The organism is Frankia sp. CeD (genome assembly GCF_000732115.1).
GTDB classification, from domain to species: Bacteria; Actinomycetota; Actinomycetes; order Frankiales; family Frankiaceae; genus Frankia; species Frankia casuarinae.
Window position 1 is genome coordinate 173015 of record NZ_JPGU01000004.1, and the last position, 44612, is coordinate 217626.

Sequence of the window (44612 nt, forward strand, 5' to 3'; positions counted from 1 at the left end):
ATTGGGATGGAGTCTGTCACCAGCTACCGTCGCAAGTGTGAGTACCACCTCCCATCCCGCCCCCGATCCTGATCACCACCCCAGGTCCGGTGCCAACGGTGCCGCCGGTGTGACCGGCGGATCTGGCAAGTCCGGCGGGTCCGGACCAACCCCCGTCCTGGCGACGCCGGCCCGGGGCGCGGAGCTGACGGCCGCGTCGGTCGCCTGGCCGTCGCTGACCCTGCGCCCGACCCAGCTCGCCGAGCTGGAACTGCTGCTGCTCGGTGCCTTCGGGTCGGAACCCGGTTATCCCGAGGACCCCGAGATCAACGGCGTGCCGGTGCCGACCCTCGTCGTCGGCGCGGCCGAGGCCGAGGCACTGACACCGAGTTCCACGGCGGCCCTGCGGGACACCGAGGGAGTGATGATCGCGGCGCTGCACCTCCGAACGACCATTCCCCTGCCGGACCAGCCGGGGGGGCCGGACGGACCCCGGGTCCGGCTAGTCGGCACGGTCGAGGGCATCCGGCTGCCCCACCACCCCGATCATCCCGGCCTGCGGCTCACCCCGGCCCAGGTCCGGGCCGAGCTGCTCGCCCGAGGCTGGATCAGCCTCGAGGCGGGTTCCGGCGCGTGCTGGGCGGNGTGGGCGGACGGCCTGCTCCACACGGCGGACGTGGGCCGGATCCGGGCGCTGACCCGGCAGGGCAAACGGTGTGTCGTCCNCGCCCCGGTGGGTGGCGCCGATCCCGCGGACGCCGAGCATCACCTGCGGGTCCGTTGCCTGCTCGCCGCTCTCAAGGCGGTTGACGCCCCGTTGCGGGCCGCCGAGGCGACGCTCTCCTCGGAGGCGCTCGCCGCCGACGCGATCAGCCCGCCGGGTGTTGCCGGCCGGCGGTCGGAACCGCCGCCAGACCCCTACCGGCGGCCGAAAGCCGGCGAGGCGGGAACGCCGGAGCACCGCAGCCTGCTGGTCCTCGTTCCGGTCATCCCGTCGGAGGCGCTGGCCACCCCCCGCGAACCGGGCATGAGCGCGACGGTCCTGAAAACATCCGCGAAACCGAGCGACGCGGCGGCAGGGGTACCGGGCCCGGCCACGGCCGTGACGCCCGCCCCCCCAGCGCCGACGGACCTGGCGGACATCGCGTGGGCGGCGGCGGGCGCGGCCTGGACAGGCGTGGAGACGGCGGCGAGCTCCGCCGACGAACTGGCGAAACTCGCCGCCCAGCGGGCGCATCTGGCCAGCTTCTACGGCCTGACCGGCAGCCTCATCGGGCCGGCGATCGGGGCACCCGGGCGGATGGAGCTGGCCTCGCTGCTCGACGCTGGCAACCCGATACCGGCCGAACTGACCCCGCCGACGGTGGCCGCGGAGCTCTCCCGCGCCATCCCACCACGTTCGAAGCGGGGCCTGACCGTGTTTCTCACCGGGCTGTCCGGCTCCGGGAAGTCGACGCTGGCCGGCCTGCTCGTCTGTCGACTGCTGGAATACGGCGGACGCCGGCTCACTTTGCTCGACGGGGACGTCGTGCGGACCCACCTGTCCCAGGGACTGGGATTCTCCCGCGCCGACCGCGATATCAACGTCCGACGGATCGGCTTCGTCGCGGCCCAGGTCGCGGGAGCCGGAGGCACCGCGGTGTGCGCGCCGATCGCGCCGTACGCCGACGTGCGCGCCCAGGTCCGGGGGATGGTCCGGGCCGCAGGCGGCGGATTCGTGCTGGTACACGTGTCCACACCGCTGGAGGTGTGCGAGGCGCGGGACCGCAAGGGGCTCTATGCCAAGGCGCGCGCAGGCGTCCTGCCCGCCTTCACCGGCGTGTCCGATCCGTACGAGACGCCGACCGACGCCGACGTCACGGTGAACACCGCGGAGCTCTCCGCCGAGGACGCCGTGGACCGGATCATCGACCACCTACGCCACGCCGGCTGGCTGACTAGCTGATCATGCGGGCCCCCTAATACGCCCCCTCGCGACGCAGCACGGCGAACACGGTGCGCCAGAGGATGACGAAGTCCATCGCCAGTGACCAGTTCTCGACGTAGCGCAGGTCGAGACGGACCGACTCGTCCCATTCGAGGTCCGACCGGCCGCTGATCTGCCACAGGCCGGTCAGCCCCGGCTTCACCATCAGCCGGCGGTGCACGTCGTCCTCGTAGCGGGCGACCTCCGACGGCAGCGGCGGACGCGGCCCCACCAGCGACATCGTGCCGCCCAGCACGTTGAACAACTGCGGCAGCTCGTCGAGCGACCACTTGCGCAGGAACTTCCCGACCTTGGTGATCCGCGGGTCGTCACGCATCTTGAACAGCAGCCCCTCGGCCCGCTCGTTGCGCGACTCCAGCTCCGCCTTGCGCGCCTCCGCGTCGACGTACATCGACCGGAACTTGTACATCGTGAAGTGCTCACCACCCCGCCCCACCCGGATCTGCTTGAACAACGCCGGGCCGCGGCTGGTCAGGCGCACCGCGAGCCCGAGACCGAGCAGCAGCGGGGAGAACAGCAGGATGATCGTTCCGGCCACGCACCGGTCGAAGACCATCTTCATCACCCGACGGGTACCGGTGAGCTCCGGCTCCTCGATGTGCNCAAACGGTGTGTCGTCCTCGCCCCGGTGGGTGGCGCCGATCCCGCGGACGCCGAGCATCACCTGCGGGTCCGTTGCCTGCTCGCCGCTCTCAAGGCGGTTGACGCCCCGTTGCGGGCCGCCGAGGCGACGCTCTCCTCGGAGGCGCTCGCCGCCGACGCGATCAGCCCGCCGGGTGTTGCCGGCCGGCGGTCGGAACCGCCGCCAGACCCCTACCGGCGGCCGAAAGCCGGCGAGGCGGGAACGCCGGAGCACCGCAGCCTGCTGGTCCTCGTTCCGGTCATCCCGTCGGAGGCGCTGGCCACCCCCCGCGAACCGGGCATGAGCGCGACGGTCCTGAAAACATCCGCGAAACCGAGCGACGCGGCGGCAGGGGTACCGGGCCCGGCCACGGCCGTGACGCCCGCCCCCCCAGCGCCGACGGACCTGGCGGACATCGCGTGGGCGGCGGCGGGCGCGGCCTGGACAGGCGTGGAGACGGCGGCGAGCTCCGCCGACGAACTGGCGAAACTCGCCGCCCAGCGGGCGCATCTGGCCAGCTTCTACGGCCTGACCGGCAGCCTCATCGGGCCGGCGATCGGGGCACCCGGGCGGATGGAGCTGGCCTCGCTGCTCGACGCTGGCAACCCGATACCGGCCGAACTGACCCCGCCGACGGTGGCCGCGGAGCTCTCCCGCGCCATCCCACCACGTTCGAAGCGGGGCCTGACCGTGTTTCTCACCGGGCTGTCCGGCTCCGGGAAGTCGACGCTGGCCGGCCTGCTCGTCTGTCGACTGCTGGAATACGGCGGACGCCGGCTCACTTTGCTCGACGGGGACGTCGTGCGGACCCACCTGTCCCAGGGACTGGGATTCTCCCGCGCCGACCGCGATATCAACGTCCGACGGATCGGCTTCGTCGCGGCCCAGGTCGCGGGAGCCGGAGGCACCGCGGTGTGCGCGCCGATCGCGCCGTACGCCGACGTGCGCGCCCAGGTCCGGGGGATGGTCCGGGCCGCAGGCGGCGGATTCGTGCTGGTACACGTGTCCACACCGCTGGAGGTGTGCGAGGCGCGGGACCGCAAGGGGCTCTATGCCAAGGCGCGCGCAGGCGTCCTGCCCGCCTTCACCGGCGTGTCCGATCCGTACGAGACGCCGACCGACGCCGACGTCACGGTGAACACCGCGGAGCTCTCCGCCGAGGACGCCGTGGACCGGATCATCGACCACCTACGCCACGCCGGCTGGCTGACTAGCTGATCATGCGGGCCCCCTAATACGCCCCCTCGCGACGCAGCACGGCGAACACGGTGCGCCAGAGGATGACGAAGTCCATCGCCAGTGACCAGTTCTCGACGTAGCGCAGGTCGAGACGGACCGACTCGTCCCATTCGAGGTCCGACCGGCCGCTGATCTGCCACAGGCCGGTCAGCCCCGGCTTCACCATCAGCCGGCGGTGCACGTCGTCCTCGTAGCGGGCGACCTCCGACGGCAGCGGCGGACGCGGCCCCACCAGCGACATCGTGCCGCCCAGCACGTTGAACAACTGCGGCAGCTCGTCGAGCGACCACTTGCGCAGGAACTTCCCGACCTTGGTGATCCGCGGGTCGTCACGCATCTTGAACAGCAGCCCCTCGGCCCGCTCGTTGCGCGACTCCAGCTCCGCCTTGCGCGCCTCCGCGTCGACGTACATCGACCGGAACTTGTACATCGTGAAGTGCTCACCACCCCGCCCCACCCGGATCTGCTTGAACAACGCCGGGCCGCGGCTGGTCAGGCGCACCGCGAGCCCGAGACCGAGCAGCAGCGGGGAGAACAGCAGGATGATCGTTCCGGCCACGCACCGGTCGAAGACCATCTTCATCACCCGACGGGTACCGGTGAGCTCCGGCTCCTCGATGTGCAGCAGCGGCAGCCCGGCCACCGGACGAATCGAGATCCGCGGCCCGGTCACGTCGGTCAGCGCCGAGGAGACCAGCACGTCGACGTCGCTGCCCTCCAGCGTCCACAGCACCCGGCGCAACGTCTCGCCGTCCATCTGCGGACTGATGGCAACCGTGGTGGCGTACGTCGCCCGGATGGCCGTGTGCAGGGTTTCCGAGGTGCCGACGATCGGCACCCCGAGCAGGTCGAACCCACTGCGTTCCGGGGAGTCGTGACTGTGCCGGCCGGGCGAGCGGTCGAGCACGACACCGACGACCGNCCAACCCGACGTCGGATCCCGCTGGGCCAGCCGGACCAGGGTGGCAGCCGACTCCCCGGCCCCGACCACGAGCACCCGGTGCAGGCAGCGGCCCGCCCGGCGCATCCGGTGTAGGAGGCCGCGGCCGACGACCCGACCCACCATGGAGAACAGGGTCGCGGCCGGGAAGGCGATCAGCACGTAACTACGGGCGATCTCCGCCTTCGTCGCGTACGAGGCGATGGCCACCGCCGCGGTGAACCGGGCCGCCGTGTTGACCACCCGCCGGAACTCCTCCGACCCGCCACCGAGGAACCGGCTCTCGTAGGCCCGGTTCAGGGACATCGCCAGCACCCAGGCGAGCGGCAGCAGAACCGTCATGAGGATGTACGGCTTGGAGGACACCGGCTGGGTGCCGAAGTCGACCAGGTCGCCGAATCGCACGAAATACGCGAGCCCCGCTGCCACCACGCAGGCGGCCGCGTCGAACAGGACAAGCAGCCGGACGTAACGCCGTTCCCAGGTCACCTGAGCGCGGTAGCCGCCCGTCTCGACGGCGGCCGGGCTCACCCTCCCCGCGCTGTGCCGCCCGCCGGGCCCGGTGGCCGTGCGGCTCGGCGGTGCGCCGGCGGGCCGGCCGGCCGTTCCCGCCGGCGCGTCCGGCGGGAACGGCATCCCCTGCCCGCCGCGGGTGCGCGGAACGAAGTTCGACCCAGCGGTCGCGCGCGTGCCGCCGGACACCGTCTCCGTCACTCGTGGTCCCCCCCAGCACCGCGACGGTGCGCGTTGACGACACCGACCGGACCCGGCCGAATGGACTGGCCCAGTGGCGCCGGCACGTGCCCGAGCCCGAACGAGGATCCGAGCGGGCCCGGAGGTGTCATCGTCCTCCCCGTTCGGCGGCCCGCGGCACCCCTCGCTCAGACAGCCACGAATTCATCCCTCGGTGGTACATCGACCGGACCTCCAGCGATCTNCCCCCCGCCACTGACTGTGGGCCATCCCGAACGACGAGCCGAACGCACGCATCATCCAGGTCCCGCTGGAGTGTGTCGGCACACACCGGAGCGAACTGGAGTACCGGACGCCGACACGGGTGGCGCTCCGTGGTCACGGGGGCAACGTTACCGGCTGCGCCAAGACGATTTACCAGCGGCCCGGCCAGGCGATGGCGGCGTGGCGCCCCGACCGCCGACCGTGGCGATGGCGTGATCCGTGCGTTTATGGCGACTCACAGTAACAGAGATGCGGTCGTCGGGCAGCGACCGCCATGACGAACCTTCCGAGTCGACGAACCTTCCAAGTCCGCCCACCGATGCGGACATGACGGACACCATCGACCCACGGACGCCTGACGCATACACTGCGCACACAAACAGCGGCGATAATGCTACTCTGCGTTATGGATCGCGGGTCTCGACTCGGGATCCGTCGGCTGCCCGCCCCCGCGGGCGCCGGGGGGTGGGGCTGTGCGATCCGGCGCGCCCCGTGCGACGTCGCCGACGTGATATCGCCGGGGTGATGTCCCCGGGATTGATGTCACCTGGAGTGATTGCCGCCCGGGTGAGGCCGGTGAGCACAGTCACGGGACGGTCGGCGCCTGCCGGACGGGTGGGGGCGCCCAGGCAGGCGCCGGCTGCCGTCCCGGTCCTCCGCCGGTCTACCCGGCAGCCAGCCGCCTCAGGGCAGGGCGGTGACGACGTCCGCCAGCGGCTTGCGGGCACCGGTGTAGAACGGCGTCTCCAGCCTGGTGTGCCGTCGCGCCGCGCTGGCCCGAAGGTGCCGGATGCAGTCGACGATCCGGTGCAGCTCATCCGCCTCGAAGGCGAGCAGCCACTCGTAGTCGCCCAGTCCGAACGAAGCCACCGTGTTGGCCCGGACGTCCTCGTACTCCCGGCCCATGATCCCGTGCTCGGCTAGCATCCCGCGCCGTTCATAGTCCGGCAGCAGGTACCACTCCAGCGAGCGGTTGAACGGGTAGACGCAGAGATAACCGCGGGGGTCCTCCCGCCGGACGAAGGCGGGGATGTGGTTCTGGTTGAACTCCGCCGGCCGGTGCAGGCCGACCGCCGACCACACCGGACGCAGGTGCCCGCCCAGGGCCGTCCGCCGGAACCGCTGGTAGGTCTCCTGCAGCAGGTCCGGGTCCGGGCTCGTCCACCAGACCATCAGGTCCGCATCGGCCCGGTAGCCCGAGATCTCGTAGACACCGCGGGTGTAGACGTCCTTGGCCAGCGCCCCGTCGAGCAGGGCGGTCGCCTCGTCGATCAGCGGGGTCCGCTCGGCGGGTAGCGGACGGTCGGCCGCGAAGACCGACCATCCCGTGTAGAGCAGCTCCGCGTTGAGTTCGCGGGCCGATTTCGTAGACTCCGACATTCCCAGCCTCCTTCACCGGCGGCCGGACGCGGTCCGGGCCGGTGCACGTGATCAGATTCCCGGGCCCACCGGATCGGCCGGACTGCCCTGCGCCGTCCGGGTAGCCCTCAGCACCGCGTGCGCGGCGGTCTCCCCCGACCGGATGCAGGCCGGGATGCCTACACCGTCGTATCCCGCGCCGGCGAGGGCGATCCCCGCTGGAAGCCCCCGGCGCACCGCGGCGATCCGGTTGAGATGACCCGGCAGGTACTGCGGGAGCGCCCCGCCCCAGCGACTCACCCGGGTCGCTACCGGCCGACCGGACAGGCCGGTGATCTGCGCGATCTCCGCCGCCGCCACCCCGGCGAGCTCCACATCCCCGCGCTGCAGGTNCTGTTCGGCACCGGCGCGGCCGATGCTCGCCCGCACCACCGTGAGCCGGTCGGAGCCCAGGTGCGGCCACTTGGCGGACAGGAAGGTGGCCGCCTTCACCGCGGTGCCCGCCCGGGCGGGCACGAGGAATCCGCTGCCGGGTGGCGGCGCGGCGTCCCGGTAGACCAGCGTCACCAGGCCGACCGAGGCGTAGGGCACGCCGGCAAGCGGGGCGGAGGCATGCGGGGCCAGCGGCGCCAGCAGGGCGCGGGCCACCCCGGCAGGCACCGCGAGGATCACGGCGTCGGCCTGGAACGGCCCGAGGGCGTCCGCGCCGCCCACCCGGTCACAGTTGACCTGCCAGCCGCCCGCGGTCTTCGCGATCGAGCGGACGAGCACCCCGGTGCGCACGGTGGCGCCGGACTGCGCCGCCACTCGCGCCGCGAAGGAGCCCAGCCCCCCCCGAAGCGTGGCGAACAGCGGCGCCGTCGAGGTCGTCGTCGCGGGTCCGGTACGGGCCCGCACCCGGTGCGCGCCGAGGAGCAGCGAGCGGTCCTCGGCGAAGATGGGGACGAGCTGGGGCACGGTCGCCCGCAGCGACAGCGCGTCGGCCCGGCCCGCATACACCCCCCCGAGCAGCGGATCCACCAGCAGGTCGACGACTTCGCGCCCGACCCGCGTGCCGACGTAGCGACCGACGGTCGGATCGTCGGCGAAACGCGTCCGCGGCAGCACCAGGTCGGCGGCGGCCCGCACCAGCCCCCACGGGGACAGCACCCGCGAGCGGAGCAGGCCGAGGACGTCGGTCGGCACTCCGAGCAGGGTGTTCGGGGGGATGGGATGCAGCCGGCCGCGGATCCACAGTGAGGCTGACGTCGTGGCCGGATGCACGATCTCGTGCCCGAGCCCGATCTGCCGGGCCAGGCGGAGTCCGTCGGGAACCCGGGCGAGGAAGGACTCCGCGCCCTCTTCGACGTCCAGACCCTCGATCGGGGTGGTACGCAGCTTGCCACCGACCCGGTCCGCCGCATCGAGGACGGTCACTTCGGCGTGCCCGGCCAAGGCGCGGGCGGCCGAGAGCCCGGCGATACCCCCACCGACGATCACAACCCGCACGTTCCTGCCGCCCTTCACGTTGAGTGGTGCCGCCCGCCAGCTTTCACCATCGGGCCGGTGCCAGTGAACCGGCCCGNTGAAGGCGGATCATCCGCCGTGGATCATCCGCCGTGGACAAGGTCGGCGACGTGCGCGAGCACGCCCGGATCGGTCTGCGGCAGCACCCCGTGGCCGAGGTTGAACACGTGCCCCTCTGCCTCGGCCCCGCGGGCGCAGACGTCGCGCACCTTGGCGGCGAGCACCGGTTCGGGGGCGAAGACCGCGGTCGGGTCGAGGTTTCCCTGCACGGCATGACCGGGCCCGATCCGCCGGGCGGCCTCGTCGAGAGGGACCCGCCAGTCGACGCCGACGACGTCCGCACCCGCCTGGCCCATCGCGGCGAGCAGCTCACCGGTGTTCACACCGAAGTGGATGCGCGGCACCTCACCGGCGAAGGCCGCCAGCACCCGAGCGCTGTGCGGCGCGACGTAGCGACGGTAGTCCGCCTCGTCCAGCGCCCCGGCCCAGGAGTCGAACAGCTGCAGCGCGTCAACGCCGGCATCCACCTGGACGCGCAGGAAGGCGGTGGTGATGTCGGCGAGCCGGGCCAGCAGGGCGTGCCAGAGCTTCGGTTCGCTGTACATCAACGCCTTGGTGCGGGCGTGGTCGCGACTCGGTCCGCCCTCGATGAGGTAGCTCGCGAGGGTGAACGGCGCCCCGGCGAACCCGATCAGCGGGGTTGAACCCAGCTCGGCCAGCAGGAACCGGACCGCGTCGGCCACGTAGGGAACGTCGTCCGGCTCCAGTGCACGCAACGCGGCGAGCCCGACGGCGTCCCGCACGGGCTCGGCCACCACCGGTCCGATCCCGGCGACGATGTCGATGTCGAGGCNGATCGCGACCAGGGGCACCACGATGTCGGAGAAGAAGATCGCCGCGTCCGGCCGGAACCGGCGTACCGGCTGGAGCGTGATCTCCGTGATCATCTCGGCGTCCCGGCAGGAGTCGAGCATGGCGACTCCCGCGCGCAGGGCCCGGTACTCGGGCAGGACCCGCCCGGCCTGACGCATGAACCACACCGGCGTGGTCCCGGGGTGCTCCCGTCGACAGGCACGCAGGAAGGGCGCGGTGTCGGCCAGGCCGGGCCGCCGGGCGAGCGCTGCACCGCTCGGCGGGGGCGAGACGCCACCCGGCCCGGATCCGGGTCGCGCGTCAACGTGGAGGACAGGCATGGGTCGATCGTTGCACGCCTGTGGGAGGTGTGGGAGGACGGCCGTAGCGGGATGGGCCACCACACGGGCCTGACGGCTCCCAGCGGCGAGGACCGGGGAGTACGAACCGGAACGTTGCACATCCGCTATCTTCTACTCTGAGTAGAAGAACTTCCAGGTTCAGCCGGTGTCGGGCGCTCCCGCCCGTCGAGGCCGCGCTCGGCGGACGGGGACGAACGATCGAGCGGACGTGACGAATCCCGCGGTCGCCGTGGCACGGCCACGGCGCGTCCCGGGTCCCGGAGCGCCAAGGCGCCCGAACAGTGGAACACCTCAGTGTCATCTGCTACGCCGTCTGCTACTACACCGTCTGCTACTACACCGTCTGCTACGACGCCATCTGCTACGACGAGGAGTCACCGATGACCGGTCGTGCCCCGAGCGGCGCCTTCCAGCCCCTTGCCCTGGCCCGCGTCGTCTCGCTCGCCGAGGCGTCGTCCTTCCTTCTGCTGCTCGTCGCGACCGCGATCAAATACGGTGCCGGCTACCCGATCGGCGTGCGGATCCTCGGCCCGATCCACGGCGTGCTCTTCCTCACCTATTGCGCCCTCATCGGCTACCTCTCGATGGTCGGGCGCTGGCGCCGTAAGCGGACCGTACTCGCGCTGATCGCCGCGGTGCTGCCTGTCGCCCCGTTCTTCGTCGAGCGGCACTGGCTGCGCGGCGACGCCGTCCGGCTGGGCAACGCGGAGCCGGCACGCCCCACCTCGAAGCCGGCCGGCCAGGCGGGCTGAGCCTGGGACCGGCCCGACCCCACCGGCCCACAGACCGGGCGATCCGCCCCGCACCGCCCCGAGACGGGCTCACGCGACACGCCGGAGAGAATGCACGGACATCCGCTCGTCCCGTGGCACCGTCAGTCCGGTCGGAATTGGGGTAGAGGGTGCGCGTCATCCCGCGNTCCTCTCCCTCCGGCCGTGGCGAATGGCGCGCGATCCGTGGTTATGCGCCCACCACGATCCAACGGGACGCATCACGGGCAGACGTGCGCGGGGAGTGGTGGTCGAGTGGAACAGGTCCGGATGAGCGCCGAGGATCACATCGTTCTCGTCTGCATCGCATGCCGCGACGAGCGCATCTTCGAGCAACCTCCGTGCTCCGACGGGCACGGTGACGACTGCCCGGAGTGGGCCTGCACCTCCTGTGGCACCGCGGTGCTGGTCGGGCCGGCCCCCGCGGAGCGGCCGACGACCCGGCCGAGGCCCGTGCGCGAGACCCCCGCAGTCCGAGATCTCCGCGGCCGCGATCGTGCCGCCGCGCGGATCCCGGCGTGAGCCTGCACAGTTCCGCCCCTCAGCCGGGGTACTCCGGACACCGGCTCACCGGTTCCCGCCCGCACGCAACGGGACCGAACCCGTACGCTCCGGCGTCTGGCCAGCATGATCACGACCGACGTCCTACCGTTGCCGTCATGGGGGTCGCGCAGTCATCCGAGGCGAGCCCTCCGATCTTCCTCGCGGTCACCGACGCCCTGCGCGCGGGGATCGCGCGGCTACGCCCGGAGGTGGCGGTGCACGAGGTGGCGGCACCCACCCGGGTCGCGCCGTTCTCCTTCGCTCTGGCCGGCGGGCTGACCGGGGACGAGGCCGACACCGCGGCCGGCCGGCTCATCCTGCTCATGGATCCCCAGGGACAGCCGGCCTGGCAGGGCACGGCCCGCATCGTCTGCTACGCCCGCGCGAGCATCGACCGGGAGATCGCCGGCGATCCCCTGCTCGCCGAGGTCGCCTGGTCGTGGCTGCGGGAATCATTGGAGGCGCACGGCGCGGGCGTGCGCGCCCTGGGCGGCACGGTCACGGCCACCGCGTCACAACGCTTCGGTGTGCTCGCGGCCGACGGGGACAGTTTCGACGTGGAGCTGCGCTGCTCCTGGTCACCCGACTGGGCGGAGACCGCCCTCGCATCCGACCGCGGCCCCGCGGGGCCGGACACGCAGGGCCGGCTGCCTTGGAGCGCCTCGGCGACGGTCGCCCACCTGCTCGCGTTCGGGGACCTGCTCGCGGCCATGGCCGGGCTTCCCCCACAACTGTCCGGAGTCATCACGCTACCAACTCGCCGGAGTTGACCGCGTCACACCGGCCCGCCGGACGGACAGCACCGCACCACCCACCGCGCGCCGCGGCCGACCTTCCACCGCGCACACCTCCCATTACCACGTCGTTACAAAGCGTATAAATAACGCGATTCGCTGTAGGACACGGCTACCTCCGTCAGGATTCAGACGTACGATCACCGATCGTGACGTCGACGGTTCCTGAATCAACACAGCAGGTCAGCGGGGGTGTCAGCGCAGAGGTGGAGGTACAGCCCAGCACCGGTGCTCATGAGCCCATCCCGCTGCTCATCCCTGCGGACGGGGTACCCCCCGTCATCGTTGACACCGCGGAACTCGCCGCGGCGGCGGAACGCCTCGCGGCCGGCATCGGGCCGGTCGCGTTCGACGCCGAACGTGCGTCCGGTTACCGGTACAGCCAGCGGGCCTACCTCGTCCAGATCCGACGGCGGGGCACGGGCTCGCTGCTCCTCGATCCGATCGCGCTCGAGGATCTGAGCGTCATCCAGGACGCGGTGGGCGGGGTCGAATGGGTGCTGCACGCCGCCAGCCAGGACCTTCCGTGCCTGTCCGAGCTCGGTCTGCGGCCGAGTCTGCTGTTCGACACGGAGCTCGCCGGCCGGTTGCTGGGCTACGAACGGGTCGGGCTGGGGATAATGGTCGAACGGGTGCTGGGCTACGGGCTGGAGAAGGGCCATTCGGCCGCGGACTGGTCGACCCGCCCGCTTCCCGAGCCGTGGCTGCGCTACGCGGCACTCGACGTCGAGCTGCTGGTGGAGTTGCGCGACGCGCTCGAGGCGGAGCTGATCGAACAGAACAAGATCGAGTTTGCCCGGCAGGAGTTCGCCGCGATCGTCGCGGCCCCGCCACGCGAGCCACGGGCCGAGCCGTGGCGCCGGACGAGCGGGATCCACCGAGCCCGGTCCCGCCGCCAGCTGGCGGCGGTCCGGGCGATGTGGACCGCCCGGGACCGGCTAGCTCGTACCCGTGACGTCGCGCCGGGTCGCGTCCTCCCGGACAGCGCGATCATGGACGCCGTGCTGAACGCCCCCACCGACGCGGCCGCGCTGGTCCGGCTGCCCATCTTCTCCGGACCACGGATCCGCCGCACCGCGAACGTCTGGCTCGACGCCCTGCGTGGCGCCGCCGCACTGCCCGAGGAGGAGCTGCCCGCCCCGGCCGGACCGGGCGGCGACGGTCTGCCGCCGCCCAACCGCTGGGCCGAGCGCGACCCGGTGGCCGCGTCGCGGCTGGCCCGGGTGCGGGCCGCGCTGGCCGCCCTCGCCGCCGCCCACACGATGCCGGTGGAAAACCTCCTCGAGCCCGCGTTGTCCCGGCGGCTCGCCTGGTCCCCGCCGAATCCCCTGACGGACACGGCCGTCGCCGGGGCGCTGCGGACCGGCGGGGCACGCCCCTGGCAGATCAAGCTGACGGCCGCTCCCCTGCTCACCGTCCTCGCCGAGCCGCCGGCCGAACCGACGGAACCGGCCGAACCGGCCGAACCGGCAGCCGAGCCGGCGGGCTGACGACCGGATCCGCGGGTCGTGGGCCAGGGACGGACCGGCGCATCACGGCATCGGCCTCCCCGGGCATCCGGCATCCATGGCTCCGGGATGTCTACCGGCTGGTAACCGCTGCCGTAGGCTAGCCGTGCCGGCGGTATCCGCGCCGGTGCCGGCTGGCTGTCCAGGCCCTGGAACCGGGTTTCGGACAACGGCCGACGTTCGACGGCGACGAACCGGCGGTCGGTGGCGGCCGCGGGTCGGGAGGTCCCGTGTTCGGATCATCCAGAAACTTCGTACGCGACGTCGTGTTCGTCGACGGGGTCCGAACCCCGTTCGGGAAGGCCAAGGGCGTCTACGCCGAGACCCGTGCCGACGATCTGATCGTGCGGGTGATCCGGGAGCTGCTGCGACGCAATCCTTCCCTCCCCCCCGAGCGGATCGACGAGGTGGCGATCGCGGCCACCACCCAGATCGGCGATCAAGGCCTGACCATCGGCCGGGTCGCCGCCATCCTGTCCGGGTTGCCGGAAACGGTGCCGGGCTTCGCGATCGACCGGATGTGCGCAGGCGCCGTCACGGCGGTGACCACGACGGCCTCGTCGATCGCCGTCGGCGCCTACGACGTGGCCGTGGCCGGCGGGGNNGNACACATGGGCCGCCACCCGATGGGCGAAGGCGCCGACCTCAACCCCCGGTTCGTCGCCGAACGGCTCGTGGACACCTCCGCGCTGGTGATGGGCTCGACCGCCGAGAACCTGCACGACCGGTACCCCAAGATCACCAAATCGCGGGCGGACGCCTTCGCTCTGGCCTCCCAGGAGAAGGTCGCCAAGGCGTACGCGAACGGTCAGATCCAGCCCGACCTCGTCCCGGTGGCCGCCCGGCACGTCGAGACGGGCTGGGAGTTCGTCACCGTCGACGAGCCGCCGCGACCGGACACCACGCAGGCGGGGCTCGCCGGGCTGCGCACGCCGTTCCGGCCGCACGGGCGGGTGACCGCGGGCAACTCCGCCGGGCTCAACGACGGCGCCACCGGCTGCCTGCTCGCCGCCGCCGAGGTGGCGGCCGAGCTAAGCCTGCCGGCGAAGATGAGCCTGGTGGGTTTCGCGTTCGCCGGAGTCCCCCCCGAGGTGATGGGCGTCGGGCCGATCCCGTCGACGGAGAAGGCGCTGGCCCGCACCGGCCTGACCATCGACGACATCGGCCTGTTCGAGCTGAACGAGGCCTTCGCCGTGCAGGTCCTGGCCTTCCTCGACCACTTCGGCATCGCCGAGGACGATCCCCGGGTCAACCCGTACGGCGGGGCCATCGCGTTCGGTCACCCACTGGCGTCCAGCGGGGNGCGCCTGATGACCCAGCTCGCCCGGCAGTTCGCCGAGCATCCCGAGGTGCGCTATGGCATGACGGCGATGTGCGTGGGTCTCGGCATGGGCGCCACCACGATCTGGGCGAATCCGCACCACGCCGCGGCCAACTGAGCAGGTACGACGACCGAGCAGGCACGACGACCGACCCGGGACGACCCGTCCGACACGACCGGGCCCGCGGCGGAACCGAGGGGAGATCNATGACCATCGACGAGGTGACCCTGTCCTTCCCGGGCGAGGTCGTCACGGCCGCCCACGTCCGCTACGCGCGGCTGCCCGAGGTGGCCGGGCCCGTCGCCCTGATCACCCTCGACAACGGTCATGACCACACCCGGCCGAACACCTTCGGCCCGGCCGGCCTGCGGTCCCTGCTCGCCGCCGTCGACGAGATCGAGGCGCACGACCCGCCGGTCGCCGCGATCGCCGTCACCGGCAAGCCGTTCATCTTCAGCGTGGGTGCGGACCTGTCCTTCCGCTCATCGCTCACCGACCCGGAGCGGATCCGCCCCTCGCTCGCGGCGCTCGGCCGCCTCGGGCACGAGGCCTTCGCCCGGGTGGGTGAGGGTCGCCTGGGTGACCGGAAGGTCCCGACCTTCGCCCTCGTCAACGGGGCGGCGCTGGGCGGCGGGCTGGAGCTGGCCCTGCACTGCGACTACCGGGCGCTGTCCGCCGGCATTCCCGCACTCGCCTTCCCAGAGGTCTTCCTCGGCCTCGTCCCGGGCTGGGGCGGCACCCAGCTGCTGCCCAACCTCATCGGCGCCGAACGGGCGGTGTCCGTCGTCATCGGCAANGCGCTCAGCCAGAACCGCATGCTGCGCGGCCGGCAGGCGTTCGAGCTGGGTCTCGGGGACGTGCTGCTGGAGCCGGCGGACTTCCTGGCGGAGGCGCTGCGCTGGGTGGGCCAGGTGCTGCGCGGCGATGTCGACCCGGTGGCCGCCCGCGCGCCGGTCGAGCGGGGGGCGGGCTGGGCGGAGGCGATCGCACGGGGCCGGACGCTCGCCGACGCGAAGCTGCACGGGGCCGCGCCGGCCGCCTACCGGGCGTTGGACCTCCTCGCGCTCGCCGAGACCGCCGACCGCGCCACCGGGTACGCGGCCGAGACCGAGGCCCTCGCCGATCTGTCCGTCAGCGACGAACTCGCCGCCAGCCTGTACTCCTTCGACCTCGTGCAGAAGCGGGCGAAGCGGCCGGTGGGCGGGCCGGACCCGGCGCTGGCCCGGCCCGTGACGAAGGTCGGGGTNGTCGGCGCCGGCCTCATGGCAAGCCAGCTCGCCCTCGTGTTCGCGCACCGGCTCGAGGTGCCGGTGGTGCTCACCGACATCGACCAGGCCCGGCTCGACGCCGGGGTCGCGGGGGTCCACCAGGAGGTCGACAACCTCCTGCTGCGCCACCGCATCACCCCCGACCAGGCGAACCGCTACAAGGCGAACGTCACCGGATCCCTGACCAAGGACGCCTTCGCGGACGCGGACCTCGTCATCGAGGCCGTCTTCGAGAACCTGGCCGTCNAGCGGACCGTGCTCGCGGAGCTCGAGGCCGTCGTGGCGCCCACGGCCGTGCTCCTGACGAACACCTCGGCGCTGTCGGTCACCGAGATGGCCGCTGGGCTCGATCATCCCGAACGGGTAGCCGGGCTGCACTTCTTCAATCCGGTGTCGGTCCTCCCCCTGGTCGAGGTGGTCCGCGCTGCCCGCAGCGACGACGCCACCATCGCGACGACGCTGGCCGTGGCGAAGAACCTGAAGAAGAACGCGGTCCTGGTCGCCGATGCCCCGGCGTTCGTCGTCAACCGGCTGCTGACGCGGTTCCTCGGGGAGGTGCTCGGCGCGACAGAGGGCGGTACGCCGCTCGAGGAGGCCGACCACGCCCTCGATCCGCTGGGGCTGCCGATGTCCCCGATGACCCTGCTCGCCCTCGTCGGGCCGCCGGTCGCCCTGCACGTCGCGGAGACACTGCACGCGGCGTTCCCGGACCGGTTCCGGCGGCCGACGGCTCTCGCCCGGCTGGTCGAGGCGGGCCGGAGCGGCGTCTACACCACGGGCCCGGACGGCGTCCAGACCGTCGACCCGGACGCCGCCGCGCTCATCTTCACGCCGTCCCCGGCCGCCACCCCGCTGACCGGGGACGAGGTACGCGAGGCGGCGCTGCGGGCGCTCGCCGAGGAGATCCATCTGATGCTGACCGAGAAGATCGTCGCGGAGGCCGCCGACATCGACCTGTGCATGATCCTCGGCGCCGGCTGGCCGTTCCACCTCGGCGGCATCACGCCCTACCTGGACCGTAGCGGCATCAGCGAGGCCGTCACCGGGCAGCGCTTCGCCCCGCCGGGGGTCGCCACCCTGCGCTGATCCAATCGGCCGCCCTGACCATCGGCGCCGGTCAGGCCGTGCGGACCGGTGGCTCGTCGTCGCCACCGCCGCGTCGGCCATCGCCGGGGGAATCATCGAACGGGCCCGGCTGCTGAAGATCCGGGGGCAGCGACGGGTCCAAGGAGAACGGGGCGCCGGGCGTCAGCAGGCAGTAGCTTCCGGATTCCTTTCCCACCTGGTACGTCTCGTGGCTCGCCGCGGCGCTGCCGCGCCGGACGTCGACCTGAACCTCCCGGACCGTCGGGGAACCCACGGACCGGTGGATCTGCACTCTTCGCACGGCGAACGAGGCGATACCGCCCTGGACATCGTCCAGAGCCCGCATGATGATGGCGAACTCGGACGCTGGGCGGCGTTCCTGGACCGACGGGCAGAGGCGGACGTAAGCGGCCTCGTAGCGCGAGTCCCTGACCTCCATCAGGTAGGCGCGGACGGCGTTGGCAGGGCCGTCGGTGGAGCGGAGGAGCAGGAACAGACCGGTTCCGCCCGCGCCGGTCAGGAGGGCGAGCACGAGGACGAGCGGGATCAGCCACCGGGCCCGACTACGGCGGGGNGCCGGCGGCCCGCCCGGCCACCCGGGGCCGCCCCACGAGATCGGCGGGACGGGCGGGGGCCACCCGGGTGGCCGTTGCGGGTCATGGTGCACCCCCCACCCTCCTCCCACTTTCCTCACATTCGCTCCTGCATCGCATCATCAGTACACAACAGCCGAGCACCCCGCTGCCGTAGGGCGACACCGACGAGCGCCCAGACCAGGTCGGCGATCGTGGCGAGAAGCCGCGCCACCAACGCGACCAGGGTCGCCGGCCCGCTGGCGACCGCCGGCGCCAGCGCCAGCACCAGCACCGCCTCCCGCACCCCCGCCCCGGCGGGCAGCACCAGTACCAGGAATCCGGCGGTCCAGGCCAGGGCATAGGCCCCGAGGGAGAGCAGCAACAGCCGGCCGCCACCGACCGCCGGATGCAGATCCCGGACGAGCAGCCAGGTCGCCACCCCGTAGCAGCAGAAGCTGAGCAGCAACCAGCCGGCTCCGGCGGCGACGGCCCGCGGGGGCAGCGGTTCGGTCAGCGGTGGGCGGCGCAGCAGCCGGAATGCCAGCGCCAGCAGGCGGGACAGCACCGGGGGACAGAGCACGACGACGAAGACGGGCACGACCGCCAGCGCCCACCAGTAGTCGGCGAGCGCCTGCGCGGAGACGAACGGCAGGGTGACCGCCGCGGCGAGCCCCCCGCTCGGCACCGCGAGCGCCAACACGACCAGGCTCGCCGAAGCCGCCTTCGGCCGGGAGACGCCGTGGTCGCGGGAGAGCTCCATCTGCGCGAGCACCGGCCACACGCTGCCCGGGATATATTTGCCGATCTGCCCGACGAAGAAGATCCGCACGGCGGCCCGCAGGGGAAGCGCGGCGCCCAACCCCCCCAGCAACGCCCGCCAGGACAACACGGTGGTACCGACGGCAAGCACGGTGACCACACCCGAGGCCACCACGCCGCCCACGGTGAGCGAGCGGACGGACTCCTCGATCTCGTTCCACTGGCTGACCATGGCGAGAACCAGTAGCCCGAGGGCCACCAGAAGCGCACCACGCACGGCCCACCAGCGTGGGCCGTGCCCAGCCCGGCGGCGGGAGGCGGCGCCCTGGCGCGCCGACACGGTGTGCTCACCCACCTGGTCAGCCTAGGACGGCGGTCGGGCCGCCACCGCGCCGGGCCCCGACACGGTGGCGGCCCGACACGGTGGCGGATCCCGACACGGTGGCGGATCCCGACACGGTGGCGGATCCCGACACGGTGGCGGGTCCTTGCCCGTCGGACCCCGATGACCGGGCGGCACCCGGGTGCGTCCGGGATCAGCGCACCCGAGTCAGAGCACCGGGATCAGCGCACCCGAGTCAGAGCACCGGGGTCAGCGCGCCGCGGTCAGCGCTGGTCGCCGATGGCCTCGCCGGCCCGCTCGCCCGCCGGGGCCGCTTCGCCGGGCGAGGTCGGGTCGTCCTCGATCGCCGGCTGGCGCTTCGCGACGGCCTCGACGACCTTGCGGGCGAGGTCCTGCGGGGCAAGCCCGACCTCGGCCATGACCTCGTCCCGCTTGCCGTGGTCGAGGAAGCGCTGGGCGATGCCGAAGTCCCGCAGGGGCACGTCAACGTCGGCGTCGCGCAGCAGCTGGGCCAGCGCCGCCCCGACCCCGCCGACCCGGCCGTTATCCTCGACGGTGACGACGAGGTCGTGGGCGCGGGCAAGATCGATCAGCGCCGGGTCCAGTGGCTTGACCCACCGCGGGTCGACAACGGTGATGCCGATGCCCTGGCTCGCGACCCGCTCCGCGACCTCCAGGCAGGTGGCGGCCATCGCGCCGATGGAGACCAGCAGCACCTCGCGGCGCTGGGCCACCTTCGGCGAACGGTAGAGCACGTCCACCCCGCCGACCGTGTCAATCGCCGGCACGNCCACGGCGACCTTGCCCTTGGGGAAACGCACGACGGTCGGGCCGTCGGTGTCACCCACGGCCTCACGCAGCTCCGCCCGCAGGGTCGGCGCGTCCCGCGGGGCGGCGATCGCGAGCCCCGGGACGACCTGCAGGAACGACAGGTCCCACATGCCGTTGTGCGACGCCCCGTCCTCCCCGGTGATGCCGGCCCGATCGAGCACGAACGTCACGGGCTGGCGGTGCAGGGCGACGTCCATCAGGACCTGGTCGAACGCGCGGTTGAGGAACGTGGCGTAGAGACACACGACGGGCTTGAGCCCACCCATCGCGAGCCCGGCGGCCNAGGTGACGGCGTGCTGCTCGGCGATACCGACGTCGAACACCCGGTCCGGGTAGGCCTTGGCGAAGGCGCCGAGACCAACCGGCTGGAGCATCGCGGCGGTCAGCGTGACGACGTCGGGCCGCTCGGAACCGATCTGCACGATCTCGTCCGAGAAGATGCTCGTCCAGCTGATGGTCTTCGACGTCGACACCGGCTTGCCGGTCGCCGGGTCGATGATGCCGACGCCGTGGAAGTTGTCGGCGTCGTCCTGCTCCGCCGGCGGGTAGCCGAAGCCCTTGCGGGTCACGCAGTGGACGATGACGGGCCCGCCGAAATCCCGAGCCCGGCGCAGGGCCGACTCGACCGCGACGACGTCGTGGCCGTCGACCGGGCCGACGTACTTCAGGCCGAGGTCCTCGAACATGCCCTGCGGCTGGACGACGTCTTTGATGCCCTTCTTGATGCCGTGCAGCGCGTCGAACAGCGGGGGGCCGACCAGCGGGGTGCGGCCGAGGACCTGCTTGACGACGTCGAGGACCTGCTCGTACTCGGGCGCCAGCCGCAGCGCGGCGAGGTGGTCGGCGAGGCCGCCGATCGTCGGTGCGTAGGAGCGGCCGTTGTCGTTGACGACGATGACGACGGGCCGGTCGTCGGCGGCGATGTTGTTCAGCGCCTCCCAGCACATCCCGCCGGTCAGGGCGCCGTCACCGACGACGGCGACGACGGCCCGGTCCTCACCACGCAGCGCGTAGGCACGCGACAGCCCGTCGGCGTAGGACAGGGCGGTCGAGGCGTGCGAATTCTCGATGATGTCGTGCTCGGACTCGGCCCGGCTGGGGTAGCCGGAAAGGCCACCCCGCTGGCGCAGCCCGGAGAAATCGTCCGCCCGGCCGGTCAGAATCTTGTGCACATAGGACTGATGGCCGGTGTCCCAAAGGATGCGGTCGAATGGCGAATCAAACACACGATGTATTGCCAACGTCAGCTCGACAGCCCCCAGATTCGGCCCGAGGTGACCTCCCGTACGCGCGACTGCGTGAATGAGGAAATCACGGATCTCGGCCGCCAGGGTGGCGAGCTCCTCGTGGTCGAGGCGCTTGACGTCCTGCGGACTACTGATCGTGGACAGAAGCGACACGGCGTGAACTCCCTCTCCCGAAAGGGGATCGGTCCGGGTCCGGCAAAGTCTACGCAGCCCGTCTGGCCCCTTGCAGACGGGCACCCGACATGTGAGTTCCTCGTAGACCGTCAGGCAATAGGCCTGATCGCGGTAGAATCCACCTCCCCGGTTGTCCACTATTGGTCCGGATCCGAGTACGCGGATGCACACACTCTGTCGGCGTGGCGCGCGGGCGACACGCCGGCACGACCAGGTCGTGTCGGGAGCGGCCGGAAGTGGAGTCCACGGCCTTCCGGCGGCACTTCTGGTACCGACGCAATCACACCAGGTTCGGATTCCGGTCCGCGCCGCGCGGCTCGAGCAGTGCCACGCACTCGACGTGGGCGGTCATCGGAAACAGGTCGAAGGCGCGCAACACGACGAGGTCGTAGCCCGCGGCCGCCGCGGCGGCGAGGTCCCGACCCAGCGCGACAGGATCGCAGGCGACGTAGGCGACCGCGCGGGGGCGATGGGCGAGNAGCGCGGCCACCACCGCCGGGCCCGCCCCGGTGCGCGGCGGGTCGAGCACCGCGAGATCGACCCGGCCGGCCGGCCCGCCCGTACCGACCACCCCACGAACGGTAGCCGGCGTCACCCGCAACGCCCGCAGCGAGACCCATGGCAGATCGGCGAGGTTGTTCGCCGCGGCCGCGACCGACGCGGCGTCGGACTCCAGCGCGATGACGCGGCCAGCGGCGCCGACATCCTCCGCGAGGAACGCCGCGAACAGGCCCGTCCCGGCATACAGGTCGAGCGCGGTCTCCCCGGCTCGGGGACGCAGGGCCTCGCGGACCGCGTCCACCAGCACGCCGGGAGCCGCCGGATGGACCTGCCAGAACACCTCCGGCCCGAGCCGGAACCTCCGCCCCCCCACCACCTCGACGACCTCCCCGGGGGCTCCGACCTCCCCGGGATCCTCGCCGGTCCCGGCGTGCTCGTCGTTGACGACCGTCCCGGCACCGGCGGGATGCACCGCCACGGCCACCTGCCCGGTCGCCGGGCTGGCCGCGACCTCGACGGCGTCGGCCCCAGGAAACCGCCGGCCGGCGAGCGCCGCGAGGACGAGGGGGNGGGCGATGCGGCAGTCCGGCGTCGCCACCACCTCGTGCGAGCGGCTCGCCCGCAGCCCGACCTCGCCGCCGGCCGTCACCGCGAAGCGCATCCGGGTCCGCCACGCCAGTCCGTCGTCGGCGCCACCGGGCCGGTCGGATCCGGTCAGCCGCTCCGGACCGCCGACGGGCACCGCCTCGACCAGCACCTCCAGCGCCGGCTCGGCGCCGGGTCCGGCCTCGGCCGCCGTCCCTAGGCCGGACCCGGCGTGCGCGGGGCTGACCCGGGCGTCGAGGCCGCCGAACCGCCGAAGGGCGTCGGCCACGACCTCGGCCTTACCGCGCCGCTGCGCCGCGAGGCCGGCATGCTGCCAGTCGCACCCCCCGCACAACCCTGGACCGGTGTGCGGGCAGGGCGCGACCACCCGGTCCGGCGAGGGCGTCAGGACGGCGACCGCGTCCGCCCGCCAGTACCGCTCGTGGGAGGCGTCGGTAACTCGGGCACGAATCCGTTCGCCGGGCAGGGCATGGCGGACGAACACCACCCGACCGCCCGAGCGGGCGACGCAGAAGCCGCCGTGGGCCACCGGCCCGACGTCGAGGTCGAGCAGCGAGCCGACCGCGATCCCCGGCACGCGGGCCTGCCGTGCGGTGCCCCCGAAGACGCGCGATCGCGCGGGCCGACGCTGTCGACTCACCGCTTCCGCTCCAACGGGCCGGGAAGCGTGGCCCGGCCCTGTCGCACCGCGCCCGCCCCGGTTCGTTCGAACCGCTGCTCGGCCAGCCTGGACGAGGCGAGCTGCCAGGGCACGCTGGTGACCATGACGCTGGGCTGGAAGAGCAGCCGGGCCTTGAGCCGCAGCGCGCTCTGGTTGTGCAGGAGATGCTCCCACCAGTGACCGACGACGTACTCCGGGACGTAGACGGCGACGACGTCGCGGGGGCTCTCCCGCCTGATCCGGGCGACGTAGTCCAGCACCGGGCGGGTCACCTCCCGGTAGGGGGAGGCCAGCACCACGAGATCGACGGTGATCCCCCGCTCCGTCCACGCCTTGCGGAGCCGATCGGCCTCCGCCTGGTCGACGGCGACCGTGACCGCGACGAGGCTGTGCGGCCGCGACGCCTTGGCGTAGGCCAGGGCCCGCAGTGTCGGGGCATGGATCTTACTGACGAGGACGACGGCGTGGATCCGGGAGGGCAGGGTCGGCGGCCCGGGTTCCGGGGTGAGTTCGACCGCGACCCGGTCGTAGTGAGCCCTGATCCCCCGCATCCCGAGAAAGATGATCGGGATAGCCAGACAGACGATCCAGGCACCGTGGGTGAACTTCGTGACCAGCACGAGGATCAGCACGGTGCCGGTGAGGCAGGCGCCGAAGAAGTTGATCGCCTGAGACCGGCGGATCCGCCGGCGGGCGGCCGGATCGGACGCCGCCGGGTCGTCCGAGCGCAGGATGCGTGCCCAGTGCCGCACCATCCCGGTCTGGCTGAGGGTGAACGAGATGAAGACCCCGAGGATGTAGAGCTGGATCAGGGCGGTGACCTGCGCGTCAAACACGACGATCAGCAGGATCGCGAAGCCGGCGAGCAGCACGATCCCGTTGGAGTAGGCCAGTCGGTCACCGCGGGTGTATAGCTGACGCGGCAGGTAGCCGTCGCGGGCGAGGATCGAACCCAGCACCGGGAAGCCGTTGAAGGCGGTGTTCGCCGCCAGCATCAGGATGAGAGCGGTGACGACGGCGATGTAGCCGAAGCCGGGCGATCCGTCCCCGAAGACGGCGGCGGCGACCTGGGCGATCACGGTCCGCTGCTCACCACTGGCGCCGATCAGGTCCCCGGTGTGCTCAGCGACATGCACGTCGGAGATCAGAGCCAGCGCGGTGACGCCGCCGAACATCGTGACTGCGATAAGCCCCAGCATCAGCAGGGTGGTCGCGGCGTTGCGGCTCTTGGGCTTCCGGAACGCGGGCACCCCGTTACTGATCGCCTCGACCCCGGTGAGCGCCGTGCATCCCGAGGCGAACGCCCGCAACACCAGGAACACCAGGGCGAATCCCGCGTAGTCACGCTCGGCGACCACCTGGTACCCAGCACTCTCGGCCCGCGGCGGATGACCGACGGCCGCCTGGACCAGCCCGGTGACGATCATTACGAAGATGCCGAGCACGAAGCCGTAGGTCGGGATGGCGAACGCCGTGCCGGACTCGCGCACCCCACGCAGGTTCATTATCGTCAGTAGGACGACGATGACGACCGCGAGGAGCACCTTGTGCGCGGCGAGCCCGGTGANAGCGGACGTCAGGTTCGCGACACCGGCCGACACCGACACCGCGACCGTGAGGACGTAGTCAACCAGCAGGGAACTGGCCACCAGCAGGCCGGCCCGCGGGCCCAGGTTGACCGAGACGACCTCGTAGTCGNCGCCGCCGCTCGGGTAGGCGTGCACGTTCTGCCGGTAGGACGCCACCACCGTCAGCATCAGGATGGCGACGGCTCCAGCAAGCCAGGGCGAGATGTGGTAGAAGGCCAGCCCACCCAGCGACAGGACAAGCAGGATCTCCTCGGTCGCGTACGACACCGAGGAAAGGGCATCGCTCGCGAAGACGGGCAAAGCGATGCGTTTAGGGAGCAATGTCTCCCCAAGCCGGTCGCTCCCGATCGGTCGACCGACGAAACCGCGCTTGAGGCGGTCCGTGAGCGCCACGCGGCGATGCTACCGACGCCAGCCACGCAGTTCAGTATCAGTGTGACGTGGCACACAGATACTCCGTATCCGGAGANCCGGCCACGTGACCTGCGCCGGTCAGCCCGGATCGGACTACCCTCAACCCTTGTGCACGTCGTGATCCTCGGCTGCGGCCGAGTCGGCTCCGCGCTTGCCCGCAGCGTCGAACGGTTCGGCCACTCAGTGGCAATCATCGACCAGAACCCCGCCGCGTTTGGGCGGCTACCGCAGGATTTTACCGGTCTGCGGGTCACCGGGATGGGCTTCGACCGCGACACCCTCATCGAGGCGGGCATCGAGCAGGCCGCCGCGTTCGCCGCCGTCTCCAGCGGGGACAATTCGAACATCATCGCCGCCCGGGTGGCCCGCGAGATGTTCGGGGTCGAGCGGGTCGTCGCGCGGATCTACGATCCCCGCCGGGCCGAGGTCTACGAGCGGCTCGGTATCCCCACCGTCGCCACGGTGCGCTGGACCCGGGACCAGATCCTCGACCGGCTCCTACCCGACGCTGTCACGCCGCAGTGGTCCGACCCGTCGGGCTCGGTGCTGCTGGCCGCTATCCCACCCGGACCCGCCTGGGTGGGCCGCCGGATCCGGGAGTTGGAGGAGTCCGCCGGGGTACGGGTGGCCTGCGTGACCCGGTTCGGCGAGGGTGTCCTGCCCGATGCCCGCACCCTCGTCCAGGACGGTGACGTGGTGCACGTGGCGGTGACGAAGGCGCACGCCTCCGAGGCGGACACGGTGCTGCGCACCGGGCCGGACGGCAAGGACTCCGGGTAGATCCGGGCAGATCTGGGCAGATCCGGGTAGATCCGGGTAGACGATGCCGCGCGAAGAGGAGAAGCGATGAGCGTGCGCCGGGTGGTGATCGCGGGGGCGGGCAAGGTCGGCCGGTCCATCGCCGCCGAACTGCTGGAGAACGGCTCCGAGGTGCTCATCATCGAGCGGGATCCGCAGAAGATCCGGACCGACGCGCTACCGGAGGCCCGGTGGCTGCTCGCGGACGCCTGCGAGCTGTCCCAACTCGACGCGGCCGGGCTGAATGAGTACACCGTCCTGGTGGCCGCCACCGGGGACGACAAGGTGAACCTCGTCGTCTCGTTGCTCGCGAAGACCGAGTTCGGCGTGCCCCGGGTAGTGGCGCGGGTCAACCATCCCAAGAACGAGTGGCTGTTCACCGAGTCGTGGGGGGTGGACGTGGCGGTGTCCGCGCCGCGCCTAATCACGGCTCTGGTCGAGGAGGCCGTCAGCGTCGGCGACCTCGTCCAGCTGATGCGGTTCCGGCAGAGCGATGCATCCCTCGTCGAGCTGACGCTGGCCGAGAACGCGCCGGTGATCGGCCAGCGGCTCAGCGAGATCACCCTGCCGGCGGACAGCGCCTTGGTGGTGATCCTGCGTGACGGACGGGCGGTCGTTCCCTCGCCCGACGCCACGTTGGAAGACGGCGACGAGATTCTCGCGGTCACGACAAATGCCGAGGCCGAGGAGAAGCTCGCTGTGCTGCTCGGTCAGGCGCCGGCAGGCGCGGGCGCGCCGGGCTGACGCGCGACAGGCTGGCGATGCGGAGGCGGTCAGCCGGCAGGCCGCCGCTCGCCGCGCGGGGGCTCGCCGCGCGGGGCGTCCTCGGCCAGCACCTCGCCGGCCACGACCGTCGAGTCGGTGGCGGCGGGGGGCAGCGGTGCGATCCGGCGGACGATGGCGAAGCTGGCCAACACCGCGACACCGAACAGCGGAAGTCCCAGGGCGATGTTGGCCGCGGCCAGCCAGCCGGGCTGGTCGGCGAGGTAGAGCACCCCCTGCACGACGAACCGCACACCGAACACAGCGATCCAGNCCNCCGTCNCCCACNCCGCGGCCCGCCGCTGGCAGGGTACCCGCTGCCAGCTCGCATAGCGGCTGTCCAGACCGGCCATGAGATACCCCGCCACCGGCCGGCGCAGGACGATCGACAGCAGGGCCACCACCCCCCAGAGCGCGTTCTTCGCGATGCTGGGCAGGAAGAACCCCTTCGCATTCCCGGTACGAGAGGCCACGAATGCGGCGACCGCCACGGCGAACAACCCCGAGAAGGTCTGCTGGGTCGGCTCACGGCGCACGATGCGCAGCGCCAGCAGAGCGGCCGCCGTGGCAATGGCGACCGCGATGCCGGCGGTCAGTCCGGCCTCGGCGTTCACCGTCACGAACGCCACGGTGGGCACGGAGCTGTCGATGATCCCCCGTGGGCCGCCGATGGCCTCGGACATCGTCATCGGCGGCGTGTCGGGAGATGGCGTACGTGGCATGTCTGGTTGGGATCCCGTCGGGTTGGGCGGACCCGCCGACCTAGGCGCTCGCCGACGGAACGGGGAGTAGTTCGTAACGCGGGTTGAAGATGATCGGACGGTTCTCCTGCACGGTAACGCGCCCGGAGGCCTTGACCGACGCGCCAGCCCGCAGGCCCGGGATGTCCCGGCGGCCGAGGAAGACCAACGTGACGGTGCCGCTACCGTCGTAGATGTCGACCTCCAGGGCCGGTGCACCCGACCGCGCACGTACCGTCACGGCCTGGATGGTACCCGCGACGCAGATCTCGTCCCGGTCACGACAGCCGCTCATCGGGGCGGCACCCGCCGCCGCCGAGGCCGCCTGGAGGTCCTCGGCGTCGAGCTCGCTCGTCCCTGCTGTCAGTCTGTGGAGCTTGCGCCCCAACCAGCCGCGTGACTCGCCCACGGCTCCTCCGATCCGGCTCGCCGGCGACTCGGCGCAAGCAACTGCGGCTCGAGCACGTCCAGCACGTTCAACACGTCTCATGCAACGCATGACCGGTACTCAATGTGCCCGCCCCGCATGGCGCCTTCGGCGCAATGCGGGGACCCCGGGCACAGGGCGCCGTACGGGGTCTCCGTCGAATCACCTCCGGTGACCCTCCTGGGAGAACCATCGGGCGCCTTCGGCGCAATGCGGGGACCCCGGGCACAGGGCGGTCAGCGGATCTCGGCTATACGCGCACCGCGCACGGGCATCTCGGGCCGTCCGCTGGTCGCCGAGGCGACCGGTCCGCCGGAACCATCGGGGTGATCGGGGTGATCGGTGATCTCTTTAGGCAGCCTCAGGGGCAACGGATCCCGCACCGGCATCGCGCCGTCACCACGAGAAATGATCAGATTGCGCAACGCGGCGTCCAGGAGGGGGCCGGCCGCCGGATCCTGTCCGGCCGCGCCAGTCACCACCGCCCGCAGAAACCAGCGCGGACCGTCCACACCGATCATCCGGCCCGGCACGGTCTCGCCCGGCCGCCCGGTCGGCAAGCTCATCCGCAGTTCGGGGCCGTAGCGACCGTCCGCCTCCGACCCACCGCCCCCCTGAATGGTCTCCAGGATCTCGGCCCGCACCTCGTCCCACAGGCCCCGGCTCTTCGGCGCCGCGAAGACGGAGAGCTCCATCGCGCTGCGCCCGTCGGTCACCAGCACCGTCAGCGGCTTGCCGGTCGACTCCTCGACCTGGAACTGCACCTGCATGCCGTCGAGCGCCGGAATCCGCAACGACCCGAGATCGAGGCGATGCACGTCGTCATCGGGTGCCTGCGCGATGTCGTAGGGACCATCGGGCTCCGACGAGCCCCGCGAGGTGACCTTCTCGGGGACGTCCATCTCGGAGGCCCCGCGACGGTCGAACTCCCTACGTCCTCGTCCGAACACCGGTGGTCTCCTTTCCTGCCCCCCCGGCGGACCCNAANCCCCCCGNGGAGCCNAACCCGCCGCTTCCGCGCACCGAGGCCGGCAGCTCATCGACCTCCCGGAACACGGCGTGCTCCACACGCTGCACGACCAGCTGGGCGATCCGGTCGCCCCGATGCAGGATGATCGTGTCAGATCGGTCGGTATTGATCAGAACGACTTTGATTTCTCCACGGTAACCGGCGTCCACCGTTCCCGGGGCGTTGACCACGGACAGGCCGTGCCGCGCGGCCAGGCCACTGCGCGGATGGACGAACGCCGCGTACCCGGCCGGCAGGGCGATGCTCAGACCGGTTCCGACCGTCGCCCGCTCCCCCGGGCCGAGCGTCACGTCCTGGGCCGTCACCAGGTCCGCCCCCGCGTCCGACGGCTGGGCGTACGCCGGCAGCGCCAGCTCGCGGTCCGACCGGCGGACGAGGATCTCCACCCGACCCGGTACGGCGGGCGCGGGCTGCACGGCGAGTGGCACCGCGGACACGGGAGGCGGGGCGGTGGGCGGGGCGGTGGGCGTCGTCGGATCGGTGGCGGTCATGGCTCTCCTGGTCGAGGGTGCCCGGTCCGGGCGTGACCCCCACGCTAGGCCATGGCCCTCGTCCCGCCATCGGCCTGCCGGTCCGACGGGCCGCAGCAAGCCCCGGACTCCGGCGGGCGTATCCCGGCGTGATCGGATAGCAGATGATCCGAGAGGCCAAGACGATCCGAGGGGCCAAGCAGGCCGGTCGGGGTAAGCAGGGGGCGGGCGGACCGACATGGTCCTCGCCGAGGAACGAGAGGTGTGGGGTGGCGAAAGCAGCGTCAAAGCTGGGATGGAAGATCGTCGGCGGAGGGGCGACCGCGCTCGCGGGCATGGCCGCGAGCCGAGTCGTGAACGCCCTGTACCGCAAGGTACGCAAGTCCGACCCGCCGGCCAACCCGGCGGACCCGGACACCGCCTGGACGGAGGCCGTCGCCTGGGCGGCGATCTCGGGTCTCGCGATCGGGATCGGCCGGTTGGCGGCCGAGCGCGCGGCCGCGCGCGGATGGGCCCGGGCGACGGGTTCACCGCCGCCCGGCATGCTCCACCCGAAGACCTCCTTCTCCGAGGAGTGGACGGCATCCGAGGACTGAACGCGTGACCGACGAGCACCGACCACGAGCCGCTCTCCGGGGTACCCGGCTGCTCCTTTCCAGGCACGATGGGATCAACCGGTGCGCCGTCCGGATCGGCGGCGTCGCGATCAGCGGGAGGCTCGGATGGCCGTGTACGCCCTGGGGAACGCCGTCCCCACCATCGATCCCACGGCCTACGTCCATCCGGACGCGACGGTCATCGGCACGGTGACGATCGGGCCCGAGTCCACGGTGTGGCCGGGCGCGGTGCTGCGTGGCGACTACGGGACGATCGAGATCGGTGCCCGCACGTCCATCCAGGACGGCACGGTGATCCACGCCACCGAGGAGCTCACCACGGTAGTGGGCGACGACTGCACCGTCGGGCATCTGGCTCACCTGGAGGGTTGTGTCGTCGAGGACGGCGCCCTGGTCGGTTCCGGTTCGGTGGTACTCCACCGGGTCCGGATCGGCCGGGGCGCGCTGGTCGGCGCGGGCGCGGTCGTCGTGGGCGGCACGGTCGTGCCGCCGGGCGCGAGGGCGCTCGGCGTGCCGGCGAAGATCCTGCCGGACTCCGTCGCCCCGGGTGCCCTCGCCGCCGGGGCCGCGATCTACGTGGCGAACGGCAAGCACTACCGCGAGCAGCTACGCCGGATCGACTGACCGGTCGACCGCCGGGCCACCCACGCCTCGCCCAGCCCTCCCGGCGGGTCCGCCGACGGCCCGACGGCCGGTGCGCCCGAGGTCTCACCGTTGGGTCCCCACCCAGGTGAGCGGATGTCTCAGAGAGTGTCACAGCCGACGCCGCGCCACGTAACGGCGCGTTCCTACCGTCGTGGCATCACCCGCACCTCGGAGGATCATCTATGAGCGCCACGCTGGAAGGCGTCCCGACTACCGGCACCGTGACCGGTCCGTCCCGACGCGGCCACTGGATCGACGACTGGCGGCCCGAGGACCGCACCTTCTGGAACAACGGCGGTTCCCNCATCGCCCNCCGAAACCTGATCTTCTCGATCCTGGCCGAGCACATCGGGTTCTCGATCTGGTCGCTGTGGGCGGTGACGGTCCTGTTCCTCGGACCGGCCTACCACATCGACCCGGCCGGCAAGTTCCTGTTGACCTCGCTGCCCGCGCTCGTCGGCAGTGCGCTGCGGATCCCCTACACCTTCGCCGTCGCCCGGTTCGGGGGGCGTAACTGGACCATCTTCAGCGCGGCGTTGCTCCTCGTGCCGACGATCCTCGCGGCCGTCGTTCTCTCCCCCGGCGTCTCCTACCCCACCCTGCTGATCGTCGCCGCGGTCGCGGGGGTCGGAGGCGGTAACTTCGCCTCCTCGATGACCAACATCAACGCCTACTACCCGGAGCGGCTGAAGGGCTGGGCCCTGGGGCTGAACGCCGGCGGCGGAAACCTGGGGGTGGCCGCGATCCAGCTTGTCGGCCTGCTCGTCCTCGCCACCGCCGGCAAGGACCACCCCCGGGTCGTCCTTGCCGTCTACATCCCGCTGATCGTCCTGGTGACGCTCGGCGCGGCGCTGTTCATGGACAACCTGTCGAGCGCGAAGAACGACCGGGGGGCGATGCGCGACGTCGCCCGTGACGGTCACACCTGGGTGATATCGCTGCTCTACATCGGCACGTTCGGGTCGTTCATCGGGTTCGGCTTCGCGTTCGGCCAGGTGCTCCAGGTGCAGTTCCACGACCAGTTCAGCACCCCGATCAAGGCCGCCTACCTGACCTTCCTCGGTCCGCTGCTCGGCTCGCTGATCCGCCCGGCCGGCGGCATCCTGGCGGACCGCGTCGGCGGAGCGAAGGTCACCTTCGTCAACTTCGTGGCGATGGCGGCCGCGGCNGCGATCGTGCTCGTCGCCTCGCTGACGGAGTCGCTTCCTCTGTTCCTGGTCGGGTTCATCGCGCTGTTCGTCTTCAGTGGCGTCGGGAACGGGTCGACGTACAAGATGATCCCGGCGATCTTCCGGGCGAAGGCCCAGGCCAGCATCGACGCCGGTGGCGACCCGGTCGCGGCGCAGCACTCGGCCCGGCGGCTGTCCGGAGCCCTCATCGGCCTGGCCGGCGCGATCGGCGCGTTCGGCGGGGTGCTGGTGAACCTGGCCTTCCGGCAGTCGTTCCTGAGCTACCGGACCGGCAACGCGGCGTACATCTCCTTCATCGCCTTCTACGCGCTGTGCTTCGTGGTGACCTGGTTCGTGTATCTGCGGCCCTCGGCCAGGCGTCTTGCCGGCATCTGATCCCGGCTGTGCCCGGTGTTCAGGCCAGTTCGACGGCGACGGCGATCTCGCCGCCGGTCGGGCTCAGCGTGAGCTCCCGGATGCTGCCGGCGCTGCGCAGGTCCGCGGCCACCGACTCGACGAGGGCGACGAGGTCGGCCTCGCCGCTGATCCGGACGCTCGCGACCTCGGCCTTCTGCGACACCTTCGCCTCGGACTTGGCCCGGCGGACACCGGACAGCGCCGCCCCGACGGCACCGAGGAGCTCCACGCGGGCGCCCTCGGCGAGCTTGCGGATCTCGGCGGCGTCCGGCCAGCTCGCCCGGTGCACCGAACCGGGACGCCACCAGGACCAGACCTCCTCGGTGACGAACGGCAGGACCGGGGCGAACAGCCGGAGCAGCGCTGACAGGGCCACCGAGAGCGTGGTGTGCGCGGAGGCCGCGCCCGCCGCCCCGGAGGAGCCGTACGCCCGGCCCTTCACAAGCTCGACGTAGTCGTCACAGAACCGCCAGAAGAACGACTCGGTGACCTCGAGGGCCCGGGCGTAGTCGTAGCCGTCGAAGGCCGCGGTGGCGGCGTCGACCACGTCGGCCAAGGCGGCCAGCAGGGCACGGTCCAGCGGTTCACTGGCCGGGGCGGGGGCCGCCCCGGCGTCGGAGACCTCGGCGTCGGAGACCCCGGCGTCGGGGGTCACGGCAAGACCGAGCGCGAACCGGCTGGCGTTGAGGANCTTGATGGCGAGCCGGCGGCCGTTCTTCATCTGGCCGACATCGAAGGCGGTGTCGGTACCCGGCCGCCCGGACGCCGCCCAATAACGGACCGCGTCCGACCCATGCTCCTCGAGCAGGCCCATCGGGGTCACCACGTTGCCCTTGGACTTCGACATCTTCTTACGGTCCGGGTCGAGGATCCAACCGGAGATCGCCGCGTTCGACCAGGGCAGCACGTCGAACTCGGCGTGGGTGCGCACCACCGTCGAGAACAACCAGGTCCGGATGATCTCGTGCGCCTGCGGACGCAGGTCCATCGGGAAGACCCGGGAGAACAGATCGGTATCGTGCTCCCAGCCGCTGGCGATCAGTGGGGTGAGCGAAGACGTCGCCCAGGTGTCCATCACGTCGGGGTCGGCGGCAAACCCGCCGGGCACGCCCCGCTGCTCGGCGGCGTACCCGGGCGGGACGTCGCTGGACGGGTCGACCGGCAGCGAGGCCTCGTCGGGCACGATCGGCGCGTCATACCGCGGCGCACCGGCGGCGTCCAGCGGGTACCACACCGGGAACGGCACGCCGAAGAACCGCTGCCGGCTGATCAGCCAGTCGCCGTTGAGGCCGTCGACCCAGTTCTCGTAGCGGACCTTCATGTAGTCCGGGTACCAGCGCAGCTCCTGGCCGCGTCCACGCAGCGCGGCCCGCAGCGGCTCGTCCCGCCCGCCGTTGCGGAGGTACCACTGGCGGGNCGTCACGATCTCCNGCGGCCGGNCGCCCTTCTCGTAGAACTTGACCGGATGGGNGATCGGCCGCGGATCGCCGAGCAGCGCGCCGGACCCGGCGAGCAGTTCGACGATCCGCGCCCGGGCGCTGTGCACGGTCTTTCCGGCGAGCTCGGCGTACCGCTCCCGGCCGGCCGCGGAGGTGACGGCGCCCGGTGGGTCCGGGATGAACCGGCCGTCACGGCCGATCACCGCACGCGCCGGCAGCCGCAGCTCGCGCCACCACGTCACGTCGGTGAGGTCGCCGAAGGTGCAGATCATCGCGATGCCGGATCCCTTTTCGGGGTCGGCCAACCGGTGCGCGACCACCGGGACCTCAACGTCGAACAGCGGGGTCCGCACCGTGGCGCCGAACAACGACTGGTAACGCGGGTCGTCCGGATGGGCGACCAGGGCGACGCAGGCGGGCAGCAGCTCGGGACGGGTCGTCTCGATGACAATCGGGTCCGCCAGATCCCCGGAGCCCGCCAGATCCCCGGAGCCCGCCGGGTCCAGCCCGCTGCTCGGGGCGGAGACGCCCGACCGGGGGAAGGCCAGGCTGTGGTACGCGCCGGGGCGGTCCCGGTCCTCCAGCTCGGCCTGGGCCACCGCGGTACGGAAGGTGACGTCCCACAGCGTCGGGGCCTCGGCAAGATAGGCCTCCCCCCGAGCGAGGTTGCGCAGAAAGGCCCGCTGCGCAACGGTCCGCGACCGGGCGTCGATCGTCGCGTAGGTGTACGACCAGTCGACGGAGAGCCCCAGCCTGCGCCAGAGCTGCTCGAAGCCCTTCTCGTCCTCCAGGGTCAGCCGCTCGCAGAGCTCGACGAAGTTGCGTCGCGAGATCGGGACCTGCTCCTTGCCGGGCTTGTCCGGCGGAGTGAAACCCGGGTCGTAGGGCAGCGACGGCTCGCAGCGGACAGCGAAGTAGTTCTGGACCCGGCGCTCGGTCGGCAGCCCGTTGTCGTCGAAGCCCATCGGGTAGAAGACCTCGCGACCCCGCATCCGCTGGTAGCGGGCGATCAGGTCGGTGTGGGTGTACGAGAAGACGTGCCCCACGTGCAGGGAACCGCTGACGGTCGGCGGCGGGGTGTCGATGGAGTAGACCTGCCCGCGGTCGACCGTCCGGTCGAACGCGTAGGTGCCCTCGTCCTGCCATACCGTCGACCAGCGCGCCTCGATGCCGTCCAGGCTCGGCTTCGCCGGGACCGCGCGGGTGGACCGTTCCGTACCGTCTGTCGCAACCACAAGTAACGATCCTACGGGCGCCTCGATCGTGGTCATCGACCGCCGAGGTCCCCCGGTCGGCGGACCGGCGAGGTTCCGGCCCGGGCAGGCGCCCCTGGGCCGGAGCCGGAGCCGGAACGGAACGGAAACGGGAAGCGGAAGAGGTCGACGGACGTGACACCTCTCACGTTCCATGGGGAGTACACGACCGGCCGTCTTGGCAGGATGAACCGTTGAACGGACCGTACTCCCGTGCCGATCCCCACTTCGTGCCGATCCCTGGAGCGCCGGACGATGAGCGACCTGCCAGACCCGGACGAACTGCTCGCCATTGCGCTGACGATCGCCCGTGCGGCGGGTGACCTGCTCGCGCGGGGCCGGGAGGGCACCGTGGCCGCGGAGACGACGAAGTCGTCTCCCACCGACGTCGTGACCGCTCTCGACCGCGCCTCCGAGGCGCTCGTCGCCCGGCGGCTCGCCGAACTGCGCCCCGGCGACGGACTGCTCGGCGAGGAGGGTTCGGACTCCGCCGGCACGACCGGGGTGCGCTGGATCGTCGACCCGCTCGACGGGACGGTGAACTTCCTCTACCGGCTGCCCAACTGGGCGGTCTCGATCGCCGCCGAGGTCGACGGGGAGGTCGTCGCCGGGGTTGTGCACGCCCCGGCGCTGGGCGCGACCTACACCGCCACGCGGGGCGGCGGATCGTACCGGGACGGGGAACCGCTGACCGGCTCCACGGTGACGACGCTGGCCGGCGCCCTCGTCGCAACGGGTTTCGGCTACACGGCGTCCCGCCGGGCCGCGCAGGCCGCTGTCGCCAGCCGGGTGGTGCCCCGGGTGCGCGACCTCCGTCGGATGGGTGCGGCCTCGCTGGACCTGTGCGCGGCGGCCGGCGGCCTCGTCGACGCCTACTACGAGCGTGGGCTGAAGCCCTGGGACCAGGCCGCCGGCGGCCTGGTGGCGGTGGAGGCCGGGCTGCGGGTCGGTGGGCTGCACGGCCGCCCGGCGGGCGAAGATCTCACCGTCGCCGCCCCGCCGGCCCTGTTCCCGGCGCTGACCGCCCTGCTCGCCGAGGATCCCCCCGCCGACCGCGACTGAGGTCCCCGACCGGGCGAGCCCACCACCGGCCCCGCTCACGGCCAGGGCACGACGTCGTCGATTCCGGCTGCGACGAGCGCCCGACTGAGACCGCCGCGGGAGCGGATCCCGAGGTACCACTGTCGACGGCGTAGACCGACTTGACGGTGGCGTCCCACTGTCCGGGCATGACGGTGTTCCTCCCCAACTGATACCGCTGACGGCGTGTCGCTTCTCAGTCCGGGAAACGGGAACGGGGGCGCGCGGCATGCGGACCGGCGGGNGGGGNNGGNNGGGNGNGNNNNCGCCGGCCCCGGATCATCGGTCGTGGGCTACAGCAACGAGCGCAGGACGTACAGCAGGATCCCGCCGTGGCGGTAGTACTCCGCCTCGCCGGGGGTGTCGATCCGCACGACCGCCTCGAAGGTCTTGTCGCCGGCACGTACCGTGATGGGCGGGGTCCTCTCGTCCACCTCGGCGAGGCCCGTGATGGTGAACGTCTCCTCCCCGGTCAGGCCGAGCGACTCCACCGACTCGCCGGCGGGGAACTGCAGCGGCAGCACGCCCATACCGATCAGATTCGACCGGTGGATGCGCTCGTAGGACTCGGCGATGACCGCCCGCACGCCGAGCAGCGAGGTACCCTTCGCCGCCCAGTCCCGGGAGGAACCCGAGCCGTACTCCTTACCAGCCAGGATCACCAGCGGCACACCCTCGGCGGCGTATTTCTGCGCGGCGTCGTAGATGGCCAGCTGCTCGCCGTCTGGCAGGTGCCGGGTGACGCCGCCCTCGGTGCCCGGCGCCAGCCGGTTGCGCAACCGGATGTTGGCGAACGTGCCGCGGATCATCACCTCGTGGTTGCCGCGCCGCGACCCGTAGGAGTTGAAGTCGGCGGGCGCGACCCCGTGCTCGGTGAGGTAGCGGCCGGCAGGCGAGTCCTTCTTGATCGAACCAGCCGGGGAGATGTGGTCGGTGGTGACCGAGTCGCCGAGCACCGCCAGCACCCGGGCGTCGATGATGTCGGTCCGGGCCTCCGGCTTCGCCGCCATCCCCTCGAAGTACGGAGGGTGCCGGACGTAGGTGGAGTCGGGCGCCCAGGCGAACGTCCGCGACACCTCCCCGCCATCACCGAGCGGCAGCGAACGCCAGCGCTCGTCACCGGACAGGTCGGCGTAGTCGGACTCGTACATCTCGGACTGGATGGCGTCGCCGACGACCGCGGCGACCTCGGCCTCGCTCGGCCAGATGTCACGCAGGTAGACGGGCTCCCCGCCGGTGCCGGTGCCCAGCGGGTCGGTGTCGAGGTTGATGTCCATGGTGCCGGCCAGCGCGTAGGCGACCACCAGCGGCGGGGACGCCAGGNAGTTCATCTTGATGTCGGGGTTGATCCGGCCCTCGAAGTTGCGGTTGCCCGACAGCACGCTGACCACCGCCAGGTCCGCGTCGTTCACCGCGGCACTGATCTCCTCCGGCAGCGGCCCGGAGTTACCGATGCAGGTGGTGCAGCCGAACCCGACCAGGTTGAAGCCGACCTTGTCCAGGTAGGGCACGAGCCCCGCCCGCTCGTAGTAGTCCATGACCACCTTCGAGCCCGGCGCGAGGGTGGTCTTCACCCACGGCTTGCGGGTGAGCCCCTTCTCGACGGCGTTGCGGGCCAGCAGGGCAGCGCCGATCATGACCTGCGGGTTGGACGTGTTGGTGCAGGAGGTGATGGCCGCGACGGCGACGGCGCCGTGGTCGATCTCGACGCCCGTGCCGTCGGCGAGGGTGACCGCCGTCGGGTTGGACGGGCGGGCGGCGACGTCCCCGACCACGGCGTTCACCGAGATCGGGGCGTCGGAGGGCTTGTCGGCGAATGCGGCCGCCGGGTCGGAGGCCGGGAAGGACTCGGCATCCGCCTCGTCCGCGCCGCCGTTCGTGAGCACCAGGGGCTGGGCGTAGTCGACCAACGCCGCCCGGAAGGCCTGCTTCGCGCTCGCCAGCGGCACCCGGTCCTGCGGGCGCTTGGGCCCGGCAAGCGACGGCTCGACGGTGGACAGGTCCAGCTCAAGGGTGGTCGTGTAAGCGGCCTCGCGGCTCGGGTCGTGCCAGAGGCCCTGCTCCTTGGCGTACGCCTCGACCAACGCCACCAGCTCCGCGGGACGGCCGGTCAGCCTGAGGTAGTTCAGTGTCTCCGCGTCGATCGGGAAGATCGCGCAGGTGGAGCCGTACTCGGGGCTCATATTGCCGATGGTCGCCCGGTTCGCCAGCGGGACGTTCGTCACGCCGTCGCCGTAGAACTCGACGAACCGGCCGACGACGCCGTGCCGACGCAGCATCTCGGTAATGACGAGCACCATGTCGGTCGCGGTGGTGCCCGTCGGCAGCTCGCCGGTCAGCTTGAAGCCCACCACAGTGGGGATAAGCATGCTCACCGGCTGGCCGAGCATGGCGGCCTCGGCCTCGATGCCGCCGACGCCCCAGCCGAGCACGCCGAGACCGTTGATCATCGTGGTGTGGCTGTCCGTGCCCACGAGGGTGTCGGGGTAGGCCAGCGTCCCATCGGCCGTCTGCTTCGTGAAGACGACCCGGGCGAGGTGCTCCAGGTTGACCTGGTGCACGATGCCGGTGTTCGGCGGGACGACGGTGAAGTTGTCGAACGCCTCCTGACCCCAGCGCAGGAACTGGTAACGCTCCCGGTTGCGGCCGAACTCCAGCGCCGCGTTGAGCTCGAACGCGTCCGGCCGGCCGAAGTGGTCGGCGATGATCGAGTGGTCGATCACGAGCTCGGCGGGGGCCAGCGGATTGATCTTCGATGGGTCGCCGCCGAGGGCGGCCATCGCCTCCCGCATGGCGGCAAGGTCCACCACACACGGCACACCGGTGAAGTCCTGCATGATGACGCGGGCGGGCGTGAACTGGATCTCCTGGCTGGGGGCGGCCGAGGGATCCCAGTTCGCCAGCGCCCGGACGTGGTCCGCGGTGATGTTCGCGCCGTCCTCGGTACGCAGAAGGTTCTCCAACAGCACCTTGAGGCTGTAGGGGAGTCGATCGGCCCCGGGCACCGCGTCCAGCCGCCTGATCGTGTAGGTGCGATCACCCACCACGAGCGATCCGGTACTGCCGAAGGTGTCCATCGTTCTCCTCCTCGTCGCCCGCCGCCCGCCACCCGCGAGCGGCGGGGCTCGCTCCCATGGCCCCNCCCNGCTGGCCGCACCATGGTGACACCGGACCCACGGCCCCGGGTGGGCACGCATCCGGCGCCTGCCTGCCTCGGCCAGCTCCGTCCCATCCTGGCATTCCGGCGCGTCTCGCACCGCGCCCGCGACGCTGTGACCCCGCCGACCCTCCGGGTCGGCGGGAACCGCCAGGGCCTCCCGAACAAGGTCGTCACGCCCGACTCCAGCAATTACTTAACACTGCTAACAGTAGCGGAAGCTGCCGGCGGCCCCTGCCCACAACGGCGGAATGTTCGGCAATAATCACCCCACCTGCGGGTGAACTCGTTCTTNCGGTCCCCGGTGCATCCCGGCACGCTCCGGCCCGGGCCGGAGCACGCGTGCCACGACCGCGCGCCGCGCACGGCCTCGTGCAGGGCAGCGACGACGTCCTGGCTCAACGACCGGCGATCCAGCAGCTTCTCGGCCCGTGCCCGCGCGGCGAAGCCTCGGTCGCGCGCGGCGGGTGTCCGCCGGCCGGCCGCGGCGTCGGTGAGACACTCCGCCACCGCCACCGCGTCGCCGGGTGCCACCAGCCAGCCGGTCTCGTCGTCCACCAGCTCGCTGATCGCCCCGACCCGCGTCGCCACGGTCGGTACCCCGCAGGCCGACGCCACCCCGATGGCGCCGTAGTCCTCCACCCAGGAGGACACCACGTTCACATCGGCGGCGGCGTAGTACGGCCGCACGTCGCGGACACCGTGCACCCAGCGCACCGCCGCCGCGCCGGGAAGCGCCCCGGCCCAGACCCGGACCCGCTCGCGGTAACGGACCGCGGCCTCGTTGCGCCGACCGGCGACGTCCTCCCCGCCCTCGGGAGCCCCGTCAACGAGGATCAGGGTGCCGCGACCGCCCAGCTCGACGAACCGCGACCAGGCCGCCAGCAGTACCTCGTGGCCCGCCNCCCCCCGGCCCGGATGGACAAGACGACCGGGCGGGTGGAAGTGCGCCNCCCGCACCGCCACGAACCCGTTCTCGGGCAGATCGAGATCCGTCCGGACCGCCCGGCGCTCCCGGTCGTCCGCCGGCGTGAACCGGTCCAGATCCACGCCGTAGGACACGGTGCGCAGGCGGCGCACCGGCTGGCCGAGCGCGGCGTAGCGGCACCGGACGTCGGAGGTCGGCGCGATCAGCAGGTGATCGAGCCGACAGAGCACCCGCTCGACCGGCCGGATCAGCGGGTGGTCCAGGTGCAGAGGGTTCGCGACCATGTACACGCGGGTGATCGTGGTGCCCACGGTGGCGAGGCGGGCGGCCACCGCCGAGGCGTAGTGGNGGTAGTGGACGACGTCCGCCCCGAGCGCGGCCAGCTCCGCCCGCAGCCGGAGAATCCCACCGGCCTGACGGCGGATCGACGCTCCCCGGTGCGGCACGGGGCTCGCGACGACCTCCACGCCGCCCGCGGTCAACTCCCGGGCCAGTGGACTGTCGACGTGGTCGGGCGGGGGCATCAGGACGATGACGCGGTCCCCGCTCTCCCTTTCGGCTACGGCGTGCGCGACGGGCCNCCGCGGGCCGNCCCCCGCCTCGAGCAAGGTGACTATCTTCATCGTGGGCGGTCGTCCTTCCTGGTCGTGGCCGGACGGTGGCGGTACCCGGACGGGCGGGGACGCCGGCTACGACCACACCGCCGTGATGTCGCGTTGCCAGTGCTCCATCGTGAACGGGGACCGGCGCAGCAGACGCATCGCCTCCCGGCGCTGATCAATGGTCGGGGGAACGGCGGTGAGCATCTCGGCGGNGTCGGCCCAGACCGCGTCGGAGATACGCAGCGGCAGGATCGTCACGCCGGGGAGCAGCCGGGCGATCTCGTCGACCCCGGGCAGGTCCGCGCAGAGCACGGGCGTCCCGACCGCGCAGGCCTCGAGCACGATGCCGGTCAGGCCCTCGTGGCGGGAGGTGACCAGCAGCAGCGAGGCCGCGACCAGCAGGCGTGGGATCTCAAGAACCTCGCCGATGAACTCGACGTGGTCAGCGACGCCACGTCGAGACGCCAGCGCGACCAGCCGGGCCGTCTCGGCGGCATCCTGACGACCCACGAAGAGGAGCCGGGCGTTCACAGACCGCCCCCGCAGCGCCGCGAGAATCTCCACGGCCCGGTCCCGGCTCTTCGCCGAATCCGGGCAGGCAACGTGGACGATGGTGACAAGCTCCTGATCGTCCTCGGCGAGTTCCTCCGCGCGGCGGCGGGCCGCGATGGCGACGCCGACCGGTTCCAGCTCGACGCCGTGGTAGATGACGCGGCAACGGGAGTCGAGCCGCCAGTTCTCCCGCCACAGACCCCGCATCACCGCCTCGCTCACCGCGACCAGATGGGTGGCGAACCGGTCGAGCAGCAACCGGCCGACGATCCGCCGCACCCGGCCGCCCAGGCTGTCGCCGTGCCGGTCCGGGGCATCGGCGAGGTAGGCGACGCGGCGCCGAACCCCCCCGAGCCGGGCCAGCGCGAGGACCACCCCGGAGAGGATCGTCACGTCCGCCTGCACCACCTCCGCCTGCACCACGTCCGGGCGTACCTGGCGCAGCAGCCTCAGGAAGGACCATGGAAAGCGCCAGTCGGCCCGGCAGTGGTACACCTCGCCGCCGAGCGCCCGGATCTCACCGTCGAACGCTCCTGCCGCGCCGGACGTCACCGCGAACAACAGCCGGAACTCGTCCTGGTCGAGGCGGCGGAGCAGGTTCACGGCCCCCGGATGAATGCCGGAGCGCTCCATCCGGTTCAGCACCTTCAGCACCGTTATCGGGCCCCGGCGCCGCCACCCACTCGGCCGGTGATGGAACCACGCGTCGGTGGCGACGACCCGCATGGCACCCGCCCCTCCGCCCGCACCCTCTCGATGACGATAATTTTCAGTTATCATTCAACTACATAAAGATACGAGAAGATACGGGAAGATGCGGGACGCCGCGAGGGTGGGATGGCGTCAGAAGGTGGGAGGGGGTCACAGGGGTTCCACGGCGAACGCAAGCTCGTCGTGCCGCGCGACCTGCGCCGGTATCAGCGGGTGTCCCCCGCCTGCCGCCACCGGCCGGCGGCCCCGGTCGTGCGTGGGCAGCCAGTGCCGGGTGTCGAGGACCGCACAGGCATGCCGTGCCACCTGGTCACGGTCGAAGGCGTCGTGGTCGACCAGGAGCACCACCAGATCCGCGGCCGCAAGCTCTCCCGCATCCACCTCCACCAGGGTCACCCGGGGCGGCAGCCGGGCCGCGTCGACGTGCGGGTCCGCCGCTCGCACGTGGGCACCGAGGTCGGCGAGCAGGGTGGCCACCCGCGTCGCGGGCGACTCGCGCGCATCCCCGGTGTTCTTCTTGTAGGCGAGTCCCAGCAGCAGGATGCGGCTGCCCGCGACCGACCGTCGCCGGGTGTTGAGCATCTCGGTGACCCGCCGCACCACGTGGTCAGGCATGTGGTCGTTGATGTCGTTGGCGAGCTCGACGAATCGGAAGCTGCGGCCGAGGCTGCGGCGCNCCCGCCAGGACAGGTACGACGGGTCGATGGGCAGGCAGTGGCCGCCGACCCCCGGGCCGGGAGTGAACCGCAGATACCCGAACGGCTTGGTGGAGGCCGCGTCGATCGCCTCCCACACGTCGACGCCGAGTTCGTGCGCGAACATCGCCAGTTCGTTCACCAGCGCGATGTTGACATGCCGGAAGGTGTTCTCCAGCAGTTTGGTGAGTTCGGCGGTCCGGGTCGAGCCGACCGGAACCGTCCGCTCGACCACGGTGTCGTAGAAGGCGCTCACGGCCGCCAGGGAGTCCTCGTGCACCCCGGAGACGACCTTGGGGGTGTTCACCAGGTTCCACACCCGGTTACCCGGATCGATCCGCTCCGGCGAGTAGCCGAGATGGAAGTCGATACCAGGGTGCAGACCGGAACCCTCGGTGAGCAGCGGGGCGAACAGCTCCTCGGTCGTCCCCGGATAGGTCGTCGACTCCAGGATCACGGTCACGCCCGGCCGGACCAGCGGCGCGAGGCTGCGCGCCGCGCCCACGATGTAGGACAGGTCGGGAGCCCCCTCCCGCAACGGGGTAGGGACAGTGATCACCGCGACGTCGAACGCCGCGGCGCGGGCGTAGTCCGACGTCGGCTCGTACCGGCCCGACCCCAACGCTGCCACGAGCTGCCTGTCGGGGATGTCCTCGACGTAGGACCGCGCGGCGGCCAGCCGGGCGACACGGCTCTCGTCCACGTCCACCCCGACGACCCGCCAACCCACATCGACCGCCCGCATCGCGAGCGGGAGACCGACGTATCCCTGCCCGACGACCACCAGCTTCTTCGAAGTCATACACATAGTGTGTCAGATTGTTTACATAGAGAGAGGTAGGTGGCTAGCTGTGTCCTGGGTCGGCGGACGGATCGCCGGATCCGGTGCGCCCGGACGGCCCGGTTCCGGCGGGGGGGCGACCACCCGGGCCAGAATTCGCGCGATGCGGCGGGCGGCGTGGCCGTCCCACAAGGCCGGACGCCGGGGCGCAGGCGGCCGCTCCAGGGTGTCGAACGCGGCCGTGACCACCACCCTCCGGTCCCGACCCACCACCCGGTTGGTACCCTCGGTAACAGTCAATGGACGTTCCGTCGAGTCACGGAGCGTCAGGCATGGTACTCCCAGCACGGTGGACTCCTCCTGCACGCCGCCGGAATCGGTGAGCACGAGACGCGCCCCGGCCTGCAACGCCAGGGAGTCGAGATAGCCCACGGGTCCGAGCAGCCGAACCCCCGGAGGGAGCATCCCGGCCAGCCGCGCCGCCGTACGGGGATGCGCCGGGAAGACCAGCGGGCAGCGCACCGCGATCTCCCCGAGCGCCCCGAGCAGCCCGGCGAGCACGTCCGGATCGTCGACGTTGGCGGGCCGGTGCATGGTCACCAGGCCGTACCCGCCCGGGTGCAGGCCGAGCTCGGTCAGCGTCGGCCGGCCCAGCGCCTCGTCCCGGCACGCCAGGAGGGTGTCCACCATGACGTTGCCGACGAGATGGACCGCCCGGGGGGGCAGGCCCTCCCGGTACAGATGCTCCACCGCGTCCGGTGAGGTCGCGAACAGCTGGTCGCACACGTGGTCGGTGACAACACGGTTGATCTCCTCGGGCATGGACCGGTCACCGCTACGCAGTCCCGCCTCCACGTGGGCAACGGGCACGCCCGCCTTCGCCGCGACGAGCGCACAGGCCAGAGTTGAGTTGACATCGCCGACCACGANGACGATCTCCGGGGCAAGCCGGTCGAGCAACGGCTCGAACGACGTCATGACCGCGGCCGTCTGCACGGCGTGGGAGCCCGATCCGGCCGCGAGGTGATGGTCAGGGGGGCGCAGCCCGAGATCGGCGAAGAACACCTCGCTCATCGCCTCGNCATAGTGCTGTCCGGTGTGCACGAGCGTGGTCCGGAAACCCTCCGCGTCGAGGGCGTCCAGAATCGGCTTGATCTTGATGAAGTTCGGCCGCGCCCCGGCCACGACCACCGCGTGCGGCCTCGGCGCGAGCCCGGACTCGGCGAGCATCGGGACCGGTCCGGACCGGCGGCGCGCGGCCGCGAGTGGAGCCCGCGGCGCGGGCAGACCATCCACCGGTACACCGGCGACGGGCTCACCACCCGCAGGTACGCCGGTCACGAGCGGACCCCGGAACGATCCGATCCGCCGCGCGGCTGGTCGACGACGGTAGGCCCGGCGGGACGGGCCGCCCCAGCCCGCCCGGCGGGGGCCGCGAGCCCGTCGCGCGCGGCCGATTCCGTCTCGGTGGCGACGTCGGCGTCCACCATCATCGCCACCAACTCCTCGAACCCCACCCGCGGCTTCCACCCCAACACCTCCCGC

General features: G+C 71.8%; 33 protein-coding genes and 3 pseudogenes (1 of these 36 cut by a window edge). 14 read left to right on the forward strand and 22 right to left on the reverse strand.

Annotation, left to right across the window (positions count from 1 at the left end):
- Positions 1-2, reverse strand: partial view of a 3'(2'),5'-bisphosphate nucleotidase CysQ gene (locus CED_RS04835; RefSeq protein WP_023840932.1) — a 2-nt sliver only. Its footprint begins 811 nt before the window's first position; only 2 of the gene's 813 nt are visible here; the start codon is cut by the window's left edge — 2 of its three bases fall inside, at positions 1-2; the stop codon falls past the left edge of the window.
- Between the two features lie 35 nt (positions 3-37).
- On the opposite strand from CED_RS04835, the gene cysC (CED_RS04840) reads away from it, so the two are divergent.
- Positions 38-1924, forward strand: coding sequence for an adenylyl-sulfate kinase (cysC, locus tag CED_RS04840; RefSeq protein WP_035908779.1), 1887 nt, complete (start codon positions 38-40; stop codon positions 1922-1924).
- A 13-nt stretch (positions 1925-1937) separates the two neighbouring features.
- Here cysC (CED_RS04840) and CED_RS25020 read toward each other — a convergent pair.
- A pseudogene (locus tag CED_RS25020) lies at positions 1938-2576 on the reverse strand (exopolysaccharide biosynthesis polyprenyl glycosylphosphotransferase); the annotation flags it as partial.
- Positions 2577-2609: 33 nt separating this feature from the next.
- Between CED_RS25020 and cysC (CED_RS04850) the strand changes: the two are divergent.
- A pseudogene (cysC, locus tag CED_RS04850) lies at positions 2610-3806 on the forward strand (adenylyl-sulfate kinase); the annotation flags it as partial.
- 13 nt (positions 3807-3819) lie between these two features.
- On the opposite strand, the gene CED_RS04855 reads toward cysC (CED_RS04850), so the two are convergent.
- From CED_RS04855 to hemE, 4 genes are all read right to left on the reverse strand, one after another.
- Positions 3820-5481: a sugar transferase gene (locus CED_RS04855; protein WP_200875364.1), complete on the reverse strand. Its 1662-nt coding sequence runs from the start codon at positions 5479-5481 to the stop codon at positions 3820-3822.
- Positions 5482-6408: 927 nt separating this feature from the next.
- Positions 6409-7104 carry a hydrogen peroxide-dependent heme synthase gene (hemQ, locus tag CED_RS04860; protein WP_011435779.1) on the reverse strand — a complete coding sequence of 232 codons (696 nt, stop codon included), beginning with the start codon at positions 7102-7104 and terminating at the stop codon, positions 6409-6411.
- A gap of 51 nt (positions 7105-7155) precedes the next feature.
- A complete protein-coding gene (gene hemG, locus CED_RS04865) occupies positions 7156-8571 on the reverse strand; it encodes a protoporphyrinogen oxidase (RefSeq protein WP_035908865.1) in 1416 nt (471 codons plus the stop codon).
- Between the two features lie 101 nt (positions 8572-8672).
- A complete protein-coding gene (gene hemE / locus CED_RS04870; protein WP_035908781.1) occupies positions 8673-9782 on the reverse strand; it encodes a uroporphyrinogen decarboxylase in 1110 nt (369 codons plus the stop codon).
- Between the two features lie 302 nt (positions 9783-10084).
- On the opposite strand from hemE, the gene CED_RS04875 reads away from it, so the two are divergent.
- The 6 genes from CED_RS04875 to CED_RS04900 all read left to right on the forward strand — a co-directional run bounded on the left by CED_RS04875 (position 10085) and on the right by CED_RS04900 (position 17094).
- Positions 10085-10555 carry a DUF3817 domain-containing protein gene (locus CED_RS04875; RefSeq protein ID WP_011435776.1) on the forward strand — a complete coding sequence of 157 codons (471 nt, stop codon included), beginning with the start codon at positions 10085-10087 and terminating at the stop codon, positions 10553-10555.
- Between the two features lie 288 nt (positions 10556-10843).
- The gene (locus tag CED_RS04880; RefSeq protein ID WP_023841679.1) at positions 10844-11095 is read left to right on the forward strand and encodes a hypothetical protein; all 252 of its coding nucleotides are present in this window, start codon (positions 10844-10846) and stop codon (positions 11093-11095) included.
- A gap of 137 nt (positions 11096-11232) precedes the next feature.
- A complete protein-coding gene (locus tag CED_RS04885; RefSeq protein ID WP_011435775.1) occupies positions 11233-11886 on the forward strand; it encodes a DUF3000 domain-containing protein in 654 nt (217 codons plus the stop codon).
- Positions 11887-12116: 230 nt separating this feature from the next.
- Positions 12117-13400, forward strand: a complete 1284-nt coding sequence (locus CED_RS04890) for an HRDC domain-containing protein (RefSeq protein WP_011435774.1) — start codon at positions 12117-12119, stop codon at positions 13398-13400.
- A 248-nt stretch (positions 13401-13648) separates the two neighbouring features.
- Positions 13649-14857: an acetyl-CoA C-acyltransferase gene (locus CED_RS04895; protein WP_035908783.1), complete on the forward strand. Its 1209-nt coding sequence runs from the start codon at positions 13649-13651 to the stop codon at positions 14855-14857.
- Positions 14858-14946: 89 nt separating this feature from the next.
- A complete protein-coding gene (locus tag CED_RS04900) occupies positions 14947-17094 on the forward strand; it encodes a 3-hydroxyacyl-CoA dehydrogenase NAD-binding domain-containing protein (protein WP_035908784.1) in 2148 nt (715 codons plus the stop codon).
- Positions 17095-17125: 31 nt separating this feature from the next.
- On the opposite strand, the gene CED_RS04905 is transcribed toward CED_RS04900, so the two are convergent.
- The 5 genes from CED_RS04905 to CED_RS04925 all read right to left on the reverse strand — a co-directional run bounded on the left by CED_RS04905 (position 17126) and on the right by CED_RS04925 (position 24773).
- A complete protein-coding gene (locus tag CED_RS04905) occupies positions 17126-17626 on the reverse strand; it encodes a hypothetical protein (protein WP_049760859.1) in 501 nt (166 codons plus the stop codon).
- A gap of 158 nt (positions 17627-17784) precedes the next feature.
- Entirely contained in the window at positions 17785-18783 is a 999-nt protein-coding gene (locus tag CED_RS04910; RefSeq protein WP_023841682.1) for a lysylphosphatidylglycerol synthase domain-containing protein, read from the reverse strand.
- A 251-nt stretch (positions 18784-19034) separates the two neighbouring features.
- On the reverse strand, positions 19035-21002 hold the full coding sequence (gene dxs, locus CED_RS04915) for a 1-deoxy-D-xylulose-5-phosphate synthase (RefSeq protein WP_035908786.1): 1968 nt from the start codon (positions 21000-21002) through the stop codon (positions 19035-19037).
- Between the two features lie 301 nt (positions 21003-21303).
- Complete coding sequence (locus CED_RS04920; protein ID WP_051868667.1) at positions 21304-22770, reverse strand: class I SAM-dependent RNA methyltransferase; 1467 nt, start codon at positions 22768-22770, stop codon at positions 21304-21306.
- Positions 22767-24773 carry an APC family permease gene (locus CED_RS04925; RefSeq protein WP_035908789.1) on the reverse strand — a complete coding sequence of 669 codons (2007 nt, stop codon included), beginning with the start codon at positions 24771-24773 and terminating at the stop codon, positions 22767-22769. The genes CED_RS04920 and CED_RS04925 overlap by 4 nt, the downstream gene beginning before the upstream one ends.
- 129 nt (positions 24774-24902) lie before the next feature.
- On the opposite strand from CED_RS04925, the gene CED_RS04930 reads away from it, so the two are divergent.
- The gene (locus CED_RS04930) at positions 24903-25574 is read left to right on the forward strand and encodes a TrkA family potassium uptake protein (protein ID WP_035908790.1); all 672 of its coding nucleotides are present in this window, start codon (positions 24903-24905) and stop codon (positions 25572-25574) included.
- Positions 25575-25604: 30 nt separating this feature from the next.
- The gene (locus tag CED_RS04935; protein ID WP_255353887.1) at positions 25605-26336 is read left to right on the forward strand and encodes a TrkA family potassium uptake protein; all 732 of its coding nucleotides are present in this window, start codon (positions 25605-25607) and stop codon (positions 26334-26336) included.
- A 29-nt stretch (positions 26337-26365) separates the two neighbouring features.
- Here CED_RS04935 and CED_RS04940 read toward each other — a convergent pair whose 3' ends face one another.
- The 4 genes from CED_RS04940 to dut form a co-directional block, all read right to left on the reverse strand.
- Positions 26366-27076 (reverse strand): DUF3159 domain-containing protein, encoded by a 711-nt coding sequence (locus tag CED_RS04940; protein ID WP_035908792.1) that lies wholly within the window; start codon positions 27074-27076, stop codon positions 26366-26368.
- A 40-nt stretch (positions 27077-27116) separates the two neighbouring features.
- Complete coding sequence (locus CED_RS04945) at positions 27117-27503, reverse strand: OB-fold nucleic acid binding domain-containing protein (RefSeq protein ID WP_011435763.1); 387 nt, start codon at positions 27501-27503, stop codon at positions 27117-27119.
- A gap of 254 nt (positions 27504-27757) precedes the next feature.
- Positions 27758-28471, reverse strand: coding sequence for a DUF3710 domain-containing protein (locus CED_RS04950; protein ID WP_011435762.1), 714 nt, complete (start codon positions 28469-28471; stop codon positions 27758-27760).
- Positions 28452-29042, reverse strand: coding sequence for a dUTP diphosphatase (gene dut / locus CED_RS04955; protein ID WP_035908794.1), 591 nt, complete (start codon positions 29040-29042; stop codon positions 28452-28454). The genes CED_RS04950 and dut overlap by 20 nt, the downstream gene beginning before the upstream one ends.
- Positions 29043-29290: 248 nt before the next feature.
- On the opposite strand from dut, the gene CED_RS04960 reads away from it, so the two are divergent.
- From CED_RS04960 to CED_RS04970, 3 genes are all read left to right on the forward strand, one after another.
- Positions 29291-29617, forward strand: coding sequence for a DUF4235 domain-containing protein (locus CED_RS04960; protein ID WP_011435760.1), 327 nt, complete (start codon positions 29291-29293; stop codon positions 29615-29617).
- A 126-nt stretch (positions 29618-29743) separates the two neighbouring features.
- Entirely contained in the window at positions 29744-30262 is a 519-nt protein-coding gene (locus CED_RS04965; RefSeq protein ID WP_035908795.1) for a gamma carbonic anhydrase family protein, read from the forward strand.
- Between the two features lie 203 nt (positions 30263-30465).
- Entirely contained in the window at positions 30466-31848 is a 1383-nt protein-coding gene (locus tag CED_RS04970; RefSeq protein WP_035908797.1) for a NarK/NasA family nitrate transporter, read from the forward strand.
- A 19-nt stretch (positions 31849-31867) separates the two neighbouring features.
- On the opposite strand, the gene valS is transcribed toward CED_RS04970, so the two are convergent.
- A complete protein-coding gene (gene valS / locus CED_RS04975) occupies positions 31868-34543 on the reverse strand; it encodes a valine--tRNA ligase (RefSeq protein WP_035908798.1) in 2676 nt (891 codons plus the stop codon).
- 273 nt (positions 34544-34816) lie between these two features.
- On the opposite strand from valS, the gene CED_RS04980 reads away from it, so the two are divergent.
- Entirely contained in the window at positions 34817-35623 is an 807-nt protein-coding gene (locus CED_RS04980) for an inositol monophosphatase family protein (RefSeq protein WP_011435756.1), read from the forward strand.
- 311 nt (positions 35624-35934) lie between these two features.
- Here the strand turns inward: CED_RS04980 and CED_RS04985 are convergent, their stop codons facing one another.
- The 6 genes and pseudogenes from CED_RS04985 to CED_RS05010 form a co-directional block, all read right to left on the reverse strand.
- Positions 35935-38718: an aconitate hydratase gene (locus CED_RS04985; protein WP_035732921.1), complete on the reverse strand. Its 2784-nt coding sequence runs from the start codon at positions 38716-38718 to the stop codon at positions 35935-35937.
- A 272-nt stretch (positions 38719-38990) separates the two neighbouring features.
- Entirely contained in the window at positions 38991-40250 is a 1260-nt protein-coding gene (locus CED_RS04990) for a glycosyltransferase (protein WP_235186890.1), read from the reverse strand.
- A 165-nt stretch (positions 40251-40415) separates the two neighbouring features.
- Positions 40416-41606 (reverse strand): glycosyltransferase, encoded by a 1191-nt coding sequence (locus tag CED_RS04995; RefSeq protein ID WP_035908800.1) that lies wholly within the window; start codon positions 41604-41606, stop codon positions 40416-40418.
- Between the two features lie 135 nt (positions 41607-41741).
- On the reverse strand, positions 41742-43088 hold the full coding sequence (locus tag CED_RS05000) for a nucleotide sugar dehydrogenase (RefSeq protein WP_035908802.1): 1347 nt from the start codon (positions 43086-43088) through the stop codon (positions 41742-41744).
- A 21-nt stretch (positions 43089-43109) separates the two neighbouring features.
- Positions 43110-44297 carry a non-hydrolyzing UDP-N-acetylglucosamine 2-epimerase gene (gene wecB / locus CED_RS05005; RefSeq protein WP_035908870.1) on the reverse strand — a complete coding sequence of 396 codons (1188 nt, stop codon included), beginning with the start codon at positions 44295-44297 and terminating at the stop codon, positions 43110-43112.
- Between the two features lie 107 nt (positions 44298-44404).
- Positions 44405-44612, reverse strand: a pseudogene (locus CED_RS05010) (GDP-mannose 4,6-dehydratase); the annotation flags it as partial.

Bases quoted from the DNA above. Each gene is read 5' to 3' on its own strand.
- CED_RS04965 (WP_035908795.1), top strand. From the start codon at position 29,744: ATGGCCGTGTACGCCCTGGGGAACGCCGTCCCCACCATCGATCCCACG.
- CED_RS04980 (WP_011435756.1), top strand. From the start codon at position 34,817: ATGAGCGACCTGCCAGACCCGGACGAACTGCTCGCCATTGCGCTGACG.
- hemQ (WP_011435779.1), bottom strand. From the start codon at position 7,104: ATGTCGGAGTCTACGAAATCGGCCCGCGAACTCAACGCGGAGCTGCTC.
- CED_RS04880 (WP_023841679.1), top strand. From the start codon at position 10,844: ATGAGCGCCGAGGATCACATCGTTCTCGTCTGCATCGCATGCCGCGAC.
- CED_RS04885 (WP_011435775.1), top strand. From the start codon at position 11,233: ATGGGGGTCGCGCAGTCATCCGAGGCGAGCCCTCCGATCTTCCTCGCG.